The following is a 57,671-nucleotide window of genomic DNA, read 5'->3' on the forward strand; positions in this document are numbered from 1 at the left end:
AAGGGCACTGCCGGTATGTTCCTTCGGTGTGATTCTGGATAAGTATGAAAAAGAGACTGTAATGAAACCTGAAAAGAAGCCCATGAAAAACCGTAATGCTAATAACATCCATGGACCAGTTGCGAACGACATCGAAAATGTCAAAATCCCCATACCGATTCCGGCACGGATCAAGTTCGCTTTTTGACCATATTTATCTGCAAATATCCCCCATATCGGTGCCATGATAGCTCCAGACAAAAATGCTGCAGAAAAAACAGCTCCAGTCCAATTACTAAGAGCCTTACTTCCTGTTACACCCAATTCTTCGAGATAAAGTGGCAAAAAGGGCAATATCATCGTCATTGCTGCAACGATTATGAAATTACAAAGCCACAAGAAACGTGCACTTTTCCGCCAATTCTTCATAGTTGTTCATCCCAGTCTATTTTGAAGAGAATATCCTCATTCAATTGTACCATTGTATGTATTATCATCTTACTTTCCTGCTCATGGTACAGGTATTTTACGGTGTAGCCCTCCACTCAGGGCTGCAATCCATCAGCCCATTCGCTTGTATCATTCCCTAAAACGATATTACCTCAAGCAATAGTGTTAGAAATTTACCGGAAAATCAAATGTTGATAAAAACGAAAAAAAGAGCTGTCCAAAAAGGCAGCTCCTAATCTAACTGTTGCTTTGTCTTTTCTAACAAGTCAAGCTGTTCATTGAGTTTGCTGACTTCGTAATCTAACATCTTATCATAGATACCAAGAATAAGTTGTCCATAATTGGTACCCGGTACAGCCCATTTTCCATTTAAAGCGACCCATGTCGGTGCCGATCCGCGCGCTACGAGATTGAACCGGGGATCTACTAGAGTCTCTCCATCTGGCAACCCAGCTTTTGAAGCATACGCATACAAGTGTTGGATATGCGCAGCCACTCCTTCTCGTGGCGTAGCGAAAGAAGCACCTGGTTCATCTGGTCCTGTTGCTCCGATTCCCGCATAGTTGTTCTGTTCTGGTTTCACGACACCTGTATATCTGAAATAATTCGTTTCATGCACCGCTTGAGCATATGCTGCGTCTCCTCGAAGCCCGTATTTCTTTCCAATTTCAATGTAAAGGGATGCAAGGTTCGGAGCATTCGGATTGATCCGTTTCACAAATGCCTGCAGATTGGAAGCTACCAGGACACTTGAGCCTTGAATAGTAAAACCTTTGATCGGATCTGGTTGTGACGGCTCTTCCGGATCGCTTTTTCCTTCCGTTACGATAAAAGCATCTTGGATCCCTATACGTTTCAAGGCTGCAACTCTGCCTTCAGCATTCTTTTTTTCTGAAAATGCCCCAGCTTGTACACGATAAAATTTAGTGCCATCGATCGTAATCGGATAAATATAAGCTTCAATTTTATTGTTCAAAAGGAACTGAGCCCGGTCTTTCGCATTTTCTTCCTCTTTAAAAGAGCCAGCAATGACCTTATATAAAGTGGCAGGGTCCGGGGCTGGTGCAGGTTTTTCCTTGAGGTTCAAGGCTTTGGCGATACCTATTGCAATCGCTTTGGAAACATCACGGACAAACTGATCATTTAGGATCAGTTTAAGATCATGTTCATTGTCCACGAACAAAACCTCCAACAACAATGCATTCATCCTTGTGTTCCGCAACACAAAGAAATTCGCCCTTTTCTGCCCACGATCGTTGACACCATATTTTTTTGCAGCAAACATGAACTCTTTGTGGACGACAGTCTGGATTTGTTTTGTACTGTCAGGGACAGTACCATTGAAAATATAGCTTTCGAACCCTCTTCCACCTGCAGCATTATGATGGATGGAACAGAAAAAGTCAGCTTTCTTATTATTTGCAAAGTCTGTCCTTTCTTTCAAAGCCATCGTTTTGTCAGTTGTTCTAGTCATGAGGATTTCTGCTTCATAAGACTTCAGAAGATGGTCTCTTACGAGAAGTGACACTTTCAGGTTAAAGTCTTTTTCTCTGTACTGCTTATAAACAGCACCTGTATCAGATCCTCCATGACCCGGATCTACAACAATTCTCATCAATTTTTCACCACTTTCAACAGATTATCACCCCTCACAAACAATATATTCCATTTCATGGAGATTGCTTGTACATCTATTTAGGTCCAGACCAAAATAAAAAGGTTGACTGCATTATACAGCCAACCTGATTTCAAAGATAATCATGGAATTAGTCATTTAATTATTCGGTTTTTCTTCGTCTTCCTCTTTTTCATCTATGTTAGGGTTGTTTTCCAATGGATCAATTGTATGTTTATAAGAATAACCCTTTGTTATTGCTGCCACGAAAAGAACCAAAACAACGATGATGATAAGAATTGAGACAAGTAATACTTTGAACATCTTGTACATCCCGTCCTTCCACTTATCACTTTACCATAGAATACATTGTGACAGCAGTAAAATATTGACGTTTTCAAAACAGAATCATTGTTTCCCGTATGTTGTGGTTACTCCCCAATAGTCTTCTGCAGTATTGTCATTCATAACCACATCAAGATCATGGAAAATCCGGTGGGAAATAAACAGTTCTTCGGTGGAGTTGGTCTTTAAAGCTTCTTCTATTCCTTCTGCAGCGCGCTCCATATCCTTCGCTAATGTACCTGTTGTTTCAGGTAAAAGGATGGTATTGATGTATTGGAGCTGTGAATGAAGTTCATCGTCTTTGCTCTTCGGATCGAACGTCCTCCATCCTCCCCACCCGAGCAATTCATTGAAATAAGCATGCATTTTTGCTACTTCTCTCGAAAACTCCTCTTCCTTCCCATTCACAAAGATTGTATCCTCAGAAACGACCCGGACCTCCCCATTATCTTTCGCATCAGCTAGAGTAATAGACTCATCATTTGCCTTTTTAAACATTTGAATACCTGCCCATCCTCCAGTTACAACTATGAAGATCACTGACACTGATATGATCATAACCAACTTTGATGGTCGTCTTACACTCATCGTGATAACCTCCCCGTTCGAATTTTACCTCTCCCTTTCGTAATGGATTTTCCTATATTTGGTGTATATGACAATCCTATCAGACACTTGTATTTTAAACGTAACCCCTTTGTAATTGCACTATTATTGTCATGTCATAATGTCCTTGTAGAATGTGCAATTGGGACGCAAAAAACACGTCTCTAACTTCAAAGGAGGGAAACTTCTATATGTTCAAAAAGGTAGTATTGACTGCTGCGGTAGCAGGATCAGCTGTACTTGCACCAGCAGCAACACAGGCGGCAGATGTAGAAACGCCACTAAAGAAGAATATGTGGCATGATGATATCCACACAGTTCAACAAGACCTGAAAGAATTAGGTTTTTTCGACTATGATAAAACAACCGGTTACTACGGTGATATCACGCATAAAGGTGTGAAAGGGTTCCAGCAGGAGTATGGTCTTGACCCTACAGGAACGATCGATCAAGAAACTGCCGATGTATTGAAAGAAGCAACAGAAATGATCGAACGCGGTGATCGCGGTAAAGCGGTTGAACATTTACAAGAACATCTGACCGAATTGAAGCTATATGACTATAAAGTAGATGGCATCTTCGGACCATTGACTGAAAAAGCTGTAACAGAATATCAAGAAAAGAATGATCTTCAAGTGGACGGTATTGCAGGTCCTCAAACAAAAACAGCCTTATTTGAATTGAGACAAGCCGCACAACCAGATAATGAAGTTGCAGCTGCTGAAAAAGAAACTTCTGAAACAAATGACAGTGGACAAGCGTCTGCTGACGATGAAGAACAAAAAACGCTCACAATGGAAGCGACAGCCTATACAGCAAACTGTGATGGTTGCTCTGGTGTAACAGCTACAGGAATCGACTTGAATGCCAACCCGAATCAAAAGGTCGTTGCTGTTGATCCAGACATCATCCCTCTTGGAACTGAGGTTTACGTTGAAGGATACGGTCGTGCTGTAGCAGGAGATACAGGTGGAGCGATCGACGGTAACAAGATCGATTTATACATGCAATCTGAAGAAGATGCAACAAACTTCGGAAAGCAACAAGTTGAAGTCACCATCTTGGATTAGTATGGATGAAGAGTTGACCTGAATGCAGGTCAACTCTTTTTCTGTTCCACTTAAAGAAAGTATAAAAATGCTTTCTTCAGTATAAGCGCAACTAATGGCTCAGCCTACGCCTAAGGCTTGGCTTTACCAAGTTTAATTTAAGGAGCTGTCTTCAGATACTGCCACATATAGAAAGTGATATAACTTTCCCAGGGATTCCAGTTCTCCTCCTCCGCCAACATACGTATTTCTTCTGTCTGCGGCTGCAAATCCACTTCATAAATCGACCTTACCGCATTTCGCAGACCGACATCTGCGGCTGGTAATACATCTGGTCGGTTTAAGCCGAATAACATTAAACATTCGATTGTCCATCTTCCAATTCCTCTAAATGGAAGTAATTCCTCGATGATTTCTTCATTCGAACTTGTCCATAAATGCTCGAGATCAATCCTTCCGGTTACAACGTTTCTGGCAAAATCAATAATGTATTCTGCTTTCCTTTGACTGAATGAGAGCTCGCGAAGCTGTTCGTATTCAAGTTCAGCCACAGCTTCTGGCCGAGGGAAAAGGTAAAGATCGACTCCATGCAATGGCCTGATATCACCTGCAAACCGAATGAAGCGTTCCTTTAGTGTAGCAGCAAATGTAAGGTTGATTTGTTGGCCAATGATCGTATCGACCATCACCTCGAACAAGTCAGGGTTGGACAGGATCCTCATTCCATGAAATTCACTGATCAACATCTCGATTTTTTCATTACCTTTGAAAGAACCGTAAAATTCCTCCAGCGAATTTCCTGCTCCGAACATTCTTGATAAATATTCTCTTATAGCTTGAGCTTCTTCCTTATCCTTCTTTTTTGTGTTTGTTACAATGGACACTCCATTTTCGCGATGTTCGATTTTCGCATCCAACAAGTATGGTTTCTCACCTAAATGGATCCATTTTAGGAAGCGATTCTCATCTTGGTCGATCACCATTGGTTTTAATGTTTCTGTGGTACGATGATGTCTTTTAAAGGTATGGCGAAACGAAAAAGGACCTTTAATCATTATTTCATTATATGTTTTTTCCATTTGTTACCGACCTTTCCATTACAATTGTTACAGTTTTTTCGGAGTTGTTAAAAGAGATTTACATACCTACATATACATGTGACAAATTCGAATAAATTAGGTGACATACGATTCATTCATAAACCGGCAGGGTATGTTAGACGTAGCACATACTACTTTTTATTATGTATTCTAGAAAAATATTTTGCACCTTGGAGGCCCTGGTTATGAGTAAACAAGGAACACGTGAATTCTATTTCGACAATGCGAAGTTCATATTGATTTTTCTCGTTGTATTCGGACATTTCATCAGTCCGCACAAAGGAGATAGTGAAGCATTATATACCATCTATACCTTTATTTATACCTTCCATATGCCGGCATTCATTTTAATCGGAGGCTTTTTCTCAAAGAGTATAAAAAAACCTGGATACTTGAAAAAGATATTCAAGAAGATCCTGATTCCTTATTTCATTTTCCAGCTTATCTATTTCGTACTCCATAGAATTTGGAATGGTAAAGAAACATTGACTTTATTCGATCCTTATTGGACATTATGGTTCTTATTGAGCATGGTTCTGTGGAATGTATTACTGCTTCTATTCGTCAAAATGAAGCATCCGGCAATCATGATGATCGTAGCAATGACAATCGGTATATTTGCAGGTTACATCCAAGATATCGGCACATATTTCAGTCTATCCAGAACTTTTGTATTCTTCCCGGTCTTCCTTGGCGGTTACCTGTTGAAAAAGGAACACTTTTACGCCATGTTGCGTCCTGAAAGAAGGATTGCAGCAGGCTTGATCTTAGTTGGAATGTTTGTCAGTTATTATTTCTTCTTCCCGCAAGAAGCGAAAGATTGGCTGCTGGCATCATCCTCTTATGAAGATTTAGGTGTGGAGCTAGGGCAAGCATGGTTCATCCGTATGTTGATGTATGGACTTATGGCTCTTGCTACATTCAGTTTCATGGCGATCGTTCCTAGAAGGAAGATGTTCTTTACACATCTAGGAACAAGAACCTTATATGTATATTTGTTACATGGATTCATCGTCAAACTGTTCGAGTTAACACCGTTTTATGATAAGGTCAGCGATTCTGGGAATTATTTCACATTATTGATATTGGCGGTTATCGTGACGTTGATAACGGCTTCAAAACCGATCATTACACTGGCACAACCTATGATCGAACTTAAAGCCAGTTTGATTCAACGATATATGGATCGAAAAACGGCAGATGCTTCCTAGCTTCGACAAATCCTCGCTATCACCTGGGAAATACTGTGATTTTTCGACACAAAAAGGGCGCCACTTTAAAAGTGGCGCCCTTTTTTCTTTAATGATTATTCAACTACTAGCATCGCTGTCATTTCATGGTGTCCTTCCCCACTTTGTTTGTGCTGGGTATCTACCCGAAGATTCATACCACATTGCTTACGGAGAGTGTACCTTTTCCATATTTCGCTTGCAGCTTCTTAAAATTGCAGGCGGTCAAATCATACGCTTCGTCCCAGGACACTAAGAAGACCTGATATTGTTTTTTGAGCCTAAACATAAAAAAGATAACCTGCCTAAACAAGTCATCTCTCATAATTATCTATTGATTGGAAGTCAGGTTCAGACTACTCGTTCCTGCACTCAAGTCTAAGTAGTAGGATCCGTCTCCAGAATAAGAGGAAACTTTGAGCGTGTAAGTTCCTGTCGTTGTCGGTTTGAATGTAAGCGTTTCTTGTCGTTCAGTACCTTCTGCCTTTGCTACCTGCTGACCTGATGGGTTGTAGAGATAGACATCGAAATCCGGATCACTTCCCCACCATAAGAATCCTGGCTGCCAATCTGGAATGATCAATGTTACAGCCGCTGGATAGTTCGTATTATCCACATTGAATTGATACGTATCTGCTGCACCAGATCCTCCTAGAGAATTCTGTTCAGCGAAATGATTCGGCTTCGCAATGTTTGTACCTGATAGATTACCAGCATCACTGATTGCTGCAAAACCATCCAGGAAACCATGTCCATAATCGACATCTTTACCTGCAGGACCCCAATCTTCAGCCGTATCGGCAATGATATTTTTCACCTGGTTCGGAGTAAGTGAAGGATTCGCTTCAAGCATCAAGGCGATCGTACCGGCAGTGAACGGAGTCGCCATGCTTGTTCCAGAATAGGTTACATAACCACTACCGCTGTTCGCCTCTGCCGCTGTCAAGTTATATCCTGGTGCAACGACATCAGGCTTGATGCGTCCATCTGCTGTTTCTCCACGGCTTGAAAAATAAGCCAGGAAATAGCCGCCTTCTCCAAGGTCAGCACCAGCACCTACTGTGATGACTTTTTCAGCAGCGCCTGGTGAACCTACGGTCTTTTTACTAGGTCCTGCATTTCCTGCAGCAACTGTTACTGCCAGTCCAGCATCCACTGCATTATTGACTGCCTGGGAGGTAGAATCGGTACCGTCCGAACTTGCTGATGTCCCTAGACTCAAGCTCAATACTTCGATACCATACACATCTTTATTTTCAACAGCCCATTCGATTCCAGCAGTTACTGTACTCATACTTCCGCTTCCCTGGCTGTCCAATACTTTGACACCAACTAAAGCAGCACCTGGTGCCACACCTTTATGTGTCGGGTTTCCATCCCCATCACCGGCTACTGTACTCGCCACATGCGTGCCATGACCTTGATCGTCATAAGGGGTTGTACGATTGTTGACAAGGTCTTTCCATCCGATGACTTTTCCTTCATCGAGATCGACGTGGCTTGCATCGATTCCTGTATCGATGACGGCTACCACCTGGTCATCCTTTGAATATGAATTGACATTTCCATCGCCATCTCCAGTCAATCCGTAATCTGCTCTTGCTTTTTCTGTTCCAAACCATGTATTTGCCGTTCCATTGAACGCCTTGACAGGAGCATCGTATTCAATCGATTTGACGAATGGAATGTTTTCCAATTTTTCGATTTGCTTTTTCGTCAAAGTTGCTGCTACTCCGTTGATCGTTTTATCGAATTTGAATGTCGTATCGAAATTTCCGACTTTCTTCATGATTGCTTCATGAGCCTTTTGGTTAGTCATCGAATTATCAAATTGGATGATGACCTCAACCTTATCTGAAGCCTTCTTTTCTGTAAGCATCGTCTCTAGATTGTCGAAGAGTTTGTTTTGGTTTTTGTTGACCATTGCAGGTGCAAAGTCAGGATTTTTCGCTTGTTGGAGCTTTTTATCTGCTTCTGCTCCGCTTGCGCCTCCTAAGGATGTAAATAACATACTTGTTGCTAATACTGCTGATGCGACCACATGCTTCTTTTTCATTCCCTTTCCTCCCTCAATTTTTGTTGCATTTTAGAACTATTTTGATTTTTCTGTAGTTTAATCGTATTACATTCGACCTAGGATATAATGAGGAATAAGGGGGGTTTAACTGATTTTCAAAACTATGTAAAATGTAGGATTTATTTCAATTCCCCTGTTTTAAGAACAGGTATGACCCACCTTTTCAGGGAAGTGTTTATCTTTTTATATGATGGGAAAAGATTGATATACTTTATATAGCCAAACATTTGATAGGAGGTTTTCTATATGGCAAGCCAGACCGGATCAATTGTCCAACACTCATTAGATGCATTACTGGAAGACGAGACCTTTTTACCAGATTTGAAGGAACAGGATAGAGAACAAGCTTTCACTTCTCTTACTGCGATTCTTTCAACACCGAACCATATACATAAGTCGTTTCTACGTATTGCATTAGAGAACGGGAAAGTGGTACGGATCCCATCATTTCGGGTCCAACACAACAATACGTTAGGTCCTTATAAAGGCGGGATCCGTTTCCATGAGTCTGTCAATGAAGATGAAGTCACGAACCTTGCTTCACTCATGACATTGAAGAACGCCCTTCATGAAGTCCCCTTCGGCGGCGGAAAAGGCGGGGTCATCCTTAACCCAAGAAATTATTCAGTCAAAGAACTGCATCAAATCTGTAAAAAATATGTGCATTATTTCAGCGACATTTTAGGTCCAGATAAAGATATCCCAGCACCAGACATGGGGACGGGTGATCGTGAAATGGATTGGATGATGGCTGAATATAAGAGCATCCGCCCTGGTGCGACCTACAGGGGAAGTTTTACTGGAAAAAGTATCATCAATGGTGGTTCCCTCGGAAGAAGAGAAGCTACGGGTAAAGGGGTTTATTTCACCTTCCGTTACATGTTGTCGGATTTCATGAAAGAAAACAGGGAATGGCTTGATGCCCAGGAGAACCCTTTTGCACATACAGCACTGGATCAGGAAGGGAAACCTTTGAAGATGGCCGTACAGGGATTCGGAAATGTCGGCTCAGTTGCTGCTCTTGAGGCTCATCGATGCTCATATTTGAATAACAAAATCGTAGCCGTCAGTGATCGCAACGTCACGTTGTATAATCCTCAAGGTCTTGATATCCCTGCACTTGTCGAATTTACCGCTAATAATGAGGGAGATCTGCCGACTACTGAAGCTGAGTTGAATGGATTGGAAATGAAAGCGGATATCCTCGACCGTGAAAAGGTACTCTATCTGGATGTTGATGTCCTGGTCCTTGCAGCACTCGAAGACCAGATCCATAAAGACAATGTAGAACAGGTCAAAGCAAAGATTGTCGTTGAAGGTGCCAACGCTCCTGTTACAGGTGAAGCAGATGAATATTTAGCAAACAATGGTGTCATCATCGTCCCTGATATCCTTGCAAATGCTGGAGGAGTGATTGTTTCCTATTTCGAATGGCTTCAAGGCCGCGAAACACAGTTCTATAGTGAACAGCAGGTGTTCGATATGCTCTTTGAAAAAATGCAATCAACAATGGATACCATTTTGCCTCAATTTTTCGGAGATCCTTTCCCTCTCAGGCAAAATTGCTACATCCAGGCCGTCATGAAGCTATCAACGGTACTGTTCCGACAAGGGAAGTTGTATTGATCGAGTCAACGGCAAAAGCGACTTTGATCAATAGAATAACCCGGACAATTTGTCCGGGTTTTCTTTATTGAGCAATATATGAAGGTTCCGCTTCGTCAACATCCTTCGCTTTCCGCGGGCACGGACTCAGCCTCCTCAGAAAGCACAGACCGCTTTCTTCCGGGGTCTTCGACTCGTGCTGTTCCCGTAGGAGTCTACGGATGTTGTCTACGCTCTTTTCTGTTGGCAGTTATAGCTTTGTTTTCTTATACCCGATGAAGCATGAAAGTCAGGATGATGAATGCTGCCAGTTTACTGGTCATGTTCCGGAAATCTACCGTTGGATCAATCTCGACGATATCCATCCCCTGGACTATCGGCTCTTTTGCAAGCATTTCGATCCCCTCTAGTAAACAATCACTCGTCATTCCACCTGGCCCTACTGCCGGACAACCCGGTGCAAAGGCCTGATCAAGCACATCCATATCCAGTGAAACATAGATGACATCAACTTTATCTTTTAGTTGATTGATAGATTGGCGTAAAATTTCCGTCATGCTTTTTTCGCGTACATCTTTCATCGTATGGATCGTAACACTATGTTCCTTGCCATATTCATGATAAGGCTGGCTATTTGAAAAGTTGCGGATTCCGATCTGTACCAAGTGCTCCCCTTTAATAACCCCTTCTTCAATAAGCGCACGGAATGGCGTACCGTTACCAGTCCCTCCATCCTCACGATTTCGAAGATCATGATGTGCGTCGAATTGGATGATCCCTGCTTTTTTCCAGTTCGCGGAAAACGCTCTGATGCTTGGATAACTGATTGAATGATCGCCGCCTAATACGATTGGAAACATAGTCGGCTGATCTGTCAATATGCTGGAAAAAGTTTGATAGATTCGATCATGTGATGCAGGAATATCCGTCAGATGCATTTCTATATCTCCAAAATCGGTGATCGTCTCCTCTGCCAGGTCCTTTTCTTGCTCAATCGCATAGGTCGATAGTGCTGAAAACATCTGCCGGATCACACCTGGTGTTTGGGAAGCTCCAGATAGACTGATTGAAGGCTTCGATAAAGGAACTCCTAAAAGACCGATTCCGCTCACCAGGCTTTCTCCATCCCATTCACGGACGATTTCATGTGCTTTTATGACTTGAGAATCTGTAAATCCTGCTTCTCCAGCTTTTTTAAGATACGGAAACTTTGCCAACTCGCTCTCCCCTTTCGAAGAGCGTTTCCCCATTCTTCAACACTGTCCTGACATGATTCACGCCATAATGATAAGGAAGATAGAGATAGTTGGGAGCATCCCAGATCACCATGTCTGCATGACGTCCTTCTTCAATTTTCCCAGCCTGTTCACCACGACCGATGGCATAAGCTGCATTTACCGTTACCGCATTCCAAATTTCTTCCGGTGTCATTTTCAATTTCAATGCCGCCAGATTCATGATGAACTGGAGATTTTCGGTCGGAGAGCTTCCAGGATTGAAATCTGTCGCAAGCGCTACAGCCGCGTTCGCTTCGATCATCTCCCGCGCTTTTGCGAATTCATTTTTATTCAGGTAAAAGGTCGTTCCTGGTAAAAGCACTGCAATCGTGTTTGATGTCCCTAATTGACGTATTCCCTCTTCCGATGCCCCCACTAAATGATCAGCTGATATCGCGCCTACTTCGCAAGCCATTTCAGTTCCGCCTAAAGGATCGATTTCATCAGCGTGGATTTTGACGTCAAAGCCCATTTCCTTTGCTTTCCGAAGATACTGTCGAGACTCTTCCACAGTAAAGACGCCTGTTTCACAGAAAATATCAACGAAGCTTGCCAGATCTTGTTCTTTTACGGTTTCCATGACTTTGATCATCTCATCCAGAAACGCTTCAGACTTCCCTTTATATTCATTCGGGATCGCATGCGCGCCTAGATATGTCGATACGATGTCTGTCTTCTGGCTTTCCTGGAGCCGTTTGAGGACCAGAAGCTGCTTGATCTCTGTTTCTGCATCCAGCCCATAGCCGCTTTTCGCTTCCATCGTCGTAATTCCGTAACTTTGCATCCGTTCCAAATGGAAGACGGCTCTTTCATAAAGCGTTTCCTCATCCGTCTCACGAGTTGCCTTGACAGTCGATAAAATACCTCCACCCTGTTTCAGGATTTCCAGGTAGGGTACGCCCTGCTGTTTAAGGGCGAGTTCATGCTCGCGTGATCCCCCGAACACAAGATGGGTGTGTGGATCGACTAAACCTGGTGTTACAAGTTTCCCTTCACAATCGATCTCTTCTGCTGCTTCAATAGATGGAGCCTGATCAGCTTGGCCAGCGTAGACGAACTTCCCATCTTTCACGGCTACGACAGCCTTTTCGATCAACCCGATCTGTTTCATCGCTTCACCTTTACGGATGCCTTCTTCTCCTTGCATCGTCAATAATTGACCGATATTCTTCAAAAGTAAATCTGCATTCAATGTCATGTTTATACCCCACTCCTTCCGCTCACATTACGCTTATCCAGCATCGGGATTCGGACACCCTTCTCTTTTGCTGTCTTGATTGCTAAATCATAACCTGCATCTGCATGTCTTACCACGCCCATACCAGGGTCAGACGTTAAGACGCGTTCCAGTCTTTCAGCTGCTTCCTTCGTACCGTCCGCAACGATGACCATCCCGGCATGCTGTGAATATCCCATCCCTACACCACCACCATGATGGACAGATACCCAGCTTGCCCCGTTGACGCCATTGATCAACGCATTCAAGATCGGCCAATCGCTGATGGCATCACTGCCGTCTTTCATCGCTTCCGTTTCCCTGTTCGGGGAGGCGACTGAACCACAGTCGAGGTGATCACGACCGATGACGATCGGAGCACTCACTTTACCGCTTTCAACCATGTCATTGATGATTTTCCCAAGTTTAGCACGATCCCCGTAACCTAGCCAGCAGATACGAGACGGAAGCCCCTGGAACGCGACTTTCTCCTGTGCCATTTTGATCCATTTGCACAAATGTTCATCATGTGCGAATTCCTTGAGGATCACTTCGTCAATAGCATAGATGTCTTCAGGATCACCTGAGAGGGCTGCCCAACGGAATGGTCCTTTTCCTTCACAGAACATCGGTCGGATGAAGGCTGGTACGAATCCTGGGAAATCGAATGCATTTTCGTATCCTTCATCTTTTGCAACTTGACGGATATTGTTTCCGTAGTCAAAAACGACCGCCCCTGCCTTTTGCAGGTCAACCATCGCTTCCACATGTTGCTTGATGCTTTCTTTTGATTTTGAGATATATGTTTCCTGGTCCCGTTTCCGTAATTCTTCGCCCTCTTCTAGAGTGAATCCAATTGGCAGATATCCATTCAAAACATCATGGGCAGAAGTCTGGTCGGTCACAAGATCTGGAATTTCGCCACGTCTAACTAGCTCAGGTAAAATGTCTGCCGCATTTCCAAGCAGAGCAATCGAAAGCGGTTCTTTTTTGGCCATTGCTTCTTTTGCCAATTTCAATGCTTCATCAAGTGTCTCCGCTTTCGTATCACAATACCTCGTTTCAATTCTGCGTTGGATTCGATGCGGGTCACATTCGATCGCAATGACGACTCCATCATTCATTGTGACTGCAAGCGGCTGGGCGCCACCCATTCCACCTAGTCCCGCAGTTACGGTCAAAGTGCCAGCGAGGGTTCCGCCAAAATGCTTTCTTGCTGCCTCCGCGAAAGTTTCATACGTTCCTTGTAAAATACCCTGAGTTCCGATGTAGATCCAGCTTCCGGCTGTCATTTGTCCATACATCATCAGCCCTTTTTTCTCGAGATCCCGGAATGTTTCCCAATTCGACCAGGCTGGTACGAGGTTGGAGTTAGCAATCAACACGCGGGGTGCGTTTTCGTGTGACTTGAATATTGCGATCGGCTTTCCGGATTGCACCATCAACGTTTCGTCGTTTTCCAGATCCTTAAGTGATTCCACAATCGCATCAAAGCTTTCCCAATTTCGTGCAGCTTTTCCGATCCCTCCATAAACGACGAGTTCTTCTGGTTTTTCTGCCACGTCAGGGTCCAGATTGTTCATCAGCATTCGTAAAGCGGCTTCCTGGACCCACCCTTTCGTATTCAGTGTCGTTCCTCTAGGCGCTTTGATTTTTGTCATTTAAAAACCCTCCATTTCGGAATTTATTGTTCGATTAAAATGCCCAGCCAATCAGCTTCCTTCAAATCCTGTGACAGCTTTTCGATGTCTTTGGCGAATACACGGTCTCCGGTAATGCTCGGGGCGATTTCTCTTCCCCTGTCAAACCCTTTCCGCGTCCGCTGCGCCATCCTTTCAACTCCTCTATATTCTACTGCTTGCATTGCGCAAAACCATTCGATCGCAAGCACATTCCGCGTGTTTTGGATGACCTGGTAAGCGTGGCGTGAACCGATCGTTCCCATGCTTACGTGATCTTCTTGATTCGCAGATGAAGGAATCGAGTCCACGCTTGCTGGGTGTGCCAGCGTTTTGTTTTCTGAAACAAGTGAAGCAGCCGAATATTGGAGGATCATCGCACCGGATTCCACTCCAGGATCCGCCGATAAGAACGCCGGGAGATCATTCAGCTGTGGATTGACCATCCTCTCGATGCGTCGCTCGGAAATGTTCGCAAGTTCAGCGATGGCTATGCTTAATAAATCCATGGCAATCGCAATCGGTTGCCCGTGGAAGTTTCCTCCGGATATCACTTTGTTCCCGTAATCGAAAATCAAAGGATTATCCGTTGCAGCATTGATTTCAATCTCAAGCTTTTCTTTTACATAGTTCAACGCCTGCCATGTAGCGCCATGGACTTGAGGGATACATCTCAATGAATAAGCGTCCTGTACCCTTACTTCCCCTTGCTTTGTCGAAAGCTTGCTTTGTTTGATATACATCCTGATCCGCTGTGCCACACCGACCTGTTCGGGATATCCTCTCGCTTGATGGATTTCTTCCTCAAACGCATCGGTTATTCCTCTCAGCCCTTCTAATGTCATTGCTGCAATCAGTTCACTTTGATAGGCCAGTTTTTCCGCCTCCAGATAAGCGACTACTCCCATGGCAGTCATCGCTTGTGTCCCATTGATCAAAGCGAGACCTTCCTTCGCACTCAGCACGAGCGGAATCAGGTTTTCACATTGTAATGCTTCTTCTCCACTCACTCTTTTTCCTCTATAAAAAGCTTCTCCTTCACCGATGAGTACAAGCGCCAAATGTGATAATGGCGCAAGATCGCCGCTTGCTCCCAGCGAGCCTTGCTGTGGAACGATTGGATGGATCCCCCTATTGATACAGTCAATCAATAAATTGATGACTTCAACACGAACCCCGGAATAACCCTTCAATAAAGCGTTCGTCCTTAAAAGGAGCATCGCCCTGCTGACGACCTCTGGAAATGGCTCCCCCACACCACAGGCATGACTTCTGATCAAATTGAGCTGAAGCGCTTCAACCTTCGACTGATCGATCCACACATCACTCATTTTTCCGAAGCCGGTCGTGATTCCATACACAACTTCATTATTGGACACGATCTTTTCAACGGATTTACGGCTCACTTTAACATTCTCCAAACTTTCGGCTGATGCTTGAACCTGTTCCTCTTCAAATAACACATGATAGATTTCTTTTAATGTCAACGTATTCCCTGTCAATGTGATCATTCGATCTCCCCCTTCCTATTGCACTACCAATTTAGCGAGATAAAATCCAATCAAAAAAAGCCGCTGATCCGATTTTTCAATCGATCAACGGCTTCCTGCATACTATTGATTTTATTGGAATTTGAATCCGATGCAAAATTAAATCTCGCATTTTGGCCAACTTCTTTCATAATTTTCGTAATTCAATAATAATATTTTTAGTGTAAACGGTTTCTCGTTCCTTTGTCAATGACAAGTCGAAAATGGACAAGTTGTCTTCAGACTCTATTAAACTTCCAATCCCATGTATAAAAAAGCCGTAATGTGGAAATTCTGTTGATACTTAAACGAAAAACCGAGGGGGAAACGGGAATGATCGAATCTCAACGAGTGCTCGTCCAATGTACGATGCTTCGTCAACCGACATTACAAGAATCTGCCGCTGACTTTTTTGTAGGCTTTGATAGTGAAAACACTCCGTATTTATTTTTACCTACTTCACATGGTGTCCTTGAAGAACATGAGCTTTATGCCGTCCCTGTATTGATGAGGAAAAAAGAGGCATCCCTGTACTTACTGGATGATACGATTCTGGCTGTCGATTTGAATGATATGATCGAGTTCCACTGCGACCTCACTTACTACTTCGGACCTGAATATAACATGTTGAAAAAATATTTGAAGAGCACTGAATACCGGTCATATGTAATGTGGAGCAATGGCATCCGCCAAGACCAGATCAACGAGCTTTTGGATTCTTATACCGCGGCGAAATCAGAAGAACTCCGACAGTCGATCAGGGAAAAATTAAGCCGCTATAGTGGACAAACCAGTAAAGGAATGAAATAGCAGTTATCGAAAACCGCCCATGCTTTTCAGGGCGGTTTTTTACTTAATTGCCCTTTTCTAAAAGGTTGTTGCTTTTAAGTCATTAATTCTGTGCAAGTTGATTGGAGAGCGAGGTGCGGGACTCCTCGAAAATGAAAATCGCATTTTCTTCGTGCGATGTAACGCTGCCGAAGCTTTCCTTGTCCTGCGAAATCAGCGTGCCTACTACCTGAATAATCTACTCGCAAGGCATGCGACGAGGAAGCTCGCTTCGACAGGACTTTCTTGTAGACGCAGGAGCACAAATGCTTCCTTGAAAAGGCAGTTTACGAAAACAGCCTACATAAAATTATCTCCCATGGCACATATGCACGTATCTGGGATGGTGGCACCCCCATGAACGCTTCAAAAAGTGACCATGAAGAATCACTCTTCAGGTCACTTATAGGAAATTGCATGGCGTCCCATCTGTTCCCATCCTTTTTGGAATTGGGCTTTTGGGACTTTCCGGTTTTTCATACCAGCCAAAGGATCGTTGAAATAGATATTTTGTTCATCGTAGCCAGTGATCAAAACCGAATGTTCTTTATAGGTGATTTTCATTGTTCCTTGAGGAGTCTGCCATTGGACCCAATATTTTTCTGGCACCTTGGAGAACCAGGTATTATTGATGACCCATACAGGCTTTTCTTGTTCAACATGCTGGATGACTTCCTCAAAATCCGATCCTGTAAGATCCACTACTCTCCCTGGGAGATATCGTTTAGCTAAATCAGAGATCGGCTTTGAATATACACCTAAACCTGGTTTGTTCATATCATACATATTTCCGACAAAACCTTGATTTGGATTGCCGAAATAGGTTATTCCATTTTTTCTTTGATATGGTGTAGGGTCTTTTTTGACCTCTTTTGCAAGGGTCATTTTATCAACATTTACTCCTGCATGTCGTAATAACATTGCAAGGCTGGTGACTTCACATCCTCTTGGTAATTCAGGTAACTGTTTGATTAAAGGAACCTGCAGCAGGACCTTTTCTTTTTTGATTTCTTCAACAGTTAGAATTTCATTAAATGAGGAAGTCGCCTTTTTCGGTTGCTCTGAAATCGCAACGGAATTGCCGCACCCTGCAACGAACATTGCACATGCGATCACAGCGGTGAATTTCCTCATTATCATACCCCATTTTCTAGGGATGTATGATTAGGTTGACCAAGTTCATATACAAAAACCGTATGATTTTTTGGTAATTCAGGGGTCTAGAACGTATAGCTTGCTTCTTTTTGCAAAAAATAAAAACAGCCTATATTCAGGCTGTTTCTTCAAAGTCCGATCGTTCTTTTTTATATGAACCCATGCCATATGTAATCGAACTTACACCGATAATCGCAAGCATGAATGAAAGGATATATGGAACCGAATAGAAGAAAAGTGTGGATTGAGCTTCATGGATCTTCGTTGAACTTAAAAGCGTATCCCACCAGTTGAAACCGACTACACTGACCAAAATCAGTATGATACCACTTATAATTTGTTTCATGTGTTAAGCTCCCCTTTGCAATAAATATGTTGGTATAAGCAACTATATCCTTTTAAGTTGAAAACAAAACATTTATTGTCGAAAGGGGTGTAAAGTCCTATTATTCGTTATATTGATATAGCGCTTTAGTCGCATGAGATTTTATTGCCAATTTTTTTCATTGGTGTTAATTTTTCAATAAGGCTGTTTTCACAAACTTTGTTGCTCTTGCACTTAAAGAAAGTATAAGCGCAACTAAGGGTCGACCTACAAAAGGCTTGGTCTCGCCAAGTTTTCTTTAAAAGTCGTTGATTTCCGCTCCAGGATGCTCGCTTTCCGCGGGGCGTGCGGTGAGCCCATTCGTCGCATTGCGACACTGAATGGTCTCACCTGTCCCACTGATCCCGCAGGAGTCTCGCACCTTGCTCTCCAATCAACTTGCACACGGTGTTTTTTAAAAAATGACTCAAAAGCAACAATCTTTTAGAAAAGAGCCTTCAATAATATTTTATGTTTTTATACGGACAATACATCCGGTTTTTTGTGCCAGACTGGTCGTATGAAGTGTTCATACGGACACTCAGCATAGTCTTTCTCACCTAAGTGGTCGTATGAAGCTTTCATACGGACACGCCATCCAATTTTTCAGAGCAGACTGGTCGTATGTCTCAGGCCAGCTTATTGACATTAATTTCGTAAAAAAAAAACGAAAAAAATCCTTCGAAATCATAAAATTCCATATTTGTCCTAATGCACTTGTCCATACCAAGTGTGTTAACGAGCATATTGTATTAGTGTGAGGAATCTCTCACTGGAGCAGTGTTCGAAGGGGGTATTAGCATGAGTCACTCTTACGGTACTGGATTATCCATAATCTTAGTATTGTTCATCTTGCTAATTATTGTAGGTACAGCGTTTGTATATTAAACCTAATTGTACTTCCCCTAATCCTAAATAGTTAATTACGAACGCTTTATGTAATTACTATTACCCTTCCAATCTTGTACGGAGTAAAAGCCACAACATCCCCCCTGTTGTGGCTTATTTTTTTTCAAAAAAATACACCATCACTCACTGGCTTAAAATCACGCCTTTGATTTCACTTCTTCCTGAAACCACTCTGGCATCTTTCCATAATTGTTCACATAGTCGAGGTCTTCCTGTAATTCATCAAGCATCAGTTTTACATCCTGCCGTACACCGATCGCTTGCAACTGCAATGTTTGCCGGTCTTGATTCGTCAAATAATCCTGACAAGCTTCTGTATAAGAAAGATGAACGTCGTGTATGTACTCTTCGATTTCAAAGACCTGTTGCATCAATAGCAACATTTCAATACGATAACGCCGGAACTCATCCTTTTTTATTTTCAAATGCTGTTTTGCGGCCATCACTTCACGATCCAAACCTTTTTTCAAAGGTTCCATCCATTCGTTCAGCCTTTCTTTTTGCTCGCGTGACAGGTGAGATGTCTCTTCAAGCACATCACCAAGCTCTTTTGTCAGGTCTTGAATTTCTGAACGTAACGAGGAAACGTTTTCATTGTTATACCGATCAACCGTACCCTTGCCTCCGAAATTCCCAAGCAGATCCTCATACTTTTGAAGCATCTCCTCTTTTTCTTCCTCTAAGTCATCCTGCTCTATCTTTAAACGTTGTAATTGTTCTTCATATTGTTTTTTCAGTTGGTTATACTTTTCTAATTCTGGATACAAAACGAACTCCTCCTTAATTTCCCGCTCATCCCTCATAGTATTCGAAAACAAATCACGGTTTTCGCTATCAAGTTCCAAGTTTTCATCAACCAATTATTATAGCCCATATGACCGCAACCTAAACCTTTTATGATTTCCAATTAATTCCTAACCCCCATCAAATAGTTTCATAGTCGAAATGTGTCTATGTAACTATAAAAAATTTAGGAGGTAGGAAAAATTGTTCAAAAAACTTCTTATTACTTCTTTACTATCTGCATCCATTTTTGGGGTTAACGCAGGCATTGGTCAAGCATCCACAGGTGCTGAACAACCTCAAGTACATGTGAAAAAACAAGTTGTTCTTGGTCAGGTCGATCAGAACAAAGTGCAAGAATACATTCAAAACTGCTTGAAGGGTAAAGAGCTTGACCCAGCACTTCAAGAAAAAATCCAAGAAGCGTTGAAGAAAGCACAAAACCAACAAGGTGAGCAAAAACAGGAAGCTCCAAAACAAGAGCAACCTAAAGCTGAAGAGCCAGCTCCAAAAGAAGAAGCGGCTCCTGCTCCTGAGCAAAAGGCAACTCCACAAGAGCAGCCAAATAATGAACAACAAAAATCTGAACAGCCTGCTGCAGAAGGTGAATTCCAACTTACTGCTGATGAGCAGCAAATGGTTGACCTTGTGAACCAGGAACGTGAAAAAGCTGGACTGAAACCATTGGAAGTCGATCCAGAATTGACAAAAATGGCACGTGCAAAATCAAAAGATATGATCGACAACAACTACTTCAGCCATGATTCACCAACATATGGTTCTCCATTCGATATGATGAAGCAATTCGGCATCGAATATAACACTGCAGGTGAAAACATTGCTGGGAACAGTTCAGTAGAAGGTGCACATACTTCCCTCATGAACTCTGATGGACACCGTAAAAACATTCTTGGCAGCCAATACACAAAAATTGGTATCGGAATCGTTGACGGTGGCCAATATGGTAAAATGTTCTCTCAAGAATTCACTGGTTAATTAAATTATGAAAGAGAAAGAAAGCATCAGCCAATTCGGTTGGTGCTTCTTCTTTTTGGATATAAATAGGAGTAACGAAAGAAGGATGAAGCAAATGAAACTTAATGACTATTGGCTTAAATTCAGACATAGCTTCTGGTTCTTACCTATCTTCTATGGTGTCCTAGCGCTTTTCATGGCGATGTTGAGCATGTATCTGGAAGAATCGGTCCCTACGAAATCAATCGCAAAATATGTGCCGAACGCCTTGATGACCGATGTCAAGCTCGGACAAACCATTTTGAATGCGATTGCTGTATCGGTACTAACCATGACGACCATCACATTCTCCTCGATCATGGTCGTGTTGACTACATATTCATCCCAGTTCTCTCCAAGGACACTACAGGATTTCATTAGTGATGTCGTTACACAACGGGTCTTAGGTGTTTTTACTGGGGGGTTCATCTACTCTTTGCTTTTATTGCTTTTTCTAAAGGATCTCAGTGATAAGAAGCTATTCCTTGGTCCAGGTATTGCCGTCATTTGGGCGATTGTTTGCCTTGGCTTCTTCGTCTTTTTCATCCACCATGTGGCAACATGGACGCAGGTCAACAATCTGATCGACAAGATTACGACTCGGACACAAGAAACGATCCGCAACAGCTTCCACTTAGGGGTCGATCAGACACAATCAAAGCAGATATCCGTAAAAGAAAACATCAATGAACTTGAAAATAAGCGTAAGATTACCATCAATGCTCCGACCTCAGGCTATTTGCAAATGATCAAACTAGGACCAATATTGGAAAAGGCAACAGAAAACGATGAGATCCTCAAGGTAGAACGCAGGATCGGCGATTATGTCTTTAAAGATACACCTCTGTATTCCTTTATTGATACGGATTCTATAACGAAAGAAGCTGAAACACGATATGAAGAATGCTTTTTGATCGGTACTGAAAGAAATACGGTTCAGGATGTTGAATTTGGTATTCAAAAATTGGTTGAGATTGCACTTCGAGCTATTTCACCAGGTATTAACGATCCACATACGGCGATCAATTCTATCAATCGGATCGGAACGATTTTATCTGAATTGGGAGAAATCATGTTTCCGAAGCCATATTATTACGATGAAGATAACAATTTAAGGGTGATTCTGGATATCCAATCTTATCGGGAATTGCTCTACAAAGCGTTTTATCAGCTTCGTCATTATGGTCGAGAAGATGTCTCAGTGTGTGCATCAACTATATCCGTACTCCATGGAATTGTTGAACGGAATATCCTTGATCGTTCGCTCCATAAAATCGTCTGGGATTTTGCTGTCTATTTTATTGAAGGAATTGAAACAGATGTATTGTTAGAATGGGATAAACAGTTCATCAATGAAAAAATCATGCGCCTTGCAAAAACCATCGGACGCGAAAAAGAATATAAGCAAGTCAAATTGGATTAAGAAGTGTAGATTTACACCTATTCACTTCCCTTCCCGCAGGTAAACGAAAAGAGGAAGCGACTCGTTTAGTCACGTAGGTCAGTGAATCGCTGCGAGTTCTTGCATGGCTCGCCTTTTCCTGCTTCTCGCCTTTCATAAAATTCTTATATTGAGAAAGAATAGGAGAGATGAGTTGTGAGGTGAGCGGAAGGTGTATTTAAAGAATTCATTACATAAGGTCCATCAAAGCTTTTGGTATCTCCCTGCATTTTATAGTGTGATTGCTGTATTGCTTGCCTATCTATCCGTAGAAGTGGATTTTTGGATGGATTTGAGACAGCTCCATATGCGTTTTCCAGGCTTCATGATCACTGATCGCAATACCACCCAATTGATTTTAAGCGCATTAGCGACTTCGATCCTTACGATGACAGCCATCACATTTTCATCAATCATGGTACTTTTATCTACCTATCTAGCGCAATATTCGCCTCGTACACTCGATAACTTTTTGAGTGATATGGTGACACGAAGAGTGTTGGGGATTTTCATCGGATCATTTTTGTATTTCGTCCTTGTCCTGCTATGGATGAACATTTCAGATCAACAGAGCTTTTTAGTGATCCCTTCGTTGTCTGTTTTCTTATCCGCATTATGTCTTGGATTTTTCGTCTATTTCATCCATCATGTCGGTACTTGGATTCAGGTCAACAACCTCATCCAGGATATCACAGATAATTGTATTTCCATTTTATCATCCCATAAAGATGACAGGTCCGATCTGGTTTCATCTACCTCCTCCCCCTGGTCAAGCTGGGAAAACGAAGAATACAAAACAAAGGAATGCCGAACAGCATCCTCTGAATTCTCAGGCTATCTTCAATTCATCGATTTGGACAAGATGGTGGAACTGGCAACAAGGGATGATATACTCATCCGTTTCGAAAAGAACATTGGAGACTATGTAGATGAAGGTACGATCCTTTTTTCTTATTGGTCTTTGGATGATCGTTCGTTTAATATAGAGGATTATTTGCAAAATATACGCGTTGGTACGCAAAGAACCACGGAGCAAGATATCGAATATGGTATTCAGAAGCTGACAGAGATCGCGCTACGTGCCATTTCACCAGCCGTCAATGACCCTTACACAGCCATCACCTGTATACAGAGACTCGGAAAAATCCTCTCTAGACTGGCTCAAACATCTCTGGAGGAACCTTATATCTATGACAGTGAAAAAAACCTGCGTGTCATCCTGAACACAGGTGAATTTTCACAGGTCCTGTATAAAAGTTTCTACCAGATCCGCCATTATGGGAAACAGGATGTCTCTGTCATTGGTGCAATCTTCGAAGCGTTGACATTGATTGCAGAAAAAAGCGCTGTACCTATGAAGGATTCGATTTGGGAGTTTGCAAAAGCGATTGTCGAAGGAATCGATCGCTCCGCCCTCATCCACCTCGATTTCAAATACTTGAACTATAAACTCGATGTATTAGCGCGACACACCGGCCACCAGAAGGAGAAACAGCTTTTGTAAATCATCCAAGAACCATACGTTTGTGATAACCATCTGTAATGTTTTTTATCTTATCATCATCAAAGGTCAATTCAAAACCTCACTGGCTGCGGAGTGAGGCAGACTCTCTTCCCATTTTCCTGGCCGAAGAGGAGAGACGAATCCTGAAGGGATTTGTTCATTTTCTGTTTTAATCTCATTCGTATAAATCGTAACCCGTATTATCTTATTAAAAATCGAATGCGGATATAAATACTTTCTTCAAATGTTAAAAAAATCGAATTCTTCATCAGGCTATTATATTCACGCATATCCCCAACACCATCTTTATAATGAGTTTACTTGTATAGATTCGACTATCGGATGGATTTTCCTCGAGATGAATCATCAGCCTCCTTTCAACTGCTGTTCAAGTTGATCCATGTTTACAGGACCCATGATCTTGTTTTTTACGAGGCCGTCCGGGTCGATGATGAAAGTTGTCGGTATGACAATGATCTGATACGCTTGCCCGACCATTCCTTCTGTATCAAGCGGAACCTGAAAAGGGATTTCGAATTCTTTTGCGAACATCGCCACCTGCTCCACATTTTCTTCCTCGGAACTGAGGTTCACTGCAAGGATCACAACCTCTTCATTTTCATGAAGATGGTGAAAATTGATCAATTCGGGTATTTCTTTTTTACAATACGTACACCATGTCGTCCAGAAATTGAGGATCACTGTTTTTCCGCGATAATCCGATAAAGAGACTTCTTCCCCATCAAGATTCTGCAATGTGAAATCCGGTGCTTCCTTGCCGATTTCAGCAATAGCAGACTGGACATTTGCAACTTCCACCGATTCAGGATTTCCGCTGTTTCTATTGGATTGTTCAGCTTTGATATGTTCCACAGTTTGTTTCGACTGTTCAGCTGTATCCGGGATTCTCCATGCCATTAAGCCCAGGAATACGATCACACCAACTAAAATGGTAAACTGTAGCCGTCGTTGCATTTATCTCACCCCTACAAAGTGCCTTACTATACTATAAGTAGGAATCAGTAAAAAAATGAACAAGCATTGAAAATTTCTTATATTTTTTATTAAATGTGGATAACCTGTATATTACTTCTTGACAAAAATAGTCAACCGGATTATATTACTTTCAAACAACCTGAAACAATGACGAGGATCAGTAAAGTGAAACATGCCTTTTCTAGAGAGGAAACCATCTGCTGAAAGGTTTCCATCGGCCAGCACTTGAACCTGCCTCTGAGTTCTGTATCGAAATCGACTAAGATACAGCGGATAAACAATCCGTTATCAACATCGAGTGTATATTGCACTTCATTGTGCGTTATGAATTAGGGTGGTACCGCCAAGTCTTGGTCCCTTCTGGGGTCAAGGCTTTTTGTTATGGAGATGATTTACACTTCAGGTCTAAGCACATTCTTATAGGAAAAGCGAACATTCAAGCTCCAGCAGCCACGTTTAAGGTCTCCTGTGTCCGCTAATGAGTAAATGAACTTGGTTTCAGCAAGAACAAGCGGTAAATCTTGCAGAAGTAAGCTAATGCATGGAAAACCAACATTACATTTTTGAAAAAATAAGAGGTGATCGAAATGGGAAAAGGATTTGTCCAAGATGTTACTGCGATGGAGGAAGATTTTGCGCAATGGTATACAGATGTCGTGAAGAAAGCGGATCTGATCGACTATTCAAGTGTCCGTGGTTCGATGATCATCCGTCCTTACGGGTATGCGCTATGGGAAAATATCAAAAACGAACTTGACCGTATGATTAAAGATACCGGCCACGAAAACGTCTATATGCCTTTGTTCATACCAGAAAGCCTCCTGAATAAAGAGAAGGATCATATCGAGGGATTTGCACCTGAAGTTGCATGGGTCACTCATGGGGGTGAAGAAGAGCTTACTGAACGGCTTTGTGTCCGTCCAACTTCAGAGATACTGTTTTGCGAGCATTATAAAAATATCATCCATTCCTACCGTGACCTGCCAAAGCTCTATAATCAATGGGCGAATGTCGTCCGCTGGGAAAAAACGACACGGCCATTCTTGCGTACGTTGGAATTTTTATGGCAAGAGGGTCACACATGTCATGCCGATGCTGAGGATGCCCAAGCGGAAACGACGAGAATGCTGAATGTATATGCTGAGCTCTGTGAAGACATCCTTGCTATTCCGGTTTTAAAAGGGAAGAAAACAGAGAAGGAAAAGTTCGCAGGGGCAGATTTCACTTATACGATCGAGAGTCTCATGCATGATGGAAAGGCGCTTCAGTCTGGGACTTCCCACTATCTTGGCGATGGATTTGCAAAAGCTTTCGGCATTCAATACTCCGACCAAAACGGTGACCTTCAACATGTCCACCAAACGTCGTGGGGGCTTACAACACGTATCATCGGGGCATTGATCATGGTACATGGGGACAACCGTGGGCTCGTGATTCCACCGAAAGTTGCGCCTACCCAGGTGATGATCGTGCCGATTGCCCAGCATAAAGAAGGTGTGCTCGATTTTGCTTATGAGCTGAAAAAACACCTCTCTGCTGCTGCACGCGTAGATATCGATGCGAGTGACAAAAAGCCTGGTTGGAAGTTCAACGAATACGAAATGAAAGGCATTCCGGTCCGTTTAGAGGTCGGACCTAAAGATATCGAAAAAGAACAGGTCGTTTTGGTGAGACGGGATACTGGAGAAAAGCAATTCGTCCCTCTGAAGGATCTTGATATGACGATTGAAAATCTTCTTGCTGATATTCAAAAGAATCTTTTTGAAAAAGCAAAGGCATTACGAGCTGAAAGAACATATACCGCTTTAAGCTTTGATGAGTTCAAAACGACACTCAATGATCAACCTGGATTTATCAAAGCGATGTGGTGCGGCGAAACCGCCTGTGAAGAAAAGATTAAAGAGCAAACGGGCGCAACATCACGATGCATCCCGTTCGAGCAAGAGGCGTTATCGGACAGCTGCTTCTGCTGCGAGAAAGAAGCGAAGCAAATGGTTTACTGGGCAAAAGCGTATTAGATCAATCCAGTAGAATTTGTTTAAATCACCGATACCTTTCGATTTTGCACCTATATAATTCAACTTTGCACCGTTATTTTTTGGATTTGCACCGATAACTTTTGGATTTGCACCGATAAATAATATTTTATAATCCCAAATAAAAGGCACTCACCGGAGGAGTGCCTTTCCCTATGTTCATTCTAAAACATCGGCAAAATATAATTAATGAGGAAATATAGGATTCCGAAAAAGATGATAAGATATGCTGCGTACTTGATGAATGTTGAAGCTACCATACTGGAATCCTTTTTCTTTTCTACTTTCCTTTCACGTACATCCAAATCATCATGACGATCCATGGGGATCACTCCTCTCAACATTTTGACTCAAGTCTAAAGGTCAATATAAGTTGTTACAGAGTGTTTACCCCTCTTTTTTCCGATGGAAACATTACAGGTTTTGGCTATCATTCCCTGATATTCTGGGCTACTTTTTCTCTTTTTCAGATTCATTATTGATCGGATCCGTCCGTTCCCAATTATCGAGGAAAGTGATCCGCTCGAGCATTGTCGGATGCCCATATAAGAAAAATTTGACCAGTAGGGGCGGATGGACTTCACTCAAACCAGACACCGCAAGTTGTTGGAAGGAACCGACGGCAGCCTCTGGATCCTGTGTCATCTCAATCGCATATTCATCTGCAGACCGTTCCGCTTGCCGGGAGACTGCATTTTCCACAGGGCTCGCTGCGAACGATAACACTGAGAACACCAGTAACAACGCTGGAAGCGCAGCAACATCTGTAGGTTTTTTAACCCCCCATTGTTCTCCCCATCGCTTGATCATTGCCGCATACAACTTCGAACCAATCCACAACCCGAAGAAAGTGGCAGCGATCGAGCCAATCAAATTCCAGAAGAGATGATGTTTAACGAAATGCCCCATTTCATGCGCCATGACGAAAAGCACTTCTTTATCGCTCAAGTTCTTAAGGGTCGTATCCCATAGGACTATTCGTAAATTAGAGCCGATACCATTGACATAGGCGTTCAATGCATTCGTTTTTTCCGACATGTTCACTTCATAGACACGATCCGCTGTAATATCCGCTCGATCAGCCAGCGCAAGGATCTTCTCTTCAAGCACCTTGTCTTCTAAACGATAGAAATCGTTATACAATGGGTCGATCCAGATCGGCTGGATGAAGTAGATGAACAACGTGAACGGGATCGACAACAACCATCCATAGAACCACCAACGCTTTTCAGACTTTTTCATCAGCCAATACAGTGCCTGCACAATCACGAACAAGAACAATGCATTGATCCAAAAAGAAATGATGTTATCCTTCATCCAACCCGAAAATGGCTGAACGGAAATGTCATAATCGAGTGATACCGTGTAACTGTAGTAATCGATCGGAAAGCTTAAGACAAAAGCGATCAGCGACAATAGTACGACGTAAATTGCATTATGGATGATTGGGAATCTCGTAACTTCAATTGCTCGATTACGGAACCATTTGGATAATCCGATCCCAAGGACGGCAAGATAGATCATCCATTCAAACGGTACCGATAAGAAATACAGCCATTGCTTGATTCGTGAAAAATCATGGCTTAATTCCAATTGCCGCTCATTCATGAATACAGATGGATCTGCTGCTGTTCCTTGATATTGGACTGGAATGGATGTATCCGCACCTATGAATAAATACCACGATATGAACGTGGCATACACTATGAAAGCTGCTCCAATCCAAATTGTCTTTTTCTTCATTCCTCCACCCCTCCTATGTCTGTCCATTATTAGTGTAATAGAAGTTGTCCCCGTTTAGAACTATTGATGTGTGTGTTTTCATGTTAATTTATGGATGATGAGGATGCTTTGCTTGGAGGAGTATCGTGAATATCGATTGTGCCTGACTTAATAAAAAAAGACCTGTCCGCACATCTGTAGGATCGATGTCGTGAACTGGCCTTCGGTACCTGATGATTCATTCAGTTGGTTTCGGATCTTTCGTATATCCAGATAAGCACCTTGGACAGTTTTTACAAAAGATACGCTCTGGATTCACCTCATAGTACAAACAGCATGTTTTACGTACCCTCACAGGAGGATCGCTCTTCAGCAACGTCTGTTTAGCATGTCTGAATTTCTTTAAAGGGTTTTCGTTTAAACCAAAACATCCGGCTGGTGCTTCAAGAATCATATCTAGATCTTCGGCAATCCGTTCTGCAGAAACGAGATCCGGATGGTTCAAAAAGCTTGTTTCATACAACCAAAAAAGATAAACAGCAGTGTTTTCCCAGAGGATTGGAGAAGGAATGGAAGTCAATTCTGTCAAACGTCCCCACACTGGAGTAAGGTGATCCCGAAAGATCGTTTCAAGACCTATGTAAAGCTCTTGCTCTCTATGAATACCGATATCTCTGGTATTGGTATCATGTAAATAAAGTACTGGCCGCATCATCCCGTGTTCCGAATCAGGCTGAACCCTGCAATTATCAGGTCGGACATCAAGTAATTGGTTGAACATTGTCAGACTTGAGAAAAACGGTGCAGTCAAAAGAAAGGCGTATTTTTTGGAAAATTGAGATGCCGTCACTCGGTTGTTCGGTGCACCTAATAACTCCCTAATCTCGTCCAAAAACTTCTCGGTTTTTGAGACGGTGAATAAATCCTCTGATGAAAACGATTGTACATCAGAGGAATATTCACTGGCTAATCGATAATTCTCTTCAAGGAAAATGAGCTGCTTAGGCGTTAGCGTATCGAATATCATTAGCTACCTTCCTACCCTTCCCGCAAGGAATACAAAGCGGTGAACCGAACATCGGGTCACATGATATTTGCGCCTGCAAGCCGAACACATCATGGACCATCTTCGTCGTAACGATCTGTTCAGGGGCTCCTTGGGCATAAATACCTTTATTGTGGACAGCCACGATGTGATCTGCATACCGGCATGCGAGATTCAAGTCATGAAGGACCATTACGATCGTCCGTTGTTCCATTTGGTTCAAATCATAAAGCAGATCCAGCACTTCAATTTGATGGGCAAGATCCAGATAGGTTGTCGGTTCATCAAGCAAAATCGTCTCCGTATTTTGTGCCAGGGACATCGCAATCCATGCGCGTTGCCGCTGTCCTCCTGATAAAGAATCGACAGGACGATCCTGAAGCTCCAGGAGATGGGTCGCCTCTAGAGCTGAGTTGACAGCTTCTTCATCCTTCTTTGTCCATTGTTGAAGCCAGTTTTGATATGGATATCTCCCTTGCTTCACAAGTTGGATGACCGTCAGTCCTTCGGGTGTTACAGGTGACTGAGGAAGAATTGCAAGCTCTCTTGCCACTTTTTTAGTGGAAGATTTATGGATGTCTCTCCCATTGATGATGATATTTCCGGATTTTGGTTTCAACAGTCTTGCCAATGCTTTAAGCAGTGTCGATTTACCAGAACCATTGCTACCGATCAATACTGTGATTTTACCTTTGGGTACTTTAAAATCCAGATTCTCGATGATTGGTGTTTCTTGATAGGATAATGTAACCTTTTTGGTTTCAAGAGAGTACATGAACTTCTCCCCTTCGCTTAATTAATCAGTCCGTACGATATAACCTACTTTCAAGTTTATTTTAAATGAGAATCTTTGTCAATGAATTTGAGAATCATTATCACCTGAACTCTAATAAAAAGCTCATCCGAAATGTATTAAAATTCGAACGAGCCCATGCTATCATTCCATTTCGTCAACAGCTTCGAAAACATCCGCCAAGCTTGTGACGACTTTCAGATTGTCGTGTTCCAGCTCGATTCCAGTCGGCTGGATATAGATTGTTTTCAGACCTAACAATAATGCAGGCGCGATCTCATTAATCAGATTGTCTCCGATTGAAACTGTCTGCTCTGCTTTGACCTCGTATTTCTTCATCAAATCCTGGAAGATTTTTTTCGTCTGCACAGGTTTCTGGGCCAAAGGAATGATTTCAGGAAAAAGGTCATCCAGTTCAAGCTCGTTAAGTAACCGTTCAACATCATCCTTCTCACTGTTCGTGACAAGGACGATTTCAGCCTCTTCCTTCAGCTTTTGTAAGCCTTCTTTCAAACCGGGAGTCTTCGTTAGCTGGAACTCATCTGTCACCATGAAATCCTTCGTCTTTGTATAACAATGGTATGTTTCCTCAATCGATACGCCATAATGTCTTGCTGCAGAATATGGGAGCCACCATCCATCCCCTATTGCGATCATCTTTTCAAAATCAAAAGCCAATTCTCGATTATATGTACGAGTAACGTCTTCACTAGCCCATTCCGATCCATCCCAATTTTGAACATGGGTCACTTTCAACGTCAATGGATCAAGTGTAAGGATCGCGTCATGCTCCACATCATAGGCTTTTCCTATTCCAACCGCGTGATTTCCGCTCTTCATATTCTGATAGTCGTTCATGAATTCTTCTTGATCACCTTTTGCGACTTTCTCTTTCAAAAGTGAAGCATAATGATCGAAGTGATCAGTATCTTCATATAAGGTGCCGTCCAGGTCGAAAATTATCAGCTTGCAATCCGGATAAAACTGTTTCATTTAACATCCCTCACCAAAAAATTTAATCGATCTCTCAACTCCTTGTTATTATAATGGTTCTCTAAATCTATCGCAAAACCATTATGTAAAAGTAGTGCAAAATTTGTAAATTTATATGGAAAAAATTGCAGAATTATAGGATAATTGAGGTGTTGTCAATTTAAACATATTTAGGGGGAAATAGGAATGAAAAAGGTTTTTGCACTATTGTTTGCTGCTCTATTAGTGATCGGGCTGACAGCATGCGGCACAAGCAGTGATTCTGGTTCTACCGGTAAAGACGGGGAAGTGAAAAAATTAGTCATGGGATTCGTTCCATCACAGGATTCTGATGAAATCGCTGACACTGTCGAGCCTCTTGCCGATAAACTTGGTGAAGAGCTTGGTGTTGAAGTTGAAGGTAAAGTCATGACTAGTTACTCAGCACTTGTAGAAGCAATGGGAAGCAACCAAGTTCAAATCGGTTTCTTACCTGCTTTCGGTTACGTTTTAGCAAATGATAAACATGGTGTTGAAGTCATCCTTAAGTCAGAGCGTTTCGGAAGCGGTACATACAAAGCACAATACGTTGTTCGCGCTGATTCTGGGATTGAATCACTTGAAGACATGGAAGGAAAGACATGGGCGATTCCTGACTTGACATCTACTAGTGGATTCTTGTTCCCGGCAGCTCAAATCATGGACGAATTCGGTGTTGAAGATGTCCAATCAGGCTTCTTCAGCAACACAGTTGAAGCTGGTGGACATGATAACGCGATCATCTCAGTGTATGAAGGGGATGCTGATGTAGCTACTACATTTGATGACGCTCGTACTACCGTCGAAGAAGATTATCCAGATGTCATGGACAAGCTTAAAGTCGTTGGATACACTGATGAAATACCAAATGACACGATTTCTGTGACAAAAGAACTTTCTGACGAGTGGCAAAAGAAAATCAAAGACACATTCCTATCATTCAATGAAGATGAAAAAATGATTGAAATCATGAACGAAGTATACAGCTGGGATGCGATCATCGAAGCTGAAGACAGTGAATATGATGTTGTCCGCAGCACTTACGAGAAGTTCAAGGATTCAATTTCCATCGACTGATAATACGTTCAATTCTTCCGGGGGAAGCTTGGCTTCTCCCTTTTTTTCACTTGAAGAAATTATAAGGACAACTATGATCGAAACCATTTTTATTCCTTTAAATACATAAAGTCCTGCCTGTCTTATGAAAAACAAAAAGAGTACTGATTCTTCCTCTCTAACTACGAAACAATCAGACTCTGTTCACGATAAGGGGAGTTAGTATGATTGAAATGAAGGATGTATCCCTTGTCTACCCTAACGGTACACAAGGCTTGAAAAATATCAATGTGAAGATCAATGAAGGTGAATTCGTCGTCATCGTCGGTCTATCCGGTGCTGGGAAATCAACCTTCATCCGAAGCGTAAACAGACTCGTCACACCGACTGAAGGTCAATTGATCGTTGATGATGAAGATATCTTGAAGTATAAAGGAAAAGATCTTCGTAAGCTTCGTACAAAAGTAGGGATGATCTTCCAGAATTACAACCTGGTCAAACGTTCTACAGTCATGAAAAATGTCATTTCCGGTCGTCTAGGACACACCGGAACTCTAAAGAGTATCCTCAACCTTTATCCAAAAGAGGATATGGCACTTGCCTATGAAAGCCTGAAGCGTGTCAATATCGAAGAGAAGCTATATTCACGAGCGGACCAGTTGAGTGGCGGACAGCAACAGCGCGTTTCCATCGCGCGTGTCCTGACGCAACAACCTTCTGTCGTACTAGCCGATGAACCTGTCGCTAGTCTTGATCCTCCTACTTCCCATCAAGTAATGAAGTACTTGAAGAAGATCAATCGCGAGGATAACATCACTACAATCGTCAACCTTCACTTTATTGATATGGCGATGGAATATGCTGATCGTATCATTGGTATGCGTGCCGGAGAAATTGTATTTGATGGGCCTGCTAGTGAAGTGAATGAAAAGACATTCGAAGAAATCTACGGCAGACCAATCAAGGAAGATGATATTCGAGGGGGCACCGAAGAGAATGTCGAAACCCCTTAATACGAAGCAAACGCCTAATCGTATCGTCAGTACCGATCAAGTACCTGCTAGTCTCGTATCGAAAAATGCCAAAATACGCATGAACATTATTTTACTCGTGGTACTTGGTCTATACATTCTCAGTTCAGTGATGACCAATTCATCGGTGCTTCGTTTCAATTCGGAGTTTTTCCTGAATGTGTGGAATATGGTTGTCCAGCTGTTCCCACCTAACTGGAGTTATGCCGGGGTTGTTGTCGATAAGCTGCTGGAAACGATCAAAATGGCACTTATCGCAACGACGATCGCTGGAATACTATGTGTACCTTTCAGTCTTTTGGCAGCAAGCAATATCGTACAGAACAAGTATCTGTATAACTTTATCAAGATGTTTTTGAATATCATGCGTACGATTCCAGAATTGATACTAGCAGTTGTATTCGTTGGTTTATTCGGAATCGGGGTTTTCGGTGGTATCCTTGCCCTGATCATCTTCTCACTCGGTATCCTTGCGAAGTTGATCAGTGAAACGATTGAAGCGATCGATATGAATCCATTAGAAGCGATCCGTGCCTCGGGTGGAAATACACTCCAGGTCATCTGGTATGCAGTAGTGCCTCAAGTATTACCTCAATTCGTTTCGTTCACGTTGTATGTATTTGAAATCAATGTACGTGCTTCGGTGGTCCTAGGTTTCGTAGGTGCCGGCGGAATCGGTTTGATCCTTCAACAGCAGCTGAACTTTTTAAGTTATCAGAATGTGAGTACAATCATTGTTATTACGTTCGTAGTTGTTGTCATCATCGACTACATCAGTAATAAATTAAGGGGGCGTCTCGTGTAATGAACATCACTGTACCTCCTAAACCACAAAAGAGTGGTTTCAAAACTTTTCGAAACATTGGAATCGGCATTGTTATGCTCGTTATCTATATTTGGGCATTCGCTACAATCGAAATCCCTTGGGGCAGGATTTTCAGCGAACGGACAATTGCAAACTTCGATCGTGTCATTCCAAAATTGTTCAGCCCTGATTTCACGTTTGCATCAAGAGTTTTTGAATATATGATGGAAACCCTATTCATTGCTTTTACAGGCTCCTTCATGGCAGCAATCCTTGCTGTACCGTTCGGCTTTTTCGCAGCTTCGAACATCAACCGTAATCCATTTTTGAATACATTAGGTAAATGGATCCTGAATGCTGACAGGACTTTTCCCGAGATCCTGCTCGCCTTGATCTTCGTCGTCGCAATCGGACCTGGTGCATTTGCTGGTGTACTAGCAATCGCGATCCACTCGGTCGGTATGCTTGGAAAGCTTTATTCTGAAGTCGTCGAATCCATTGATATGAATGTAGTCGAAGCGATGGAAGCTAACGGTGCGAATAAGATCCAGATCTTTTTTTACGGAATCATGCCTCAGGTCATACCTGAGTTCTTATCTTATGCCATCTATCGATTCGAAATCGATGTCCGTGCATCAACTGTTCTTGGAATCATCGGCGCAGGTGGTATTGGAACACTGCTGGTCATCTCCTCCCGTAACCGGAACTGGGATGAGGTCGGGATGATCTTGCTTGTCATCATCATCTTCGTCAGTATCATCGACTATATCAGTACGTATATCCGTAAACGCATCGTTTAAAGAAAGCTTGGCAAAGGCATAACTTTGGCGCAGGCTGAGCTTTAGCTCCTCGAAAAACAATTGCTTTTACCTTCGTGCGGTGTATTGCTTCCGAAGCCGCCAGCTTGTGCACTTATATTGAAGAAAGTATTTTATACTTTCTTTAAATGTAAAGGAAACCCATCGCTTGGCAGCGATGGGTTTTTACTGTTATATCGTGGGATTATAGTGTAATTTTACACCTTTGGCCGAATTATACTGAAAAGTGGCCGGATTATGCTTCAAACCCGCCGGATTCCATACAAAACCGGCCGGATTAAGGGGCATTTCCGCCGGATTACACTCCGAATCGGCCGGATTGCTTAACATTCAAATCGCTTTCCCACTAAGCAACATTCCTTTATCAGCTGACTCGATTCTTTCTCATGAATGTCTGGATCGCGAAGGCAACTCCGCTTTCATCATTGGTTTTAGTCACGAAGGTACATAACTTCTTGATATCCTCTTCCGCATTTCCCATTGCTACGCTGTATCCTGCTAATTCGAACATGGAAACATCGTTGTAGTTATCGCCTATCGCCATGACCTCACTCATAGGAATCCCAAGTTCCTCGGCATATTGCTTCACAGCGATTCCTTTTTGCGCATCACGGTGTGTGATCTCGATATTCGCCTCGGCAGACTTACTGACAGCTAAGTCTTTGAATGTAAGGAAATCATTCAGTGCGTTTTTACGGTCGCGCTCATTTTTAGAAAAAGCGAGCAGCTTGTAGATTTCCACATCCGGTTCAGCTACGACTTCCTTGTAATCTTCGATTGTATGAATACGCCCATTATTAATTCGATAGTCTGCCAATTGGTGGGCCTTCTCATCACTTACTTCAGGATTGGCACTTTTGATGATATCAACAATGATGTCGATTGCCATTTCGGGATTGTCACTAAATGTTCCTTTGTTCGTGTATAGTTCGTAATAAATCGAATGGCCGCCCAATACTTCATCAGCCTTGTAAAAAGTGTCCTTCGACAATGTAATGCTCTGTTTGATTGTACCTTTTTCATCCCTCATCTGGGCACCATTGATCGCTATGATAGGTAGAGTCAGACCAGCTTCCTCGATCGGACTCACCGCTTCTTTATATGAACGGCCTGTCGCAACGATCACGTGAATCCCTGCTTCTTGTGCTTTTTTAATTGCTCTTACGTTCTCTTCATTGATTGTTGTATTGTTATTGACAAGTGTACCATCCATATCAATAGCTATAAGTTTCACATTATCATGTCCTTTTCCGTAGTTTCTAACCTAGTTTTCCCATTTTGACGATAAGAAAACACTTTTTGCAGTAAAAGAAAAAGAGCTCTGAATTCAGCTCTAGTTTGAAAACGCTTTATTTGTGTTTTATATCCGTAAAAAAGGCTTCGATGAATGCTTGGAAAATTTCAACGGATTGAAAAGCAAAGAGAGATATAGCTGTTATTGAAAATAATCCTATAACAAGATATCGAAAGAAAAACATTCTTGCTCACCTCGTTTTTTGGAGTAAAACCAATATACCACTCTTTCCTTATTTTGAAAAGTAAAGTATTTGTTAAGTGAATAGCAGGCTGCAGAGGCTCAGAACTCCGATCGAACTGATGACGATTACAATCAGACTCGCTCCGAAATAAGCAGCAACGAAAGCTGTAAGAGCACCAACGACTCCCATCCAGATTTCCCCATTGAAAGTGATGATGCCTGGAAAAATCAATGCACCAAGGATGGCGTAAGGGACATTCTTAAGCACTCCCCTGATGAGTGGTGGGATTGATTCTGTTTCGAAGGCTACTAAAGGCAGCATCCTTGGAATATAGGTAACAGCTGCCATCCCTAATATGATCCAGATATACGTATCAAGCATCCGCTTTCTCCCCTTTCCACAAGATTTCAATCACAATCGCTGCAAACAATGTAGAGAGGATGATCGTCCAGCCTGTTGACATCGATGTGCTGAAGGTTAAAATACTATTGACAACAGCTGCGGCCGAAGCTAAGAGGATCACTTTCAATGACTTCCGTGCACTAGGGACCAGGAGACCGATGAATAGGGCGTACAACGCAATCCCCATGCTTTCCTGCAAAATCGAAGGCAATCCTGAACCGATCAGGTAACCGATTCCTGAAAACACGACCCAGCTGCTCCAGGCGATGAATCCAATCCCAAGCATATAAGGTGCTTGAATCTTTCCTTTTTGGACAGCTGCTACTGAAAAGGTCTCATCTGTTATGAAAAAGCTGTACAGCGCTTTTTTCCATTTTGGATCATCAGCTGACTTCTCTCCAATAGAAGCACTCATCAACAAATGGCGGATGTTTACGATGAACGTTGTAAGAATGATCTCGAAACCGCTGATACCTGCCGCAAACATTGTAAGGGAGATATACTGCGCGGCCCCTGCAAATACGAAGATGCTCATGCTGATCGTTTCGAATAGATTCAGTCCGGAGCTTTTAGCGAGCAGGCCGAATGTAAATGCAACTGGCATATACCCGATCGCGATACTGCTTCCCTTTTGAAGGCCATGTCTGAAAAGTGATGACGACAGTCGTTCTGTAATAGCCACATTCATGAGGTCTACCCCCTGACTTTGTTTAACTTACGGTTTGTATGTTATATTGTATGTATTGTATTTTATAACATACATTTTCGTCAAGGAGAAATTCAATGTCACATGAAATCAATCATATGATCGGAAAAAAAATAAAGATGATCCGTGCTGACCGGAAATTGAGTCTGGATGAGTTGTCTAAGCTGACAAACGTCAGCAAGGCGATGCTTGGTCAGATCGAGCGTGGTACGTCAAGCCCTACCGTGAGTACATTATGGAAAATCGCTTCAGGACTGGGCGTCTCTTTTTCATCTTTTGTGGAAGAAGATGCACCCACGTTTTCAAAAGTAAGGATCGATGATGTAGAGCCTTTATTAGAAGATGATGGGCGTTATTTGGTTCACACTCTCTTCCCTACAGAGCCTAACCGTAATTTCGAAGCATATGCCGTCACATTAAAGCCTGGTTGTTCCTATACAAGTCCTGCACATGGTTCCGGTGTTGAAGAATATCTATTCGTTCATAAGGGGGAATTGAATGTCTTGATCGGAGATTCTGCCCATTCACTGAAAACAGGGGAAGCCATTCGCTTTTCCGCTGATTACGAGCATACGTATGAGAATACCTCTTCAAAACGATGTGAATTGTACTTGATCATCCATTATCGATAACATTCATAGATTTTCCAACCTGGGTGGACGTCCGCTCAGGTTATTTTTCATATTTAGTTTTTGTAGTCTTTCATCTGTTTAATGATTTTGCCTACACATAGAGGACAATCATGACATACCATATAGTAGTTTTATGATAGAGGAGGATCATATATGGAGTGTCAAGATAAAAACGAACATGGTTCCAAATGTAAAGATTGGGCATGCAGGTTTTTGAAAACGGTGAAGCCTGGAACTTTAGTAAGGATTATAGTGGATGGCAGATTTCCGATAGAAGCCTCAAATGGTGATGACGAGCTGCGCTTTGGATGTGTCGACAAAAATAAATGTGCCACTTTTACTGCAGTCTCGAACAACGAACCCTTTTTTATTGATTGTTCCAAAATACGTGTCATTGAGTTTCCAAATGATTAGGAGGAGGTATGACTATGGGCTTGCTTAAAAATGATAAAAAGAATGATTGTTCAGGTTGTGCATGCCGAGTCTTGAAGAAATTGGAGCCAGGCACGCTCGTCAGGGTTTTCAATGGTTCCCAAGACCCGCTGGACTCACCAGATGAATCGGATGCTCTGCAATTTCTCTGCTTCGACCCGAAAACATGTATCGTGAAATTCAGAGATTCAGAGAACACCATTTATGTCCTTTGTTGTGAACAGATCCATGCAATCAGTCTAGTTCCAGAAAATAATAATGTAAACGGATAAAAGCAGCAGTAGTACAATTGATCCATTTAGCGAGATTTCTTGTCAGTTTTGCGAGATTTTTATCCTGTTCCGCGAGATTAATGCTCTTTTTCGCGAGAATATCCACCGTTTCCGCCAGATTAACCGTCAGTTCCGCGAGATTGGTATTTATATCGTCCCTCGGTTCTGCGTAAAACACAAATAAAGCTGATCGAAATCGAATTTCGATCAGCTTTTTCATATTAGATTACTGGTTCTGCTTCTTTCTTCTGTTGTTTGTTCGGTGGAATGTGGATCGCTTCTCCGGTCATTGACTCAAGAGCTTCCAGCCATCCTTCATTGAAGCTTGGATGCGGATAGAACGGATACGAGAGATCTTCGTCGCGAGCAGCCATTTCGAGTGCTGTCACTCCGGATGAAATCATCTCCACAGCACCCTGTCCGATCATATGGACACCGAGCAACATGTCCGTTTCAGCATCTTTGACGATTTTGACAAGTCCTTCTTTTTTCCCAGCGATACTCGCAAAGCCATTCCCTGCCATCGAGAATTGGCCGGTAACCACTTGATAGCCCTCCTCAACAGCTTGATCCTCTGTGAGGCCCGCATATGCTATCGGTGTAGAGGTATGAACAACTGTCGGGATATAGCGGAGATTAAGCTCTGGTGATTTCCCTGCAATGTGCTCTGCCGCAACTTTTCCTTGCTTGATCGCTTTGACAGCAAGTGATGGTCCAATTGTTACATCTCCTACTGCATAGATATTCTTCTCTGTCGTTTCACTGAATTCGTTGACCACTAGAAACCCGTTTTCGTCTGTTTCGATTGATAACGCTTCAAGACCAAGTTCCGTAGTGTTTGGCTGGAAGCCTGTTGAAACGAGCAGATGAGAACCTTCAACCGTCAGTTTTTCATCCTTTTTCACCAGGTGGAGCGTTACGTTGTCGTCACTTTCTTCAACTGTTTCGATAATGGTATCTTTGATGACTTTAATCTTTGATTTTTTCATGACACGTGTCAATTCTTTGTTGATCTCCGTATCAAATCCGAACGCATTACCCCCATCTAAGACAATTGTAACCTTCGATCCCATTGCATTGAAACTCGTAGCCGCTTCTAACGTAATATAGTCGGATCCATAGATTACGAGATGCTCCGGCACTTCTTCGATCGCGTATATCTCCTGAGCGTTGTATACGTGATTGAAGCGTGCGTCGATCTCTTCCGGTATAGCGGTGGATGCCCCAGTCGCTACAATCGACTTTTCATACTTATACATCTCGAACGTATCGCCCGATTCAACACCGATACGGTTTCCTGTCATAAAAGAGGCGCTTCCATTGATGACCTCGATTTTATTTGCTTTACATAGCGCTTCGACACCCTTCTGTAATGCGGAAACGGTTTGTTTCATATAGGTGTTGTGCTGGGACATGTTGAACTTAGGTTCAGCGGCCTCAATCCCAAGCTGCTGCATGTGTTTCCAATCTCCCAGCTTTTCTGCTGTGTGTGCATAAAGTTTTGATGGGATACACCCCTTACTCAGACAGATGCCGCCGAGGTCTCCTTTTTCAATCAGCGTAACCTCGATTCCGAGCTGAGCAGCACGGATTGCAGCATTGTATCCCCCAGGTCCTCCGCCGACGATGATCAGTTCACGCTCTTGTATTACTTCACCTACTACCATGTTATATCAGCTCCAATGTCATTGCTGCAGGGTTTTCGATATAGTGCATGAAGCGATTCGTAAATGCGACTGCGGTAGCACCATCCGCTACACGGTGATCGAATGTCATCGATACATTCATGATCGAGCGGATGACGATTTCATCATTGATGACGACAGGCATTTTCTTCGTTTTATGGAAAGCCATCAAACCGACTTCAGGATGGTTGATGATCGGTGTCGCACCAGTGCTTCCAAGTGGACCGACATTACTGATCGTGAATGTGCCGCCCTTCATTTCAGATGGCTTCAATTTATTCGTTTTCGCTTTATTGATCAGCTCTTTCATTTCGCTGTTGATTGAAGAGATCGATTTTTGTTCTACATTCTTCACAACTGGCACGATCAATCCATCGTCAGCATCCGTCGCAATCCCCATGTTCACTTCACCTTCGAGTCGGATGACTTCATTCTCTTCATCGAGTTTTGAATTGAAGATTGGATAATCACGCAGTGCTAGCTGTAACGCTTTTACAAAGAAGGCAGCGAGTGATACGTTCATTCCCTTCGATCCATCCGGGTCAGCTGCTTTAAGGGATTTTTTCAAGTCTAATAGATTCGTAAGATCGACTTCATCAAAATGAGACACGTGTGGAATCGTGTAAAGTGATTGCGTCATCTTCTGCGCAATCTGTTTCCGGCGTCCTTTGAAAGGAATTTCCTTTGCTTCTGCTACAGGTATTGTCATTGCTGCAGGGGCCACAGACGCTTCCTCTTGTTTCGTTTCCACCTGTTCCTGACCGCCATTGATGAATTGATACACATCCTCTTCAGTTACACGTCCAGCAGGACCAGACCCATTGATCTGCTCGATGTTTACATTGTTTTCACGAGCGATTTTCCTCGTATATGGAGCTGCAAGTACACGTCTTGTTAAGCGTGTCATGGATTGCACTGCGCTCATTGAATGTTCAGTTTGGGCTGCTGGTACAGGTTTTTCTGGTTTAACCTGCACTGGTTCTTCCGGCATTTTATCTTCTGTAGGAACACTACCTTCTTTTTCAATCAGGATGATCGTAGTACCGACTGTGACGACTTCACCTTCAGACGCTTTGATTTCTTTTACCGTACCCGCGACTGGTGACGGGAGTTCAGCTGTTACTTTATCTGTCTGGACCTCGACTAATGGTTGGTCGATTTTGACTACGTCTCCTGGAGAGACATGAAAATGTGTGATTTCTCCTTCTGTTATTCCTTCCCCGATGTCATGGAGCTTTACTTCAATCATCTTCTTCCTCCTATCTTAGAAACGTACTGTATCAACAATAGCCTGCTTGACACGCTCAGCATCAGGCAGATAGTGGTCCTCGATCGCAAACATCGGAACCGGTGTATCATGACCTGTCACACGCTTGATCGGTGAGCGTAAGTGCAGGAATGAGGTGTCATTGATCAACGAAACCACATCGTTTCCTACTCCGCCTGTTCCTGGTGCCTCGTGTACAATGACAGCACGCCCGGTTTTTTGCACAGACTCAGCGATCAGATCACGGTCTAGAGGATAGAGTGTGCGTAAATCAAGAACGTCACACGTTATGCCTTCCGCTTCTTCAATTTCCTTCGCCGCTTTCTTTACGACGTCCACCATCGCTCCCCATGCAATCAGGGTTATGTCTTCCCCCTCTTGAAGTCGAGCGCCTTTTCCGATTTCAACTGTATATTTCTCTTCCGGTATTTCAAGCTTATGTGAACGGTAGCAGCGCATCGGCTCCAAGAACAAGACCGGATCAGGATCCTCGATGCTCGCAATCAAAAGCCCTTTCGCATCATACGCATTGGATGGGACGACCACCTTGATACCTGGCATATGTGTGAACAGCGCTTCGACACTGTCAGAGTGGATTTCCGGCGCACGGACCCCAGCTCCGAATGGAGCTCGGATAACCATTGGAACGGTAAAATGACCGAGAGTCCGTGAACGGATCCGTGAAGCATGCGTCATGATCTGGTTGAAAGCAGGATAGATGAATCCGAAAAATTGCATTTCCGCAATCGGTCGGAAGCCATTCATTGCAAGTCCGATCGAAGTACCGATAATTCCCGATTCAGCCAAAGGCGTATCAATGACTCGGTTTTCACCGAATTCAGCCTGAAGTCCGTCGGTTGCACGGAAAACTCCACCGTTCCTCCCGACATCCTCACCTAAAACGAGTACATCGTCATGCTCGCGCATCATTGTCGCCATTGCGTCGGTGATCGCTTGCACCATCGTCAGTTTCTGAGTTTTAACCGCTGTACTCATTTACACTTCCTCCTTCATACGGGACTTGAATCCATCAAGATGTTCCTGGACAGACCAGGTCGGTGTTTGGAAGACATGCGTAAACATATCGGTCGGCTCTGCTGGACCGAATGCTTCCATATCTTCAACAGCTTGTTCGATTTCTCTTGTAATCTCTTCTTCGACCTGTGTTTTCCAAGCCTCTTCAAAATAGCCCTTGTTTGCCATATAGCGCTCAAGTCGCAATAGCGGGTCGGTCGTTTCACGGCGGCGCTTCGCTTCTTCTTGATCACGGTATTTGCTTGGATCATCTGCCGTCGTATGAGCACCGTAGCGATAGGTCACAGCCTCGATCAACGTCGGACCGTTTCCTTCGCGGGCGTGCTCCATCGCTTTTTTCGTTTCGAAATACACGACGAAAATATCATTTCCATCGATCCGGACGCCCGGAATGTCATAAGCGACCGCTTTCTGTGCGATCGTCTTCGTCTTCATCTGCTTTTCCATCGGCACCGAAATGGCGAACCCGTTGTTTTGATTGAAAAAGACAACAGGGGCATTGAAAACGCTTGCAAAATTCAAACCTTCATGAAAGTCCCCTTCTGAAGTTGCTCCATCACCGAAATAGACGATGGAACCACGGTCAGTGCCTTTCATTTTTTCAGCCCATGCTGTACCTGTAGCATGTAAAAGTTGAGAAGCGATTGGCACTGCTGGAGGGAAAATGTTCTTTCCTTCTGGCGGCACACATCCCATTGGATACCCTTTCCAATAAAGGAATAGGTTGCGGGCAGAGTGGCCATAGGTTAATGTTGCCGCATGATCACGATATGTCGGGAACATCCAGTCGCCTTCTTCAAGCACAAGCGAGCTCCCTACTTGAGCTGCTTCTTGCCCTTCAAATGGGACATACGTACCGATCCGTCCTTGCCGTTGTAGATTTACACCTTTACGGTCAAACATCCGTGCTCTGAGCATTTTTATATAAAGTTCTTTCGTCAATGATTCTGTCATCTCTTGTTCATATTCTGAGTTGACGATGACACCGTCTTCATTCAAGATCTGTTTTATAGGAAATTGCGCTTCCATAAGACCCCTCCTTAGTTACGTACATTCCATTTTTGTCGTTTCTTATGACTGAAGAAGCTGTTGCGCTTCATTCTCTTTGTCAAACGATCATTACAAAATTGATTTGCGGATTCAGCAGTGGAGATCGATTGTTCATTAGATTTTTGGTAGATTTCCATCAAAGTATCGTAAATGGCTTTTGTTTTTGCTAGAACACGGTCTTTGTTCGGGCTGTACAACTCATCAGACACCTGGATGAGTCCGCCAGCGTTCACGATATAATCTGGTGCATATATGATTCCTTTTTCCTGCAAGAACTTGCCGTGTTCATCTCTTAATAGCTGGTTGTTCGCAGATCCGACGACAGCCTTCACCTTCAACTGTTCAATCGTTTCGTCGTTGATGATTCCTCCAAGCGCACAAGGAACGAAAACATCTGCTGGAACACTGTAGATTTCATTGCCTTCTACGACTCTTACGTTACCTTTCAGACCTTCAGCTTGATCGATGATTTGTCTGATAGCCGATTCATTGATATCAGTGACATAAAGGTCAGCGCCATCTTCAAGTAGTTTTTCAGCAACTTTGTATCCAACTTTTCCAAGTCCCTGGATCGAATACGTTTTACCACTTAAATCATCGGAACCGTAAAGGACGTTATTCGTCGCCTTCAGACCATAAAGAACCCCTTCTGCAGTCGGAATCGATGAGTCTCCGCTTCCACCATATTCTTCAGGCACACCGACGATGCAATTCGTTTCTTTCAATGCATGGACGAAATCGTCTGGAGTCGTCCCCATATCGGTGCCTGTATAGAAACGTCCGCTTAACGATTCTACGAATTGGCCGAATGCACGGAATAATTCAGGCGAACGATCCTTCAATGGATCTCCAATGATCACTGCCTTTCCGCCTCCGAAATCAACATCTGCCGCAGCGCATTTATAAGTCATGCCTTTTGATAGACGGAGTACATCCTCGATCGCCTCGTCCGTAGAATTATATGGTCTCATACGACAACCGCCCAATGCTGGTCCCAGTGTCGTATTATGTATCGCGATAATAGCTTTCAGCCCTGTATCAGGATCATTGCAAAACAAAACTTGTTCGTGTCCATTGATGCGTTCAAACATGGTGTAATCCCCCAATTCTATTAATCTGGATGACTATTGAACCGTCATCGTAAACGCTTTCATACAATTGCAAAAAATTAAGCCTTCATCGACTCGATCTTTTCCTTGATCATTTCTTTCGGTAGTATATATTGTGTGACTTCGCCTTCTCCAATTTTTTCTTTATTGTTCCGAACTTCGAGATCACAGATGACCGCTCTTCCTTTTATCTCTCTAAGAGTAGCCGTTACGGTGATTTCGCTTCCAGCAGGCGTCGGGTTGAGATGTTTGGCTGAAACTCCACCACCAATTCCTTCCTCGTGTTCTTCAAGATATGGAAGAATGATTTGCCGTGCTGCCCATTCCATGTGATAGACCATCGAAACAGTCGAATAAGCAGGGTGTACCAAATTCCCTTCGAACTGCGCATACATATCAGGTGTCACTGTAGCAGTAATGGTAGCCTGTTGACCAACTTGCATACCTGGCTTCATTATATCTGCCTCCTTTGCTTCTTATCTTCATGAAGAGAAACTGTATTCTATTCCAAGTCCAGTTCATTCTTTATAAATGGACGTTATTATCCATTTTAAATATGACGTTTATTTAACGATATAATATCATTTTGTTTAATAAAATGCAATGAAATGTAAGGTTCCAGCTTACTTCGAAAGAGGTGATTTTTGCATGACATCAGGGTTTTAACGCTTTAAAGTGTCGGACATCCTCCAGTAACCCCTCTTTTTTGCCCGATAAAAAAGACGACTCGAATCGTATACCGCATTCACTAACGGAAAACGTTATTTCGTGAATATCGATACTTTCGAGTCATCTTCAACTAGTTGTTTTGATATTCGATTAATATCTCGGGTATTCCTGTGACAATGGGTGCAGGACGATTTCATCGATGATCATGTGCTTCGGAGCTGAAGCCATATAACATACTGCCTCTGCGATGTCATCGACCTTCAACCAATCCTCTTTATGCTCTTCACCCTGTTTGGAATCCGCAAAGAACGTGTCGATTGCTCCAGGGTTTACAGTACCGACACGGATGCCGTACTCTTGTACTTCCTGTGCCACTGAACCGATGAATCCTTGAACCGCATACTTTGTTGCTGTATACGCTGATCCATTGGCGATCGTTCTTCTCCCTACATCTGATGAAATGGTGATGATCGTACCAGATCGTTTTTCTTTCATGAACGGCAGGACTTCCTTCGTGGTTAAAAACACCCCGCGCGTGTTGACAGCGAAAACTTTCTCCCAATCTTCAAGAGTTGTCTCTTCAGCAGTTTTGAAAAATCCGATTCCAGCATTATTGATTAAAATATCAACTTGTCCGTAATGATCGAAAATTTGTTTAAACGCTTTTTTGACTTGCTGCTCATCCGTAACATCAGCTTGAAGGCTAAGTACCTTGCTGCCGTTTTCCTCTAATTCTTTTGCGGTTTCATGAATTTGTTCAGAAGACCCGATGATTGCTAATTTCGTTCCCTCGGCCGCTACTCGAGTAGCAATTGCTTTACCTGCACCTCGGGATGCACCAGTGATGACAGCTACTTTTTCATTTAGCATAGGATTTATTCCCCTTTCTATCGATTCGCTCATGTTGTCCGTACATCATTGTACTATATCGTTCGCCTTTATTTCGAGTTTTAAACCTGTGTTCGTAGATTTTACAAACGGGTAAGATTGTTGAAGAAGGATTGCAGTTGTGGCTTAACGGACAGGAGAGACTCTATTTGTGACAAAAAAGCCAATTGTCGTATGCTAACGGACACCAGAGACGTTATTCGTTAAAAAGTACATTGTTTCGATGATCTTGGAGCAAATAAGGTCTTCTGTGTCCGTTAAGTTTATAAAAATGAGTATTTTGTAGAAATAAGGTCTTCTATGTCCGTTAGATTTATGAATAAGTCATTCTTTCTCAATCGGGCATTAATGGAATACGCTCCTCAACAATATAACGAAGAAAAGAGCTCAATTATGAGCTCTTTTGTGAATTCCTTTGCGAAACTATGTGTAAAAACTCTGCGATTTCCGATTTTGTACTCCAAAACGGAACCGGTTGTAGTTACAGCTTAGGCTGCTCTTCTCAAACTATTTTTAAATGAATCCAAGTGCATCAATGAATACGATGATGATGACGAGTGGTACAAAATACTTCAACACAAGCAGCCATAGTGCAAAAAGCCTTTTCCCAACATGACTGCCATCAGTCAATTCAGCCACAAGTACTTCACGCTTCATTCTCCACGACACGAAGATGGAGATCAGTAACGCCCCTAACGGAAGCAAGATGTTACTTACAAGATAGTCCATCAGATCGAAGATGATTTTATCAAACAATGTGATATTCCCTAGAATTCCATACGAAAGTGCAGATGGAACACCGATGACAAAGATCGCCAGTCCGATCCACCAAGCAGCTTTCGAACGACGCTCACGGGACTCTTTCGCCACTGATGCAACGATGATCTCAAGCATCGAGAACGCTGAAGTCAACGTCGCAAATAGGAATAACGCCAGAAATGCGATGAAGAAAAACGTCCCTGCTGGCATTTGAGCAAAGACAGACGGTAAAACGATGAACAACAATCCTGGCCCTTCAGTTGGTTCAAAGCCTAAAGAAAAAACGGCCGGAAAGATCGCTAACCCTGAAAGGATCGTTATGAAAATGTTCATCGCTACGATTGAACCTGCTGATTTGCTCAGACTTTCTCGTTTTGATAAATAAGAGCTATACGTCACCATGACGGAAATACCGAGACTCAGGGAGAAGAATGATTGACCTAATGCGAAAAGAACACCTTCAGAAGTTAATCTGCTGAAGTCAGGTTGCAGGAAGAATCGTACTCCTTCCAGCGCACCATCAAGCGTCAACGAGCGGCCGATCAGAACAAGGAACAAAATGAATAACGCGGGCATCATCCATTTGCTCGCCTTCTCAATTCCTTCTTTAATTCCCCGTGCAACGACCAGGATCGTCAATAGAATGAATGCAAACTGTGAACCTACAGCAGTCCACGGATTGGAGATGATAGTGCCGAATAACTGTTCATAATCACTTACACCAGAAACGTATCCAGTGATACTTGCACCGAAATATAATAGAATCCAACCACCAATTACACTATAGAAGGATAATAGAATGAATGCACTGAACACACCAATACGGCCGATGAATTCCCAGCCTGGTGCGATGGTCCGGTAAGCTGAAATGGCTTCTTTTTGTGTGCTGCGCCCAATAACGAATTCAGCCAATAATAACGGAAGGCCTACTAGTAAAGTAAATAGAAGGAATACAAGGAAGAATGCTCCCCCACCACTGTTCCCGGCGACGTATGGAAACTTCCAGATCGCGCCGAGTCCGATAGCCGAACCTGCTGCTGCCAAAATGAATGTAAGTTTAGATGCCCATTGCTCTTGTTGCGCCATAAGTACCTCCAGAACTTTCTATTAGTTTTTTATTCTATATAGTTGATTGTCTGAGAAATTTTCAAAACGCATCAACATTCACCTTCAATAAAGGCACTATCCCAATATCTATTCGTAACAAATATTTGTAAGTAAGACAACCATAAATATTTTACAACTTCAAAGCTTTGAAGTATTAAAACCCTTAATACCTTTGATCTAACGCACCCAATGTTTCTTTCAACTCTGACATCATACGCTCCAGTAACTCTGAAACTGTCGGTATGTCACGGATCAATCCAGCAATTTGCCCGGAATTGATGAATCCTTCTTCCAAATTCCCTTCAACCGCTCCTTTCCGGTGGAAATCTTCTGTCGTCTTCGCTACGAACGATTGAAGGTCCGCTCCCTTCGCTTCATCTTCTAATAACTGTTTTGCATAAGGTGTCTTCATCAGGCGGCGGATTTTCCCATAGCTTCTACCGACAATCGTCGTCTCTGTATCATCGGCTTCAATCAGTTTTTGCTTATAGTTCTCATGGAAAACGCCTTCTTGTGTTGCAATGAAACGTGTACCCATTTGAACCCCGGATGCACCAAGTGCCAGGGCAGCCGCTAGACCACGCCCATCCCCAATACCACCAGCCGCAACGACAGGGATATCAACCGCATCCGACACTTGCGGGATGAGAGTCATTGTTGTCGATTCCTCAGTTGCATTGATTCCGGCTGCTTCATAACCTTCCGCAACGATGATGTCTGCGCCTGCTTCTTCAGCCTTTCGTGCATGTTTGACTGAAGCGACTACACAAATGACTGTCACTCCGCGTTCTTTAAACTTAGGGAGGAAAGGTGCGGGGTTCCCAGCGGATAATACGACAACAGGTACATCATATTGGAACATGAGCATCGCCGCTTCTTTCACAGCTGGGGAAACACTCAGTGGAATATTCACTGCGAACGGTTTGTCCGTAAGTTCTTTTGTACGCTTGATAATGTCTTCTATTTCATCAGGTTGAAAGGTTCCGATCCCGATTGTTCCCAAACCCCCGGCTTCAGAAATTGCAGCCGTCAAAGGGGCATTTGAAACGTTCCCCATCCCCCCTTGGATAATAGGGTATTTTATTTTGAGTAATTGGTATAACGGGTTCATATCGATGATCCTTTCTGTTGAATGTAATTGTTGAATTGCTGGTGATCGACTGTTTCGTGCACTCTCCTCCTAGTTTACAAAGCGCCTTCTACTTTTTGATCTATGATATAATCTAGGAAACGCTTTCAAGGAGGTTTTTACATGTTATATCCATACAACGGTCTAAGTCCAAGAGTGGACGAATCCGTTTTCATCGCACCAGGTGTACATATCATTGGTGACGTTACGATTGGTAAAAATTCAAGTGTCTGGTTCAATACGGTGGTCCGTGGTGATGAAGCGCCGATCCGAATCGGTGACCGCTGTAACGTCCAGGACAACTGTACATTACACTTATACGAAGAGTTCCCGCTTATCCTTGAAGATGAAGTCTCGATCGGGCATAATGTCATCCTCCATGGGTGTACGATTCGAAAAGGTGCACTTGTCGGGATGGGTGCGACAATCCTGGATGGTGCCGAAATCGGTGAATCCGCCTTTATCGGGGCAAATACATTGGTTCCACCTGGTAAGAAGATTCCACCTCGCACAATGGTGATGGGGTCGCCAGGAAAAGTCGTCCGAGAATTGAACGATAAAGACCTTGAACTGATCCAACTGACAATTGACACCTATGAACAAAAAGCCAAAGAGTTTAAAGAAAACTTGGTGAATTCAAGCCCTGGCGCAGATTGAGCCTTAGTTGCCCTTATGCCATGAGGTGTAAAGAAAACTTGGCGAATTCAACCCTTTGCGCAGATTGAGCAGCACGATAGATTGCCATTGAAAAGGGCTGATCCATTTTTTGGACAGCCCTTTTTCCTTTGGTCTCATCCGCGTACATTTCAGCCGCCTATTGTACCTTTAATTATTCGTTTCGATGATCAGCGGATGATTCAACGCATCATACTTCTTGTCGCGGTTTTTCACTTCGTTTCCTTCACTGAAAACATCCTCGAAAAAACGGCTTGCAGGTTGTGCCAAGGCTTTGTAATAGTCACTGAAAAGACTGGCAGCATAATCCCCGAGCCACTTTTTGGGTAACAGCTCTTGCGGCAATCCTGGATCGACGAACAGGAACTTCCGATATTCGTGGACAAGCTTCGTACGCTCCACAAAGCATTCTCCGTCCGACTTCTCCCCTTTTTCAATCTTGCTTTTATCGATGACATATTTCTGGCTATAGGACTTGATGAAATCCTCGTACTTCATGTTGATTTCATTCAAATCCCAGCATTCCTCCACGAGCTTTTCACTCTTATGAGGACCTTTGTGTTCAGATAGGAAGAAATGGACATAATCGCGTATATCATACTTTTCAATCATCTGATTCACTTGTTTTTCTTGTTGATTCGGTGAAATCCAGAAACTGTTGGATAACAGTCCGAAACCGCTCCAGACTAGTTCTTTCCGCAACTCATCACGGATGCTCCTCTTATCCTCTGGAATCGTGTAAGTGAACATTCTCCACTTTCCATCCCATGTTTCAGGTTGAAGTTTGAAAATCCGGTTAGCCGCTTCTTCAATCCTTTCGACGCCTTGTTCCGTCAATCGATAATAGCTTTTGTTCCCTTTACGTTCAGCGGTGACCCACCCCTGTTTATTCATTCTGGATATCGCAGCACGTACCGATTGTTCATTATGTCCAAATTCCTTCAACAAGCGAATCAAACTGCCAATCCATATATCGTTTCCGTAGTGACGGATGTAATCTCCGTATAACGTAAAAATCATTGACCGTGTATTCAGACTGTTTTGCATCGTGTTCATCCTTTTCCGATTCAATCTTTCAAATTACCCACAATATTAGTAGGAAAACCTGGCGAAATCAAGCCTTAACTCAAATTCAACCGTAGTTTCCTATTCTTTTATCAATAGTAAAACATTACTGTACTTAAGTATGCCGTAAAAAGGATGGACAGTCTTCAAATCGTCATTCTCCTTTAAACTGCGGCGGACGTTTTTCCCCAAAAGCGACAAGTGCTTCAACACGATCCTTTGTCGGAATCGTCACTTCATACGCTTTTGCTTCAAGATTGAGACCTGTCTCCAAGTCGACGTTCATGCCTTGCTTGATTGCGTATTTCGCTTGTTTCAAGGCAATCGGACCATTCTTCAGCATTCTTTCTGCCCATTGTTCAGCAGTTTCAATCAATTTTTCAGAAGAAACCACTTCGTTTACAATTCCATATTGCATCGCTTCATCTGAAGACAGCTTTTTCGCAGTCAGGATCAATTCCATCGCTTTTGCCTGTCCAATCAGGCGCGGCAGACGCTGAGTTCCACCAGCACCAGGGATGATCGCCCATCCAAGCTCCGTCAAGCCCATCTTCGTATCGACTGCTATCCGGAAGTCACATGCCAAAGCAAGCTCGAAACCTCCACCGAAGGCATAGCCATTCATCGCAGCAATCGTAGGCTGTGGAAGCTTATCTACTGCGGTAAAAACGTCTCTGATTTTCGTGACGTTGCGACGGACTTCATTTTCAGTGAGGTTCTTACGCTCTTTCAGATCAGCTCCAGCACTGAATGCTTTTTCCCCAGCTCCTGTAAAAATGACGACTCGGGCTTCAGGATTATGATGGATCTCTTCGACGACTTCGCCTAATTTTTTCAAAGTTTCGTAATTGAAGCAATTCAACACATCAGGTCGGTTCAGTGTCACATAGGCAATATGATTTTTTACTTCGTATAAGATCGATGACATTCTGATTCCTCCATCTAAAATTAGTAATCGTAACCTTCGACGATAGCAGCGATTCCTTGACCGACTCCGATGCACATCGTCGCAAGGCCGTAACGTGTCTTCTGCTTACGCATTTCATGGACCAATGTGGTTAAAATCCGCGCTCCGCTTGCCCCTAGAGGATGCCCGTATGCAATCGCTCCCCCATTTACGTTGACACGGGACGGAGACAATTCGAGCTGGCGGATACACTCCAATGATTGGGAAGCAAATGCTTCATTCAATTCAACTAGACCCAGGTCGCTTGGTGACAACCCTGCACGTTTCAATGCTTTACGAGAAGCGTAGATCGGTCCGAGTCCCATTACCCGGGGTTCAAGCCCGGCAGTCGCAGATGTGATGTATTTTGCTAACGGCTTTAGACCAAGCTCATCTGCTTTTTCTTTACTCATGAGCAATAAAGCTGAAGCGCCATCATTAATTCCGGAGGCGTTTCCAGCCGTGATCGTTCCATCCTTGAAAAGCGGCTTCAATGTTGAAAGCTTTTCTAGTGAACTGTTCGGACGAGGATGTTCATCAGTATCGACTACGATTTCATTCCCTCTACGGTCTTTATAGACGACAGGTGCGATTTCATCCTTTAATCTTCCTTCTTCCATCGCGCGTTTTGCTTTCATCTGGCTTTCATATGCGAATTGATCTTGCTCTTCGCGGCCAATGTCATAGTCTTTTGCGACATTTTCAGCTGTTTCAGGCATGCTGTCTGTTCCGTATTGTTCTTCTAAAACGGGGTTCACGAATCTCCAGCCGATTGTCGTATCATACATTTCACGGTTGCCACGCGGGAACTCCACATCAGGTTTTCCCATGACAAACGGAGCACGCGTCATGCTTTCTGTGCCACCAGCGATGAAGATATCTCCTTCATCCGCCATGATTGCACGTGCCGCATAACTTACCGCATCCAATCCAGATCCACATAAGCGGTTGATTGTCGTCCCGCCAACTTCTACTGGAAGATCGGCGAGTAAGGCTGACATTCTGGCGACATTCCGGTTTTCTTCCCCAGCCCCGTTTGCATTTCCGAAAACGACCTCTTCGATCTGGTTCTTCGGCATATCCTGGTTACGCTCAAGCAAGGATTTGATAACAACCGCACCCAGATCATCCGGACGGATATTTTTCAATGCTCCTTTATACCGCCCGATCGGTGTTCTCACTGCATCAACAATAACGACTTCACGCATTATCAGAACCCCCTTGCTCACGATAATCATAGACCCCCACGCCTGCTTTTCTACCGATACGCCCAGCTTTCACGTATTTTACAAGCAACGGGCATGGGCGGTATTTTTCACCTAATGTTTCATGTAAGTATTTCAAATTATTAAGCCGTGTATCTAAACCGACGAGATCGCCGAGTTCAAACGGACCCATCGGATAATTGAGACCGAGCTTGATGGCCTTGTCGATTTCCTCAGGGGAACCGACACCTTCTTGAAGCATATAGAACGCCTCATTACCGACAAGCGCACTGATCCGGCTTGTCACAAAACCTGGGAATTCATTGACGGTGACCGTTTCTTTCCCCATTTTGACAGCGACTTCATTCGCCACTGTGACCGTATCTTCTGCTGTATCCAGCCCTTTGATGATTTCAATCAAAGGCATTTTGTGCACCGGATTGAAGAAGTGCATTGCAATTACTTTTCCAGGCCGGTTTGTAAAAGATGCGATCTCTGTAGGACTCATCGTTGATGTGTTCGTTGCAAAATAACAATGCTCAGGCGCATGCTGATCGATCGTCTCGAACACATTCCGCTTGATATCGATGTTTTCTGGAACCGCTTCGATCACCATATCGGAATTGGATACAGTCCCTTCCAGGTCGGATGAGTATGACATCCGTTCCATCCCTTTGTTAGCAGCTTCTTCACTTAGCTTGTTACGCTTCACACCTTTTTCGAAAATCGCATTGATTTCGGTCTTCGCACTTTCTAATGCTTTTTCTGAAATATCAACCAGGGTTGTCTTAAATCCACCGACAGCAGCGACATAAGCGATTCCTCTACCCATGACACCGGATCCGATTACGGTAATATGTTTGATCATGTCTCTGTTCCACTCCCTTATAAAATGGGTAAGTTTATGATTGATTGTTGTGATTTTATCTAAGGATTGTTAACTGTAGATTTCCGCGATATTCGCTCCCTTTCTGCGGTCAAACGACTCCTTTAGTTACGCCAGGGTACTGGTAAACTTTCAAGGAAGATAAGACTGCAAGTGATTCTAGTGACTGGTCGCTGAATCGACATCACTTCCTGCTATAACTTACTTCCGAACATCATCTTCACAGAACCCAAGTTGTACAAAACTCTTAACGGACACAGGAGACCTTATTTGGTCCTAATTATGGTATTTTACAAACTTAACGGACACCAGGGACCTTATTTCGCAAAAATCAAAGGAAATCAGCTGTTTTGTTCACAAATAACGGCTGTGGTGTCCGTTAATGTTTCAAAAACAGCGGTTTTGTCCCAAATAACGGCTCTGATGTCCGTTAATTGATAACTTTGCTCGGGGTCTTACCTGGCTCGCTTTTCCCGTAGGAGTGTCGCGAATTTCCTTTCCTTCACAATTCACAGCCGCCAAATGCAATAAAGAAAACTTGGTAAAATCAAGCCTTAATGTAGATTGAGCCTTAGTTGCTCTTTGCCATAAGGCGTAAACTTGGGCTTTGCTAAGACTTAGCGCAGGCTGAGCCTTAGTTGCCCTTATATTGATGAAGGTATAATACTTTCTTCAAATGTAAACTGAAGGCGAGCAGCCTGAAAAGGTGCTCGCCCCATTAGTTCATTAAGGTTACACTCCGAACGGATTCAACGGCTTGCCACCGACGTAAGAGATGACACTCTTCGTCTCCGTATACAAATCAAGCGTTTCGATACAAAGTTCTCTTCCGAATCCAGATTGCTTGTATCCACCGAACGGCGTTCCTGGGAATGCTGAGAATGGTGAGTTGACCATGACCGTACCCGCCTTCAACTTAGTAGCGACACGGTTAGCACGAGCGTGATCCGTAGTCCAGATTGCAGCCGCAAGTCCGAATACTGTATCGTTTGCAAGCTTCAAGACTTCTTTTTCATCGCTATACTTCATGACGACAACGACTGGTCCGAAGATCTCTTCTTGTGCAATCTTCATATCATTCGTCACATCCGTGATGACAGTCGGCAAGTACCAGTGACCATTTTCGAATCCTTCAACCTTCGCACGACCTCCACCTACAAGTACTTTCGCACCTTGCTTTTCAGCTTCTTTTACATAACCATCGATCACTTCTACCTGGCTTTCACTGATGATCGAGCCGACATGGGTTCCTTGATCAAGCGGGTTGCCAAGGGTAAGCTTCTTCGTTTTTTCAACGAACTTTTCCATGAACTCATCATAGACGTTTTCGTGTACGAATAGACGAGAACGTGCTTCACATGATTGTCCTGTGTTATAGAAGATTCCGAATAGGGAACCGTCAACAGCTGCATCCATGTTCGCATCTTCAAATACGATGTTCGGCGACTTACCGCCAAGCTCTAATGTTACACGCTTCAACGTTTCAGAAGCTTTCGCCATGATATCTTTTCCTGTGCCCGTTTCACCTGTGAAAGCTACTTTATCGACATCTGGGTGTTCGACCAGGTGATTTCCAACTGTAGATCCAGGTCCTGTTACAATGTTGACTACCCCTTCCGGAACACCTGCTTCATGGCAGATTTCCGTTAAGATGATTGCAGTAAGAGGTGTCAAGCTTGCAGGCTTCAATACGATCGAGTTACCAGCAGCAATGGCAGGTGCTACCTTCCAGGAAGCCATCATCATCGGATAGTTCCACGGGATGATTTGTGCACAAACACCGAGTGGTTCTTTCGTTTCTGTATTTGTAAAAGGTCCTGGCATGTTATTCACATGTCCGCGGTGACCAACTATTGCACCTGCATAGAATTCAAAGTTTTCAACAGCTTGCATGACTTGTCCTTGAGCTGCCGTCAATGACTTACCACTGTTCAATACCTCGAGCTCAACCAATTCATTGAAACGACTGCGCATGATTGAAGCAATTTTGTTCAATACACGAGCACGCTTTCCAACCGGATACTTCGGCCATTTTCCATAATCGAATGCATTACGAGCTGCTTCAACTGCTTTATCGACATCTTCAGTACCAGCTTTCGCCACTTTCGCCAGGGCTTCACCAGTTGCAGGATTGTAAGTCGTGAATGTTTCTCCAGAAACGCTATCAACTTGTTGTCCATTGATGATCATTTTGTATGCTTCACGTTTCATTTCTGTTGCGACTTGTTGCTGTTCTTTAGTAGTACTCATTGATCAGTCACTCCTTTAATTATAGTTGAGTAGTTGCATCGATCTGATGACTCGTCCAGCGCCAGTTCTTCACAGGCGTTCTATTTTTCTATTAGCACCCTTTGAATACGGGCTTTCTTTTTTCCATGAAAGCTTGCACGCCCTCAGCGTGATCTTCTGTCTGTCCTGCTGTACGCTGGGCATACGCTTCGTTTTCAAGCATTTCACTGAGATCTGCATCCCAGCTCTTCCTCAAATATCTTTTGATCAAGCCGATTGCTTTCGTCGGTTTCTGTGCAAGGTTTTGTGCAAATGCTGAAACCTCTTCTTCCCACCGATCAAGCGGAATGACTTTCGTTGCTAATCCCAATTCCTTAGCTTCCTCTGCAGAAACCTTTTCTCCCATGACTGCAAGTTCAAGCGCTTTTGCATGACCTACCAATCTAGGAAGGTAAAAAAGGTTGCCTGAATCCGGTACAAGACCCACGTTTATGAAAGCTTCTATGAAACTCGCTTTCTCTGACATAAGTCGGAAATCGCAAGCAAGCGCGAGGCTCATCCCTGCCCCAGCTGCAACACCATTGACAGCAGCAATGACCGGTTTCTCGAAGTTTGCCAGTTTTTCGACCATTGGATTGTACCGTTTACGCAATATTTCAGCGTGATCCGTATCCTGTTTGACCCCCGCCAAGTCTTCCCCTGAACAAAATGCCTTCCCGTTTCCTGTAATCACGAGACAACGCACTTCACTGACTTTTTCTGCTTCCTTCAACGCTTTTGTTATCTCTAGATTCATCTGTTCTGTAAAAGCATTGAACTTATCCGGGCGGTTCAGTCGAAGCCAAGCGACATTGTTTTCTGTAACGTATTCGATCGTTTCATACATACCTAAACCGCTCCTTACTTTCCTTTGAATTGTGGTTTTCGTTTTTCAACAAAAGCCTTCATGCCTTCCTTCTGATCTTCAGAAGCAAACAG

At 43.2% G+C, this 57,671-nt stretch carries 56 protein-coding genes and 1 other annotated feature (2 of these 57 cut by a window edge); of the genes, 17 read left to right on the forward strand and 39 right to left on the reverse strand.

Annotated elements, in window-relative coordinates; translation table 11 throughout:
• The 4 genes from N8M93_RS04710 to N8M93_RS04725 form a co-directional block, all read right to left on the reverse strand.
• Window positions 1-408: the 5' portion of an MFS transporter gene (locus N8M93_RS04710; RefSeq protein WP_261130027.1), read on the reverse strand. It extends 777 nt beyond the left edge of the window; 408 of the gene's 1,185 nt are visible here — the first part of the coding sequence; the start codon lies at window positions 406-408; its stop codon lies beyond the left edge, outside the window.
• A gap of 253 nt (window positions 409-661) precedes the next feature.
• Window positions 662-2,044, reverse strand: coding sequence for an N-acetylmuramoyl-L-alanine amidase (locus tag N8M93_RS04715; RefSeq protein ID WP_261130028.1), 1,383 nt, complete (start codon window positions 2,042-2,044; stop codon window positions 662-664).
• 159 nt (window positions 2,045-2,203) lie between these two features.
• Entirely contained in the window at window positions 2,204-2,368 is a 165-nt protein-coding gene (gene ytzI, locus N8M93_RS04720; RefSeq protein ID WP_261130029.1) for a YtzI protein, read from the reverse strand.
• Window positions 2,369-2,452: 84 nt separating this feature from the next.
• A complete protein-coding gene (locus tag N8M93_RS04725; RefSeq protein ID WP_261130030.1) occupies window positions 2,453-2,977 on the reverse strand; it encodes a hypothetical protein in 525 nt (174 codons plus the stop codon).
• Window positions 2,978-3,186: 209 nt separating this feature from the next.
• Between N8M93_RS04725 and N8M93_RS22780 the strand changes: the two genes are divergently transcribed.
• Complete coding sequence (locus N8M93_RS22780; protein WP_314728262.1) at window positions 3,187-4,065, forward strand: peptidoglycan-binding protein; 879 nt, start codon at window positions 3,187-3,189, stop codon at window positions 4,063-4,065.
• A 137-nt stretch (window positions 4,066-4,202) separates the two neighbouring features.
• On the opposite strand, the gene N8M93_RS04740 is transcribed toward N8M93_RS22780, so the two are convergent.
• Window positions 4,203-5,123, reverse strand: a complete 921-nt coding sequence (locus N8M93_RS04740; protein ID WP_261130031.1) for a DNA-3-methyladenine glycosylase — start codon at window positions 5,121-5,123, stop codon at window positions 4,203-4,205.
• A gap of 206 nt (window positions 5,124-5,329) precedes the next feature.
• Here N8M93_RS04740 and N8M93_RS04745 point away from each other — a divergent pair, with 206 nt between their 5' ends.
• A complete protein-coding gene (locus N8M93_RS04745) occupies window positions 5,330-6,355 on the forward strand; it encodes an acyltransferase family protein (RefSeq protein WP_261130033.1) in 1,026 nt (341 codons plus the stop codon).
• Window positions 6,356-6,704: 349 nt separating this feature from the next.
• On the opposite strand, the gene N8M93_RS04750 is transcribed toward N8M93_RS04745, so the two are convergent.
• On the reverse strand, window positions 6,705-8,429 hold the full coding sequence (locus N8M93_RS04750) for a S8 family serine peptidase (protein ID WP_261130034.1): 1,725 nt from the start codon (window positions 8,427-8,429) through the stop codon (window positions 6,705-6,707).
• A gap of 267 nt (window positions 8,430-8,696) precedes the next feature.
• On the opposite strand from N8M93_RS04750, the gene N8M93_RS04755 reads away from it, so the two are divergent.
• Complete coding sequence (locus tag N8M93_RS04755; protein WP_261130036.1) at window positions 8,697-10,076, forward strand: Glu/Leu/Phe/Val dehydrogenase; 1,380 nt, start codon at window positions 8,697-8,699, stop codon at window positions 10,074-10,076.
• 245 nt (window positions 10,077-10,321) lie between these two features.
• On the opposite strand, the gene hutG is transcribed toward N8M93_RS04755, so the two are convergent.
• From hutG to hutH, 4 genes are read right to left on the reverse strand one after another with little or no spacing between them, the layout of a single operon-like run.
• The gene (hutG, locus tag N8M93_RS04760) at window positions 10,322-11,305 is read right to left on the reverse strand and encodes a formimidoylglutamase (protein WP_261130038.1); all 984 of its coding nucleotides are present in this window, start codon (window positions 11,303-11,305) and stop codon (window positions 10,322-10,324) included.
• The gene (gene hutI, locus N8M93_RS04765) at window positions 11,250-12,530 is read right to left on the reverse strand and encodes an imidazolonepropionase (RefSeq protein WP_261130040.1); all 1,281 of its coding nucleotides are present in this window, start codon (window positions 12,528-12,530) and stop codon (window positions 11,250-11,252) included. The genes hutG and hutI overlap by 56 nt, the downstream gene beginning before the upstream one ends.
• A gap of 2 nt (window positions 12,531-12,532) precedes the next feature.
• Window positions 12,533-14,209, reverse strand: a complete 1,677-nt coding sequence (hutU, locus tag N8M93_RS04770; RefSeq protein WP_261130041.1) for a urocanate hydratase — start codon at window positions 14,207-14,209, stop codon at window positions 12,533-12,535.
• 23 nt (window positions 14,210-14,232) lie between these two features.
• Window positions 14,233-15,738: a histidine ammonia-lyase gene (gene hutH, locus N8M93_RS04775; RefSeq protein ID WP_261130042.1), complete on the reverse strand. Its 1,506-nt coding sequence runs from the start codon at window positions 15,736-15,738 to the stop codon at window positions 14,233-14,235.
• 351 nt (window positions 15,739-16,089) lie between these two features.
• On the opposite strand from hutH, the gene N8M93_RS04780 reads away from it, so the two are divergent.
• Window positions 16,090-16,566, forward strand: coding sequence for a hypothetical protein (locus tag N8M93_RS04780; protein ID WP_261130043.1), 477 nt, complete (start codon window positions 16,090-16,092; stop codon window positions 16,564-16,566).
• A gap of 417 nt (window positions 16,567-16,983) precedes the next feature.
• Here the strand turns inward: N8M93_RS04780 and N8M93_RS04785 are convergent, their stop codons facing one another.
• Together N8M93_RS04785 and N8M93_RS04790 are read right to left on the reverse strand one after the other, a co-directional pair.
• A complete protein-coding gene (locus N8M93_RS04785) occupies window positions 16,984-17,718 on the reverse strand; it encodes a C39 family peptidase (protein ID WP_261130044.1) in 735 nt (244 codons plus the stop codon).
• 136 nt (window positions 17,719-17,854) lie between these two features.
• Window positions 17,855-18,085, reverse strand: coding sequence for a hypothetical protein (locus N8M93_RS04790; RefSeq protein ID WP_261130045.1), 231 nt, complete (start codon window positions 18,083-18,085; stop codon window positions 17,855-17,857).
• A gap of 819 nt (window positions 18,086-18,904) precedes the next feature.
• Between N8M93_RS04790 and N8M93_RS04795 the strand changes: the two genes are divergently transcribed.
• Window positions 18,905-18,991 (forward strand): YjcZ family sporulation protein, encoded by an 87-nt coding sequence (locus N8M93_RS04795; protein ID WP_261130282.1) that lies wholly within the window; start codon window positions 18,905-18,907, stop codon window positions 18,989-18,991.
• 158 nt (window positions 18,992-19,149) lie between these two features.
• Here N8M93_RS04795 and N8M93_RS04800 read toward each other — a convergent pair whose 3' ends face one another.
• Complete coding sequence (locus tag N8M93_RS04800; RefSeq protein ID WP_261130046.1) at window positions 19,150-19,779, reverse strand: hypothetical protein; 630 nt, start codon at window positions 19,777-19,779, stop codon at window positions 19,150-19,152.
• Window positions 19,780-19,999: 220 nt separating this feature from the next.
• On the opposite strand from N8M93_RS04800, the gene N8M93_RS04805 reads away from it, so the two are divergent.
• The 3 genes from N8M93_RS04805 to N8M93_RS04815 all read left to right on the forward strand — a co-directional run bounded on the left by N8M93_RS04805 (window position 20,000) and on the right by N8M93_RS04815 (window position 23,754).
• Window positions 20,000-20,791: a CAP domain-containing protein gene (locus N8M93_RS04805; protein WP_261130047.1), complete on the forward strand. Its 792-nt coding sequence runs from the start codon at window positions 20,000-20,002 to the stop codon at window positions 20,789-20,791.
• A gap of 85 nt (window positions 20,792-20,876) precedes the next feature.
• Window positions 20,877-22,232 carry a DUF2254 domain-containing protein gene (locus N8M93_RS04810; protein ID WP_261130048.1) on the forward strand — a complete coding sequence of 452 codons (1,356 nt, stop codon included), beginning with the start codon at window positions 20,877-20,879 and terminating at the stop codon, window positions 22,230-22,232.
• A gap of 190 nt (window positions 22,233-22,422) precedes the next feature.
• The gene (locus N8M93_RS04815) at window positions 22,423-23,754 is read left to right on the forward strand and encodes a DUF2254 domain-containing protein (protein WP_261130049.1); all 1,332 of its coding nucleotides are present in this window, start codon (window positions 22,423-22,425) and stop codon (window positions 23,752-23,754) included.
• 366 nt (window positions 23,755-24,120) lie between these two features.
• Here N8M93_RS04815 and N8M93_RS04820 read toward each other — a convergent pair whose 3' ends face one another.
• Window positions 24,121-24,729 carry a peroxiredoxin gene (locus N8M93_RS04820; RefSeq protein ID WP_261130051.1) on the reverse strand — a complete coding sequence of 203 codons (609 nt, stop codon included), beginning with the start codon at window positions 24,727-24,729 and terminating at the stop codon, window positions 24,121-24,123.
• Window positions 24,730-24,888: 159 nt separating this feature from the next.
• Window positions 24,889-25,112, forward strand: a binding site (T-box leader).
• Window positions 25,113-25,337: 225 nt separating this feature from the next.
• Here N8M93_RS04820 and proS point away from each other — a divergent pair.
• A complete protein-coding gene (gene proS, locus N8M93_RS04825; RefSeq protein ID WP_261130053.1) occupies window positions 25,338-26,768 on the forward strand; it encodes a proline--tRNA ligase in 1,431 nt (476 codons plus the stop codon).
• A gap of 182 nt (window positions 26,769-26,950) precedes the next feature.
• Here proS and N8M93_RS04830 read toward each other — a convergent pair whose 3' ends face one another.
• The 5 genes from N8M93_RS04830 to N8M93_RS04850 all read right to left on the reverse strand — a co-directional run bounded on the left by N8M93_RS04830 (window position 26,951) and on the right by N8M93_RS04850 (window position 31,339).
• Window positions 26,951-27,109, reverse strand: a complete 159-nt coding sequence (locus N8M93_RS04830; RefSeq protein ID WP_221568186.1) for a hypothetical protein — start codon at window positions 27,107-27,109, stop codon at window positions 26,951-26,953.
• A gap of 127 nt (window positions 27,110-27,236) precedes the next feature.
• Window positions 27,237-28,529, reverse strand: coding sequence for a M48 family metallopeptidase (locus N8M93_RS04835; protein ID WP_261130055.1), 1,293 nt, complete (start codon window positions 28,527-28,529; stop codon window positions 27,237-27,239).
• Window positions 28,530-28,746: 217 nt separating this feature from the next.
• Complete coding sequence (fhuF, locus tag N8M93_RS04840; protein ID WP_261130056.1) at window positions 28,747-29,535, reverse strand: siderophore-iron reductase FhuF; 789 nt, start codon at window positions 29,533-29,535, stop codon at window positions 28,747-28,749.
• A complete protein-coding gene (locus N8M93_RS04845; protein WP_261130058.1) occupies window positions 29,510-30,328 on the reverse strand; it encodes an ABC transporter ATP-binding protein in 819 nt (272 codons plus the stop codon). Before N8M93_RS04845 ends, fhuF begins: the two co-directional genes overlap by 26 nt.
• A gap of 162 nt (window positions 30,329-30,490) precedes the next feature.
• Window positions 30,491-31,339 carry an HAD family hydrolase gene (locus tag N8M93_RS04850; protein WP_261130060.1) on the reverse strand — a complete coding sequence of 283 codons (849 nt, stop codon included), beginning with the start codon at window positions 31,337-31,339 and terminating at the stop codon, window positions 30,491-30,493.
• Window positions 31,340-31,525: 186 nt separating this feature from the next.
• On the opposite strand from N8M93_RS04850, the gene N8M93_RS04855 reads away from it, so the two are divergent.
• The 4 genes from N8M93_RS04855 (at window position 31,526) to phnE (N8M93_RS04870) (ending at window position 35,049) form a co-directional block, all read left to right on the forward strand.
• Entirely contained in the window at window positions 31,526-32,434 is a 909-nt protein-coding gene (locus tag N8M93_RS04855; protein WP_261130061.1) for a phosphate/phosphite/phosphonate ABC transporter substrate-binding protein, read from the forward strand.
• A 203-nt stretch (window positions 32,435-32,637) separates the two neighbouring features.
• A complete protein-coding gene (phnC, locus tag N8M93_RS04860) occupies window positions 32,638-33,426 on the forward strand; it encodes a phosphonate ABC transporter ATP-binding protein (RefSeq protein WP_261130062.1) in 789 nt (262 codons plus the stop codon).
• Window positions 33,410-34,249 (forward strand): phosphonate ABC transporter, permease protein PhnE, encoded by an 840-nt coding sequence (phnE, locus tag N8M93_RS04865; RefSeq protein WP_261130063.1) that lies wholly within the window; start codon window positions 33,410-33,412, stop codon window positions 34,247-34,249. Before phnC ends, phnE (N8M93_RS04865) begins: the two co-directional genes overlap by 17 nt.
• Entirely contained in the window at window positions 34,249-35,049 is an 801-nt protein-coding gene (phnE, locus tag N8M93_RS04870) for a phosphonate ABC transporter, permease protein PhnE (RefSeq protein ID WP_261130064.1), read from the forward strand. Before phnE (N8M93_RS04865) ends, phnE (N8M93_RS04870) begins: the two co-directional genes overlap by 1 nt.
• Window positions 35,050-35,431: 382 nt before the next feature.
• Here the strand turns inward: phnE (N8M93_RS04870) and N8M93_RS04875 are convergent, their stop codons facing one another.
• The 3 genes from N8M93_RS04875 to N8M93_RS04885 all read right to left on the reverse strand — a co-directional run bounded on the left by N8M93_RS04875 (window position 35,432) and on the right by N8M93_RS04885 (window position 37,635).
• Window positions 35,432-36,301: a Cof-type HAD-IIB family hydrolase gene (locus tag N8M93_RS04875; RefSeq protein WP_261130065.1), complete on the reverse strand. Its 870-nt coding sequence runs from the start codon at window positions 36,299-36,301 to the stop codon at window positions 35,432-35,434.
• Between the two features lie 316 nt (window positions 36,302-36,617).
• Window positions 36,618-36,926, reverse strand: coding sequence for an AzlD domain-containing protein (locus N8M93_RS04880; RefSeq protein WP_261130066.1), 309 nt, complete (start codon window positions 36,924-36,926; stop codon window positions 36,618-36,620).
• On the reverse strand, window positions 36,919-37,635 hold the full coding sequence (locus N8M93_RS04885; protein WP_261130067.1) for an AzlC family ABC transporter permease: 717 nt from the start codon (window positions 37,633-37,635) through the stop codon (window positions 36,919-36,921). The genes N8M93_RS04880 and N8M93_RS04885 overlap by 8 nt, the downstream gene beginning before the upstream one ends.
• 95 nt (window positions 37,636-37,730) lie before the next feature.
• On the opposite strand from N8M93_RS04885, the gene N8M93_RS04890 reads away from it, so the two are divergent.
• The 3 genes from N8M93_RS04890 to N8M93_RS04900 all read left to right on the forward strand — a co-directional run bounded on the left by N8M93_RS04890 (window position 37,731) and on the right by N8M93_RS04900 (window position 38,989).
• Window positions 37,731-38,285, forward strand: coding sequence for a helix-turn-helix domain-containing protein (locus tag N8M93_RS04890; protein ID WP_261130068.1), 555 nt, complete (start codon window positions 37,731-37,733; stop codon window positions 38,283-38,285).
• Between the two features lie 153 nt (window positions 38,286-38,438).
• The gene (locus N8M93_RS04895; RefSeq protein WP_261130069.1) at window positions 38,439-38,699 is read left to right on the forward strand and encodes a hypothetical protein; all 261 of its coding nucleotides are present in this window, start codon (window positions 38,439-38,441) and stop codon (window positions 38,697-38,699) included.
• Between the two features lie 14 nt (window positions 38,700-38,713).
• The gene (locus tag N8M93_RS04900) at window positions 38,714-38,989 is read left to right on the forward strand and encodes a hypothetical protein (RefSeq protein ID WP_261130071.1); all 276 of its coding nucleotides are present in this window, start codon (window positions 38,714-38,716) and stop codon (window positions 38,987-38,989) included.
• Between the two features lie 221 nt (window positions 38,990-39,210).
• Here the strand turns inward: N8M93_RS04900 and lpdA are convergent, their stop codons facing one another.
• The 9 genes from lpdA to N8M93_RS04945 all read right to left on the reverse strand — a co-directional run bounded on the left by lpdA (window position 39,211) and on the right by N8M93_RS04945 (window position 49,669).
• Window positions 39,211-40,656, reverse strand: a complete 1,446-nt coding sequence (lpdA, locus tag N8M93_RS04905; RefSeq protein WP_261130072.1) for a dihydrolipoyl dehydrogenase — start codon at window positions 40,654-40,656, stop codon at window positions 39,211-39,213.
• Between the two features lies 1 nt (window position 40,657).
• Window positions 40,658-41,923, reverse strand: a complete 1,266-nt coding sequence (locus N8M93_RS04910; protein ID WP_261130073.1) for a dihydrolipoamide acetyltransferase family protein — start codon at window positions 41,921-41,923, stop codon at window positions 40,658-40,660.
• Between the two features lie 15 nt (window positions 41,924-41,938).
• The gene (locus tag N8M93_RS04915; RefSeq protein ID WP_261130075.1) at window positions 41,939-42,937 is read right to left on the reverse strand and encodes an alpha-ketoacid dehydrogenase subunit beta; all 999 of its coding nucleotides are present in this window, start codon (window positions 42,935-42,937) and stop codon (window positions 41,939-41,941) included.
• Complete coding sequence (gene pdhA, locus N8M93_RS04920) at window positions 42,938-44,005, reverse strand: pyruvate dehydrogenase (acetyl-transferring) E1 component subunit alpha (protein ID WP_261130078.1); 1,068 nt, start codon at window positions 44,003-44,005, stop codon at window positions 42,938-42,940. It abuts the gene before it with no gap.
• An 11-nt stretch (window positions 44,006-44,016) separates the two neighbouring features.
• On the reverse strand, window positions 44,017-45,117 hold the full coding sequence (locus tag N8M93_RS04925) for a Glu/Leu/Phe/Val dehydrogenase dimerization domain-containing protein (protein WP_261130079.1): 1,101 nt from the start codon (window positions 45,115-45,117) through the stop codon (window positions 44,017-44,019).
• A 77-nt stretch (window positions 45,118-45,194) separates the two neighbouring features.
• The gene (locus tag N8M93_RS04930) at window positions 45,195-45,590 is read right to left on the reverse strand and encodes a thioesterase family protein (RefSeq protein ID WP_261130081.1); all 396 of its coding nucleotides are present in this window, start codon (window positions 45,588-45,590) and stop codon (window positions 45,195-45,197) included.
• Between the two features lie 364 nt (window positions 45,591-45,954).
• Window positions 45,955-46,674, reverse strand: coding sequence for an SDR family oxidoreductase (locus N8M93_RS04935; RefSeq protein ID WP_261130082.1), 720 nt, complete (start codon window positions 46,672-46,674; stop codon window positions 45,955-45,957).
• Between the two features lie 531 nt (window positions 46,675-47,205).
• Window positions 47,206-48,537 (reverse strand): sodium-dependent transporter, encoded by a 1,332-nt coding sequence (locus N8M93_RS04940; RefSeq protein ID WP_261130083.1) that lies wholly within the window; start codon window positions 48,535-48,537, stop codon window positions 47,206-47,208.
• Window positions 48,538-48,721: 184 nt separating this feature from the next.
• A complete protein-coding gene (locus N8M93_RS04945) occupies window positions 48,722-49,669 on the reverse strand; it encodes a nitronate monooxygenase family protein (protein ID WP_261130084.1) in 948 nt (315 codons plus the stop codon).
• 141 nt (window positions 49,670-49,810) lie between these two features.
• Here N8M93_RS04945 and N8M93_RS04950 point away from each other — a divergent pair, with 141 nt between their 5' ends.
• Complete coding sequence (locus N8M93_RS04950; protein WP_261130086.1) at window positions 49,811-50,344, forward strand: gamma carbonic anhydrase family protein; 534 nt, start codon at window positions 49,811-49,813, stop codon at window positions 50,342-50,344.
• A gap of 13 nt (window positions 50,345-50,357) precedes the next feature.
• Here N8M93_RS04950 and N8M93_RS04955 read toward each other — a convergent pair whose 3' ends face one another.
• The 8 genes from N8M93_RS04955 to N8M93_RS04990 form a co-directional block, all read right to left on the reverse strand.
• A complete protein-coding gene (locus N8M93_RS04955; RefSeq protein WP_261130087.1) occupies window positions 50,358-50,492 on the reverse strand; it encodes a hypothetical protein in 135 nt (44 codons plus the stop codon).
• A gap of 20 nt (window positions 50,493-50,512) precedes the next feature.
• Window positions 50,513-51,409 (reverse strand): phenylacetic acid degradation operon negative regulatory protein PaaX, encoded by an 897-nt coding sequence (gene paaX / locus N8M93_RS04960; RefSeq protein ID WP_261130088.1) that lies wholly within the window; start codon window positions 51,407-51,409, stop codon window positions 50,513-50,515.
• 172 nt (window positions 51,410-51,581) lie between these two features.
• Entirely contained in the window at window positions 51,582-52,355 is a 774-nt protein-coding gene (locus tag N8M93_RS04965; protein ID WP_261130089.1) for an enoyl-CoA hydratase-related protein, read from the reverse strand.
• Between the two features lie 20 nt (window positions 52,356-52,375).
• Complete coding sequence (locus tag N8M93_RS04970; protein WP_261130091.1) at window positions 52,376-53,581, reverse strand: acetyl-CoA C-acyltransferase; 1,206 nt, start codon at window positions 53,579-53,581, stop codon at window positions 52,376-52,378.
• The gene (locus N8M93_RS04975; RefSeq protein ID WP_261130093.1) at window positions 53,574-54,446 is read right to left on the reverse strand and encodes a 3-hydroxyacyl-CoA dehydrogenase; all 873 of its coding nucleotides are present in this window, start codon (window positions 54,444-54,446) and stop codon (window positions 53,574-53,576) included. The genes N8M93_RS04970 and N8M93_RS04975 overlap by 8 nt, the downstream gene beginning before the upstream one ends.
• 750 nt (window positions 54,447-55,196) lie before the next feature.
• Window positions 55,197-56,714, reverse strand: a complete 1,518-nt coding sequence (locus N8M93_RS04980) for an aldehyde dehydrogenase (RefSeq protein ID WP_261130095.1) — start codon at window positions 56,712-56,714, stop codon at window positions 55,197-55,199.
• A gap of 91 nt (window positions 56,715-56,805) precedes the next feature.
• Window positions 56,806-57,579: an enoyl-CoA hydratase-related protein gene (locus tag N8M93_RS04985; RefSeq protein WP_261130097.1), complete on the reverse strand. Its 774-nt coding sequence runs from the start codon at window positions 57,577-57,579 to the stop codon at window positions 56,806-56,808.
• Window positions 57,580-57,593: 14 nt separating this feature from the next.
• On the reverse strand, window positions 57,594-57,671 hold the 3' end of the coding sequence (locus N8M93_RS04990) for an enoyl-CoA hydratase/isomerase family protein (protein WP_261130098.1). It continues 699 nt past the right edge of the window; 78 of the gene's 777 nt are visible here — the last part of the coding sequence; its start codon lies off the right edge, out of view; the stop codon is at window positions 57,594-57,596.

This window comes from Bacillus sp. Marseille-Q3570 (genome assembly GCF_946151055.1).
Lineage (GTDB): Bacteria > Bacillota > Bacilli > Bacillales > Fictibacillaceae > Pseudalkalibacillus.

What these genes read in the sequence shown, in the direction of transcription:
- N8M93_RS04715 (WP_261130028.1), bottom strand. Translation starts at nt 2,044, where the DNA reads ATGAGAATTGTTGTAGATCCGGGTCATGGAGGATCTGATACAGGTGCT.
- ytzI (WP_261130029.1), bottom strand. Translation starts at nt 2,368, where the DNA reads ATGTTCAAAGTATTACTTGTCTCAATTCTTATCATCATCGTTGTTTTG.
- N8M93_RS04725 (WP_261130030.1), bottom strand. Translation starts at nt 2,977, where the DNA reads ATGAGTGTAAGACGACCATCAAAGTTGGTTATGATCATATCAGTGTCA.
- N8M93_RS22780 (WP_314728262.1), top strand. Translation starts at nt 3,187, where the DNA reads ATGTTCAAAAAGGTAGTATTGACTGCTGCGGTAGCAGGATCAGCTGTA.
- N8M93_RS04740 (WP_261130031.1), bottom strand. Translation starts at nt 5,123, where the DNA reads ATGGAAAAAACATATAATGAAATAATGATTAAAGGTCCTTTTTCGTTT.
- N8M93_RS04745 (WP_261130033.1), top strand. Translation starts at nt 5,330, where the DNA reads ATGAGTAAACAAGGAACACGTGAATTCTATTTCGACAATGCGAAGTTC.
- N8M93_RS04750 (WP_261130034.1), bottom strand. Translation starts at nt 8,429, where the DNA reads ATGAAAAAGAAGCATGTGGTCGCATCAGCAGTATTAGCAACAAGTATG.
- N8M93_RS04755 (WP_261130036.1), top strand. Translation starts at nt 8,697, where the DNA reads ATGGCAAGCCAGACCGGATCAATTGTCCAACACTCATTAGATGCATTA.
- hutG (WP_261130038.1), bottom strand. Translation starts at nt 11,305, where the DNA reads ATGGGGAAACGCTCTTCGAAAGGGGAGAGCGAGTTGGCAAAGTTTCCG.
- hutI (WP_261130040.1), bottom strand. Translation starts at nt 12,530, where the DNA reads ATGACATTGAATGCAGATTTACTTTTGAAGAATATCGGTCAATTATTG.
- hutU (WP_261130041.1), bottom strand. Translation starts at nt 14,209, where the DNA reads ATGACAAAAATCAAAGCGCCTAGAGGAACGACACTGAATACGAAAGGG.
- hutH (WP_261130042.1), bottom strand. Translation starts at nt 15,738, where the DNA reads ATGATCACATTGACAGGGAATACGTTGACATTAAAAGAAATCTATCAT.
- N8M93_RS04780 (WP_261130043.1), top strand. Translation starts at nt 16,090, where the DNA reads ATGATCGAATCTCAACGAGTGCTCGTCCAATGTACGATGCTTCGTCAA.
- N8M93_RS04785 (WP_261130044.1), bottom strand. Translation starts at nt 17,718, where the DNA reads ATGAGGAAATTCACCGCTGTGATCGCATGTGCAATGTTCGTTGCAGGG.
- N8M93_RS04790 (WP_261130045.1), bottom strand. Translation starts at nt 18,085, where the DNA reads ATGAAACAAATTATAAGTGGTATCATACTGATTTTGGTCAGTGTAGTC.
- N8M93_RS04795 (WP_261130282.1), top strand. Translation starts at nt 18,905, where the DNA reads ATGAGTCACTCTTACGGTACTGGATTATCCATAATCTTAGTATTGTTC.
- N8M93_RS04810 (WP_261130048.1), top strand. Translation starts at nt 20,877, where the DNA reads ATGAAGCAAATGAAACTTAATGACTATTGGCTTAAATTCAGACATAGC.
- N8M93_RS04820 (WP_261130051.1), bottom strand. Translation starts at nt 24,729, where the DNA reads ATGCAACGACGGCTACAGTTTACCATTTTAGTTGGTGTGATCGTATTC.
- proS (WP_261130053.1), top strand. Translation starts at nt 25,338, where the DNA reads ATGGGAAAAGGATTTGTCCAAGATGTTACTGCGATGGAGGAAGATTTT.
- N8M93_RS04830 (WP_221568186.1), bottom strand. Translation starts at nt 27,109, where the DNA reads ATGGATCGTCATGATGATTTGGATGTACGTGAAAGGAAAGTAGAAAAG.
- N8M93_RS04835 (WP_261130055.1), bottom strand. Translation starts at nt 28,529, where the DNA reads ATGAAGAAAAAGACAATTTGGATTGGAGCAGCTTTCATAGTGTATGCC.
- fhuF (WP_261130056.1), bottom strand. Translation starts at nt 29,535, where the DNA reads ATGATATTCGATACGCTAACGCCTAAGCAGCTCATTTTCCTTGAAGAG.
- N8M93_RS04845 (WP_261130058.1), bottom strand. Translation starts at nt 30,328, where the DNA reads ATGTACTCTCTTGAAACCAAAAAGGTTACATTATCCTATCAAGAAACA.
- N8M93_RS04850 (WP_261130060.1), bottom strand. Translation starts at nt 31,339, where the DNA reads ATGAAACAGTTTTATCCGGATTGCAAGCTGATAATTTTCGACCTGGAC.
- N8M93_RS04855 (WP_261130061.1), top strand. Translation starts at nt 31,526, where the DNA reads ATGAAAAAGGTTTTTGCACTATTGTTTGCTGCTCTATTAGTGATCGGG.
- phnC (WP_261130062.1), top strand. Translation starts at nt 32,638, where the DNA reads ATGATTGAAATGAAGGATGTATCCCTTGTCTACCCTAACGGTACACAA.
- phnE (WP_261130063.1), top strand. Translation starts at nt 33,410, where the DNA reads ATGTCGAAACCCCTTAATACGAAGCAAACGCCTAATCGTATCGTCAGT.
- phnE (WP_261130064.1), top strand. Translation starts at nt 34,249, where the DNA reads ATGAACATCACTGTACCTCCTAAACCACAAAAGAGTGGTTTCAAAACT.
- N8M93_RS04880 (WP_261130066.1), bottom strand. Translation starts at nt 36,926, where the DNA reads ATGCTTGATACGTATATCTGGATCATATTAGGGATGGCAGCTGTTACC.
- N8M93_RS04885 (WP_261130067.1), bottom strand. Translation starts at nt 37,635, where the DNA reads ATGAATGTGGCTATTACAGAACGACTGTCGTCATCACTTTTCAGACAT.
- N8M93_RS04890 (WP_261130068.1), top strand. Translation starts at nt 37,731, where the DNA reads ATGTCACATGAAATCAATCATATGATCGGAAAAAAAATAAAGATGATC.
- N8M93_RS04895 (WP_261130069.1), top strand. Translation starts at nt 38,439, where the DNA reads ATGGAGTGTCAAGATAAAAACGAACATGGTTCCAAATGTAAAGATTGG.
- N8M93_RS04900 (WP_261130071.1), top strand. Translation starts at nt 38,714, where the DNA reads ATGGGCTTGCTTAAAAATGATAAAAAGAATGATTGTTCAGGTTGTGCA.
- lpdA (WP_261130072.1), bottom strand. Translation starts at nt 40,656, where the DNA reads ATGGTAGTAGGTGAAGTAATACAAGAGCGTGAACTGATCATCGTCGGC.
- N8M93_RS04910 (WP_261130073.1), bottom strand. Translation starts at nt 41,923, where the DNA reads ATGATTGAAGTAAAGCTCCATGACATCGGGGAAGGAATAACAGAAGGA.
- N8M93_RS04915 (WP_261130075.1), bottom strand. Translation starts at nt 42,937, where the DNA reads ATGAGTACAGCGGTTAAAACTCAGAAACTGACGATGGTGCAAGCGATC.
- pdhA (WP_261130078.1), bottom strand. Translation starts at nt 44,005, where the DNA reads ATGGAAGCGCAATTTCCTATAAAACAGATCTTGAATGAAGACGGTGTC.
- N8M93_RS04925 (WP_261130079.1), bottom strand. Translation starts at nt 45,117, where the DNA reads ATGTTTGAACGCATCAATGGACACGAACAAGTTTTGTTTTGCAATGAT.
- N8M93_RS04930 (WP_261130081.1), bottom strand. Translation starts at nt 45,590, where the DNA reads ATGAAGCCAGGTATGCAAGTTGGTCAACAGGCTACCATTACTGCTACA.
- N8M93_RS04935 (WP_261130082.1), bottom strand. Translation starts at nt 46,674, where the DNA reads ATGCTAAATGAAAAAGTAGCTGTCATCACTGGTGCATCCCGAGGTGCA.
- N8M93_RS04940 (WP_261130083.1), bottom strand. Translation starts at nt 48,537, where the DNA reads ATGGCGCAACAAGAGCAATGGGCATCTAAACTTACATTCATTTTGGCA.
- N8M93_RS04945 (WP_261130084.1), bottom strand. Translation starts at nt 49,669, where the DNA reads ATGAACCCGTTATACCAATTACTCAAAATAAAATACCCTATTATCCAA.
- N8M93_RS04950 (WP_261130086.1), top strand. Translation starts at nt 49,811, where the DNA reads ATGTTATATCCATACAACGGTCTAAGTCCAAGAGTGGACGAATCCGTT.
- N8M93_RS04955 (WP_261130087.1), bottom strand. Translation starts at nt 50,492, where the DNA reads ATGTACGCGGATGAGACCAAAGGAAAAAGGGCTGTCCAAAAAATGGAT.
- paaX (WP_261130088.1), bottom strand. Translation starts at nt 51,409, where the DNA reads ATGCAAAACAGTCTGAATACACGGTCAATGATTTTTACGTTATACGGA.
- N8M93_RS04965 (WP_261130089.1), bottom strand. Translation starts at nt 52,355, where the DNA reads ATGTCATCGATCTTATACGAAGTAAAAAATCATATTGCCTATGTGACA.
- N8M93_RS04970 (WP_261130091.1), bottom strand. Translation starts at nt 53,581, where the DNA reads ATGCGTGAAGTCGTTATTGTTGATGCAGTGAGAACACCGATCGGGCGG.
- N8M93_RS04975 (WP_261130093.1), bottom strand. Translation starts at nt 54,446, where the DNA reads ATGATCAAACATATTACCGTAATCGGATCCGGTGTCATGGGTAGAGGA.
- N8M93_RS04980 (WP_261130095.1), bottom strand. Translation starts at nt 56,714, where the DNA reads ATGAGTACTACTAAAGAACAGCAACAAGTCGCAACAGAAATGAAACGT.
- N8M93_RS04985 (WP_261130097.1), bottom strand. Translation starts at nt 57,579, where the DNA reads ATGTATGAAACGATCGAATACGTTACAGAAAACAATGTCGCTTGGCTT.